Below are 57,671 nucleotides of genomic sequence, written 5' to 3'. Positions count from 1 at the left end.
GACTTTTCAATTGGACACCGTGGTGCGCCAATGCAGTTTCCTGAACACACCAAAGAATCTTATATTGCGGCGGCTAAAATGGGTGCTGGGATTTTAGAGTGTGACGTTGCCTTTACCAAAGACAAAGAGCTGGTTTGTCGCCACTCACAATGTGATTTACACACTACAACAAATATTTTAGCAACGGATTTAGGCCAAAAATGTACAACACCATTTGTACCAGGCGATCCTGAAAATGGAATTGCAGCCCAAGCTATGTGTTGTACCAGCGACATTACTTTGGCTGAGTTTAAGACATTAAAAGGTAAAATGGATGCCGCAAACTCAATGGCCACAACCGTAGAGGAGTATATGGATGGCACGGCAAATTGGCGCACCGATTTATATTCGAGCCGTGGCACTTTAATGACCCATGCCCAGAGTATTGAGTTATTTAAAAGTTTAGGCGTGAAAATGACGCCAGAGCTGAAGACTCCGTCAGTCGCTATGCCTTTTGACGGTTTTACACAAGAAGCCTACGCACAAAAAATGATCGACGAATATAAAGCTGCAAATGTAGATCCAAAAAATGTCTGGGCGCAGTCATTTAATCGGGACGATGTCGTCTATTGGATAAAAGAAAATCCAGAGTTTGGCGCACAGGCAGTGTATTTGGACGACAGGTACGAAGCGCAGGCGGTAGACAATGAAACCATGGTATCAGCAGAGCAAATCGTGCATAACCCAGAGCTATTGTCGCCAACGATGGAAGAGCTTGCAGCGGATGGTGTTAACATTATCGCACCACCTCTGTGGATGTTATTAACCGAAGAAGGAGGGGAAATCGTACCCTCACCTTATGCCAAAGCTGCAAAAGCAGCAGGGCTTGAGATCATCACTTGGACACTAGAGCGCTCTGGTCACCTAGCCAGCGGCGGTGGTTGGTACTATCAAAGCATCAACGGCAGTCTGTCAGGTGAGGCGATGATAGATAATGATGGCGATACTTTTAAAGTGCTAGATGTATTGGCCAAAGAGGTTGGCGTAATCGGCGTATTCTCTGATTGGCCAGCAACGACCACTTACTATGCAAGCTGCATGGGTATGCCTGCCAGTATTTAAGCGGTGTTTATTGTGGTAGGGGCGGATTTACCCCGCGATCTTGTCTTTAATGATCGCCGCTTAAAGCGGCTCCTACCAAGGGTTTGAGTGTGTTGTAGGAACGGGTTTACCCCGCGATCTTTTGATTTGGTTCTCACTGTTACTTTGTCAACTCTGTTTGTTCCTAATTCTATGCTAGAAGAATCTCAACCCCTGCACTAGTCTTTATTGTGAACGCTTCAATAAAGGCTAGAATCATGAAGTTAAACTCTATCCGTATCCTCATGACCACTATCTTCGGTGGCATTATTGTTTTTGTCGTCATCGTTACCTTATTGGTTGTTAACATGTACAACGCCTTGCTTGATTTTGAACGAATGGCTGACAACCGCTATAAAGCCTATCAACTGGCCGACGAATTAAGACAAAGCTCCGACGATTTAACGCGCTTAGGCAGAACCTATGCGGTAACTGGCAACGATAAATACGAAAAGATGTATATGGATGTATTAGCAATTCGTAATGGCGACAAGCCTAGGCCTGAAGGCTACCATAAAATTTATTGGGATCTGGTGCTTAACTATGGTGAGAAACCAAAACCAGACGGTCAGCGAGAAGTATTACTCGATGCCATGAAAGAGGCGGGCTTTAGCCAAAAGGAGCTCAACTACTTAAGTGAGGCACAAGCCAATTCCGATGGCCTTGTTGCATTAGAAGTCGAAGCCATGAACGCCGTAAAAGGTAAGTTTAAAGATAGTGCTGGTAAGTACACCATTCAAGGCGAGCCCGATTTGAACAAAGCGGTTAAGCTTACTCACAGTGATGATTATCATCGCTATAAAGCCAACATCATGAAGCCAGTTGAATCGTTTTTTACTGAACTTGAAAACCGTACTAAACAAAATGTTGTACAGGCCCACAGTGCTGTAGAGTCTTATGTGTTGTGGGCTATGGTGATGTTAGTAATAACCGTATGTTTCAGCTTATTCGGCGTGTATTTAGTTCGTCGTCGTATTGTGAAACCGATAGAGTTACTTGGTAGAACTTTTGAAGAGATAGGTAGTTCAAACGATCTTAGAAAAACGGTAGACGAAAGCGGCGCTACAGAGATTAAAGCGGTGGCCAATATCGTAAACCGTATGCTCAATAGCTTTAAAAATACAGTCACGAATATCGGCTCAGCAGGTGGCGCGATGTCACAATCTTCCAAAGAAGTGGCGCATTTTATTCGCAGTAATAAAGAGATAAGCGAAGAACAAAATGCCCGTCTTGAAACCATCGCCACGGCTGCGGAAGAAATGACCGCAACACTCAATGAGGTCACGTCCAGTACAGTGAGTACCGCAGATTATGCCAATCAGGTTGAACTTGAAGCACGGCGGGGGATGGAAGTGATGTCGCAAACCAGTCAGCAGTTTAGTGATTTGTCAGTGCGCTTTGACGAAACTGCGAATATTATCTCTGAGTTGACTGAGCAAAGTGACCAAGTGTCAAATGTAGTGAGCGTGATCCAAGCTATCGCAGAGCAAACTAACCTGCTTGCATTAAATGCAGCCATCGAAGCGGCGAGGGCGGGAGAGCAAGGCCGTGGTTTTGCTGTTGTTGCAGATGAGGTACGGACCCTTGCACAAAGAACCCAAAAATCCACCGAAGAAATTCGCGATATCATCAACCAGCTGCAAACCAAAGCGGGGAGTGCGAATACAGCCATTCAGCAAAGCCAGCACCAAGTGCAAGCGACGGAAGAGCAGGTGATGGTATCTTCCGAAGTGCTCGATAGTATCTTTGAAGCGGTGAGCAAAATCAAAGACTTGACTCAAGGTGTCGCCACCGCCTCACAGGAGCAGTTATCGGTAACCGAAGACATTAACACCAATATCAATGGCCTGAGCGATATTTCCAAAGAAGCAATTAAGCGGATGAATGAGTTTATGGCCATTGTTGAGCAGTTAGAGCAAACCAGTCATCGCCTCAACGACAATGCAAGGGAATTTACTGTTTAGCTTGTAGCAAGCGCTTTACGCGGTGGTCTCTTCTTTACTGATCGCCGCATAAAGCGCCTCCCACCAAGGGGTTGAATATGTGGTAGGAGAGGATTTACTCCACGATTTTATCTCTAATTATCGCTGCATAAAGCAGCTCCTACCAAGGGGGTATTTGGTAGGTGTGGGTTTACCCGCACTTCTATCTCTAATGACCGCCGCTTTACGCGGCGATCTCTCCATGAGCAAGACCAAGAAAAATCAATAAACCTACAACGTCCCTTAAATATGATCTAAATCAAAAATGCAAATGAGATTAATTATCAATATTTTTGACTTTTGTTCAGTTTCCATTTAGAGTACGCGCCAAAATTTACTTTAATGCAATAAATTTTGGGATATTAACAATGACAAACACGCCTTTTAAACGTGGTGTACTTTCTGCTTTGGTGCTTTCTGCCCTTAGTCCAGTTGCTTTTGCTGATTCGGTAAAAGCGCAGCCGGACATGGAGCGCATCGTGGTAACTGCGACTGGCTTTGAGCAAAAAATACCAGAAGCACCAGCGAGTATTTCAGTGATCACTGCTGAAGACATTCAAGCTCAGTCCTATACGACTTTGCTCGATGCCGTGAAGTACCAAGAAGGCGTGGACATTGGCACAACTCGAGATAAAACCGGGCAAGGCAGCGTGAGTATGCGCGGTTTAACAGGTGAATATACGCTGCTTCTTATCGACGGTAAGCGTCAAAACAACCACGGTGATATCTACCCAAATAACTTTGGTGGTAACGCGTTTAACCATATTCCACCTAAAAGTGCCATTGAGCGAATTGAAGTCATTAGGGGGCCAGCTTCTACACTTTACGGCGCAGATGCGATGGGCGGCGTAATCAACATTATTACTAAAAAGTCAGTAGATGAATGGACCGGCAGCATCGATTTTGGCCGAAGCCTACAAACAAACGACCAGTTTGGTGATGACATTACCACTGACTTTAGTATCTATGGACCTTTGGTTAAAGGTTTACTCAACTTTTCTGCTCGCGGTAGCATTTATGAGCGTCAAGCATCGAACCCTGAGTTTTCACCTGCAATCGATCCAAATGGTGAGCTGCATCATCGTGAACTTGGTTTTGGTAGTGGTGGTAGAACGGTTGATAACACTAATACGCAACTTGGTGCGACATTTGTATTTACGCCAAACGACAACCACACTGTTACTTTTGACTACGATATCTCAAATCAAGAGTACGATAATACACCAAACTACGACGTTGAGTCGGGCAAAATTACCTATCCGCTTGGCACCAAAGACAACATCGAATCAATCTGGCAAGACCGTCGCGGTGTGGTAAATCCACGTGCAGGTTATGCGGCGGATCAAGAATTTGACCGAAGCTGGTGGTCACTAACGCATCAAGGTACGTTTGGTGATATTGAAACCTTTGTGTCATTGGCGTTTGTTGATACCGATAACAATGGCCGTACTATGCCACTCTCTGTTGCAGAGCGTAAACTACTACAAGCCATGTACGATGGCAGTGGTAAATATGCCGATATGGAAGAAGCAGAACGTAAAGCGCTTGCTGAAAGCACATTCTTACCACGTCCAAAGCGTACACTGAACAGCAACCAATATACGTTAGACGCGCGAGTGGATATTCCTGTTGACGATTTACTTGGCGATCACGTGTTTGTTGTGGGCGGCCAGTGGGTTGACGGTGAATTGCAAGATGGCGTATTTGGTATGGAGTCTGGCGTTGATCAAGGCGTTCAGGAACACCAAATGTACTCGCTATTTGTAGAAGATAACTGGTACTTAAGCGATCCGCTAACAGTTACAGTGGGTGTCCGTCACGATAACCACGATGTATTTGGTAGCCAACTTTCTCCGCGCCTATACGGTGTATACGAGCTGTCTGACGATTGGACAGTAAAAGGCGGGATCAGCACAGGTTATAAAACGCCACAAACGACTGACTTATACAATGGTATCACCGGCTTTGGTGGTCAAGGTACGTCACCGTTTGCAGGTAACCCAGATCTTGAACCAGAAACCAGTGTAAACAACGAAGTTGCATTGTATTGGACGCACCCAACAGAGAACCACAATTTTAATATCACTTACTTCTCAACGGAGTTTGACGATAAAATCGCCCGTGGTGACACCATCAAGAGCTGCTCTGCAACCAATGGTGCAAAACCATGCGTGAATTTGGGTGTATACGACGAGCTTGGTTACGATACTTATAGCCAAAAAATCAATATCGACAAAGTTGAGATCCAAGGTATTGAGCTTGCAGGCCGTTACCAGTTCACCGATACAATTTCACTTTACGCAAACTACACCTGGACTGACAGCGAGCAAAAGAGTGGCCCTCAAGAAGGTCAACCACTAACCAATACCGCTGAGCACATGGCAAATGCCACGGTAAACTGGCAAGTAACGGACGAGTTTTCACTAACGCTAAATGCTGAAATGCGCTCTGATCGTTACCGTGGCTGGGACAACAACCTAGACAAAGCCATGTACTACAAAAACTACAACCTACTGCACTTAGGTGCTAAATACACCTTTAACGACAATGTTACTGTGTTTGCGCGTATCAATAACTTATTAGATGAAGACTTTACGTCTTATAGCACAGATTACAACGACTTAAACGGCGATGGTAAATACGAATACCTAAGCGGCCGTGGTGTGGTAAGTGAAGTCGTATTTAGCGACGACTACAACGTAAAAGACAAAGCCCGCAATATTTGGTTTGGTGTAAACGTGACGTTTTAATATCCATGTAAAGTACTACTAGATTGCAAAACTCAAAGGAGGTGCAATTTGCACCTCCTTCTTTATTGCCACTTGTGCAGGACGCGGCGATCTTTTCATCAAGATCGCGGAGTAAACCCACTCCCATCACACAACACTGCCGCTAGATAATTGCCCAAATATCACCGCTGGTAGGAGCCGCTTCACGCGGCGATCTTTTCAACAAGACGCGCGAACATTTCCTAAACCTCAATCCAACGCGGTCAACGCACGATACATATCATAAGCAAACTGGTCAGTCATACCGCTAATAAAATCTTGAATAAGACGGCAGCGATAATAAAACTCAAATATCGGCTCGGCTTGCTCAGCCTCACTAAGCTTCGCGACCGTTTCGCGGTATACCGCAACATACTTTTTGGAAATCCGATTAATCAATCGCGACTCTATCGCAAAGTCATGGTCGCCATTTAATGCTGCGTTAAATTCATCAGCGTCTAAGTCAAGCACTCGCTTATATTCATTCAATATGCTGCTGGTGATCTTGTAGCCTTGAAGCTCCAACTGCTCTACTTCTTTATTCGAAAACACCTTGTTGGCCGCCACTGTTTTCAACGACTTTACAATAGCGTGAAGGTGGCTATTATCTTCCAGTAACGAAGCATTAAAACTCCCTTCGTAGATTGCATCAATATTATCGATAAAACGCGTTTTGGCATGTTCTGCAAGCGGGTGCAACAGCCCCACGCGGAGCCAAATAAAAAATTCATTATCAAAATTCGCCATATGCTTGCTGGCTTTGTCATTGGCATAGTGCAGCTTTTTACTCATAAGCTCTAACAGCTTGTCATCGGTGATCCCAAATCCAGCGGCGATATTTTGATATTCCTCTATTAAACAGCCCGTTAACTCATCTACGCTAATAATGCCTTTTTCTACAGCGTCTTCCATATCAGCAAGGCAATAAGCAATATCGTCAGCCGCTTCCATGATATAAGTCACAGGATGGCGATTACCCACTTGGATCTGCAATTTGTCGCACAGCTCACTGATAAAACCACTTTCACTAAAATAGTATCCTGCTTTCTTTTGCAGATAAGACTTATCAATGGCTACGGTTGATTTAGGTGTGGTCGCGCAGCGGGTATATTTCATCACAGTGGCACATTGTGAATAGGTAAGGTTAAGCCGAGAAAGCGTATGAATAACGCGAATGGCTTGGGCGTTACCCTCAAAACTACAAATATCGAGCAGTAACTCCATTTCTTGATTCAGCACCGCCAGATCAGACGCCTTGCTCTCCTTTGAGCCATACCTAAGCGCCGCCCGAGCACTTTTTGCAAACTGTTGATGCTGGTTCAAATAGCGTTTAAACCAATCATTGATAGCGGCCTCGCCAAAGTGACCAAATGCAGGGTTACCAATATCGTGCATCAAACAGGCCATTTCAGACAAGGTGACCAAACACTCAGACAAATCCACTTGCTGGCCGTTTTTATCTTCATATTGCAGCAAATCTTGTCTACCTTGCTGCACCAGCGCATCAACAATTTTTTTAGCAATGTAACGGCCGTTTTGTTGCACCTCAAGCGAGTGCGTTAAGCGCGAACGCACCGCCGCATTACGCTCCAGTGGAAACACCTGAGTTTTTTGTTGCAGCCGTCTAAGCGCAGCACTGTTGATAATACGCCCACGGTCGCTCTCAAGGCTACTCGCCTCACTGCCACCGGTATTGTAAGAACGCTCGTTTGTTATTTTATTTTTAAAGTGCATGCCACTTTCCTGTTGAGACTCAAGCTACATTTTCAATGTAGGTGAATGTGGAAAAGTTGTAAACCGTCCAAACTATTCAAATGGCAATGTTGTATTTTTGTTTTCTTTGTTATTAAATTGGTTTCTAGTTTCATTATAGGGACTAGCTAATTCAACTAAAGGAATGACAATGAATACAAATGTGAAAAAAGCGCTGCTAGCCGGAATTTTACTTTCCCCTGCATTTTCTAGCTTTGCTGTCGATTCAAGTAAAGGCTACTCAGATCTTTACAACTTCAATAAACACGGCAAATGTCGTTATGAACAAGTAAACTTAAACTATCAAGATGACTCCCATAGTAATTACGCTAATAACTTTCGTGATGAGCTGTCACAGTACAATTACTTGAACTTGGCTGGAGGATTAAATAGAAAGCTACTACGTGGTAGTTGGTATAGCCTAGATAATCAACTATTTTTAGTTGGTGGCGTCAATGTATCAAAGTATTCAGGCCCGTCTTCGACGGGCTCTGCGAAAGCTGCACCAATGGCAATACAACGTGGTGATTGGACTTATTACGTTATCAATGGTGCGCATTCCGATTGCGCTGTAGCTAATATGCCACCGAATAAAAACTACGAACGCTTAGTTATTGCTGTTGGTGCCTATAACTATAAAACTGGTGAGATTAAGGAGCCTGTTATAGTCCATGTGAAAGAAACCAGTGACTTCCACGATACGGGAGTCATCAATATGGATGATAAAGGCTATGTTTACGTATTTATTTCAGGCCGCAACTCCAATCGTGGCGGATTAATCTATCGTTCAACTTTGAAAACCGATTTATTAAGAGATGGTAATGTAGGCGCATTCGAACTTGTTCACGCTGAGAATGAATTAGGTAGTGCCCTAGATAGAGAGCACAACTGTCCAGATAGCAACGCTTCTTGTCACTACCTTGGCTTTACTTATCCGCAAGCCTGGTGGGTAGAGGATAAATTTGTACTATTGAATACTCGTTACATCCAAACAACAACGGCTATGAGAGACAAGTTTCGACAGGATGCCCGTCGGCAGCTTTATTTTACGGAAGTTGCGCCAACTAATGCGAGCACCCAACAAGTTGCTGTTAAGCCTAGTAAAAAACTAGTTGCACTGGATGATAAGCTGAGTTTTGGACATTATGCTGTTAGTACAGAAAAAGATGGTGTTATCGCGGTCGCATTTAACGTGCACGTACCCGATCGCTGTACCATTAATGGCTTTTCAACAGCAGACTGTTATGCTCGAGGCAAGGATGGAGGAGGCCAACTTCGCCATTACCCGAATGATAACCGAACAAATCTGTATTTTATGTACTCCAGTGATAACGGAAGAACTTGGTATAACCGCAATGGGCAGCGCTTAATTGATACTTTTTATAATGAGTATATTAATAGCTTTAACAAGCTAAACCAGGCCTTGCTGTATCAACCAGACAATAACGTCGATCTTGTTGATGGTTATAACCCATATACAACCACTATAGTTAAGCGCATTTACGTTAAAGATCTGGATATTACCGTCAACGACCGAAAGCAAGTCACCTCGTTAAAGGTGTTAGTTAACGAGACTGACGGGATCCACGGTTTTGTTCCTAAGACCGCGTCTGAATCGAGAAAAATGATCCGCACGCTTGTGATAGATCAACAAGGTAATAAATCCTATGTAGGTTGCTACAATGCATCAGATTGTTGGGCTGATCACGCATATTCTTCGGGCGCGATTCGTACAGAAAATAACAGTGGGTATAGTGAAATTGCTTTCCCTATGTCAAGTGGCGATAGCTTAGCTGGCGGAAAGGTTCATTTGTATAATAGCAACCTCAAGTCAACCCAAGGTATTCAAGCTTGGAGTTATTTGGGCGCTCAGCATTACACAGATCCAAAAGAAGCCAACTATATTCGTAAAATCCACGATGCGAAGTCGATAACGGGAGCTGAGCCAGTTTATTTTTGGGCTCAAAGCGGAACCGACAAGCTTGTTGATTTAGTGCTCTCTGGCAAAAATGGTCGCCAAGTTCAACTGAATGGTAACTTTGGAAGTAAAAAGAAACTGAGCTGTCCAACACAGTACGTTTTCAGAAATTGTAATTAAAACCTGCTATTTTCCTGAGGCCGCGATGCTTGAGTCGCGGCCTTTTTATTTCCATAATCTGTGATTGGTATGTGGCTAGTTGTAAATATTGAAATTGCAGCATAAACAGAACAGCGCGAACCTAAATGTATTAACGCACTTCAGCTAGCTTTTACAAAATATTTAGACCCCTAACACACAAAAACACCATTCAAGCCAGCAAAGTGATAAAAATAGTTGTAATGCATTGTAATAGGCGAGCTCATCTATATTTGTTATTTTTGTGGGGTTGGTTTAATCATTGTGTTAATAGTCTGGCAAAAAATATCCAACACTTTAGTGGCAAAAACATCGGAATTTGACGTAAATCACTACAAAAATTATGGATTTTCGGGTTTAATACTCTCAGCATTCGTTTACATCTAATTTCAAATGAATATATACAGCGGTTAAGGATGAAGTAACCGCTCACGAACAGGATCTTTATGTGTTTGAGCGTTTATCTAACCGTTTAGATTAGTAAGATCAGCTTTACTATGGCATCACGTTGGCAACGGACAGCAAACGTGAATTTGCAGAGTTTCAATGGTGACATGCAACCGCTTTATCAGGAGTTTCTTCTTGAATTACCAAAGTGTGAGAAACGTCTTATTCACATTTTGGACGCTGGTTGTGGCAGTGGCAGCGACGCTGTCGCGTTCAAACAACTTGGCTATGAAGTCAGCGCAATGGATGCGTGCGAAAAGCTAGTGAAGATTGCCGCTACACAACTAGGCCAACCAGTGAGACACTAATTCTTTGAAGAGATACAAGATATTGCTGCTTTTGATGGTATTTTGGCTTGTGCCAGCCTTTTACATGTTGCAGAGAAAGACCTGTCGAATATTTTTGTGAAGTTATAATACGCGCTTAAACCTCATGGCGTGTTGTATGTTTCGTTCAAATAGGGATGCTCCTGTATATATTAGCAGCATAGCAAAGTGTGCATAAAATAGTAGCGAGAATGGCGGTGAGCAGAAAATGTAAGTAACTTTTTATTCATATTTATGCAGCAAAATTTAAATCAGAACATTTTATCATCAATGTGGGTAACAAATTGCCCACTAACCAAACTCTAAAAATAAGTAAAAGGATTATGAAATGAAAAAGCTGATTATTGCTGCGGCATTGAGCACGTGTGCGTTTTCTTCTGTGGCTGCCGAAGTGGTATTACACGATGTAAGCGTGTATGCAAATAGCACGGTAAAGCTTGATGTATGGGCAAGTGCATACAATGCGTATGGTTATTGCCATATCAACGGGTTTGATGATGCGGTTCGTTTTACCACTAAATGTGGTGAAGATGAGTCTACTTTTGCACGTTATGACGGTGGCACAAAGTGGGTTCAAAAAGACAGTGGTTCAAAAAACCAGTGTTATGAACTGCTTGAAACCGTCACTTGCGTGAACAACTAACAGCCTGTCGGTGACTGTGTCCTCCGATCGCACTTTAGTAAGTATTTGGTCGCATTTGCGGCCTTTATTATTGCAATTTTATTAGTACCTCGTAGAGCTACCTTTCTCACCGCTTGCTTGTTCCTGTATGCGATTTAGACTTTGCGTACATTCCACACTTCGATTAGAACTTCCATTCTATGGGAGCACAGATTTAACTGGCTAGACCGAAGTTTATCTTAGAGAATAGATTAACAAACCAGTTTTTTGCCAAAAGTGTGGGAATAGGAGAATTAACCTAATATAAGAAATGGCGAGAGCCTGACACTTTTACAGATAGAGAGGTTGAATTAATCGCAGCTTTTGTAGACAGTAGTTTCGAACATATAAAAGTTTTGTGTCTTTCTACCATCACCGAATTTATTTCATACATTGTGTCAGTTACCTTATTATTGTCTAGTCTCCAAGTTACCTAGCGAACCAAATTAGAAAGGTAGAGTATGAACCAAGCCCTTAAATTTTTACTGTCTATCATAATCGTCGTCGTGACTTTTGTCGTGTCAGCAACCTTGGCTGGGATGTTGGCGGAGTATGCGGGCTGGTGGAAGAAGCCGGTGATAGGCGGTGTAGCAGCAGCTTGCGTAGTGTTGTCGGGTTATGTGAGTGCGCCGGTTTATAAGCTGTATTCTGCGGCGGTATGGCTGTTGATTGGTGCAGTTGCAGCTTGGGTGATGTCGAGTGTGTTTATGTATGCTGAGGATGCCGACACCTCAGTGCCTTTGTATGTGACCTATGCAAGCGGTGTATTTGCTTTGGCGCTTTGCTGGGTTTGGCAGCGTCGAAAGGTTGTGTGAGGGATTGGTTCTCTGTAATGGAGTGCAAGAGATCGTCGCGTAAAGCGGCTTCTAACTGCGGAAGTCTAGCTTGGTTATTCTCACTATCACGATATTTCAATAAAAAATAGGATTGAGGGTCAAGGAATGAAGGGCGCTTGGAGCGAGTGGAAGGAGGCTATTTTTAAGGCCTGTTTAGTTGTGTTTTCTGTGTTGTTGTTTCTCTTTTTTGATGGCCGTGAGTTTTGGTTTACTCAGATACAGCCTCAAATAACCAATATGCTAAGCAACCAAAAAACTGAATTAAATAATGCGCCTGTGGTTTCAGAGCAAAAGTTCAAACAACCAAGTTCAATTCAGTCACCAAACGGGGATACCTATGACCATCAAACGAGTTTAAGACAGTTTGGTCGCTGTGTTTCTCAGCAAGCTGAGGGAATCAAATACCGAGTTGAGAATGGGATATACACTTGGGTTGATGAAAGAGGCATTACGAATTACTCGGATAAAAAACCGAGTTCTGCGGCTAAGCATTATCAGCCAGAGCGTAATCGTGCTCTTGATTTCTTTGACCTCAATATCTCCGGTCCAAATATCACGGAAAAGTTTAAAAACACCTTGAGCGCTAAATTGAATGCCGTATTTAGAGGGTATACCAGTATTGTTGGCTTGGAGGCGATGCAAAAGGTGACGCTCAGGATCAAGGTGCTACCTAATCGGCACGAATATGAGCGAGTGATTAAATCCTATGGTGGCAATCCAAAGGGTAATGTTGGTCTCTACTTGGGTAGATACAACCTTGCTTTGGTCGAGCAGAGAAATCATCATGCGACGATGCAAACCGCCGTTCATGAAGCGGTGCACGCTATTAATCAGGCTGTGATTGGATATACGCCGCGTTGGTTAAATGAGGGACTTGCAGGCTATTTTCAAACCGTAAAAGTGACGATGCAGGTTGGCACTGTTGCACCAAATCAAGCTAGATTACATCGCGGTTATATTACAGGGCGAGTGTTATCGCCTTATGAGCTTATCAATGCAGAATCCAAGTGGAAGTCTTACAACTCTGAGCTGATGTATAAAAGTAGTTGGGCGGCCATCCATTTTTTGATGTCTACCACGACTGGGAGACTGAGTTTGAAAAAGTTGATGCTGCAAGAGCAAACTGAGCGATGTCGTGCTTTGAGTAACCGTGAGTCACAAGCTCTGTTACGTGTGCATTATCCAAACATAGTTGATAGATTCGCCGCCTTTATACAGAGCCCAGTAGAACCGCAAAGGTTGTGATCCTGAGTTTGACGCAAAGATCGCCGCGTAAAGCGGCTCCCCCCAACGGGGGGAGTGTGGTGAATGCGGATTTATTCCTCGATGTTTTATGAAGAGATCGCCGCGTGAAGCGGCTCCTATCAGTGGTGGCTAGTGTGGTGGGAGCGGATTTATTCCGCGATGTTTTATGAAGAGATCGCCGCGTGACGCGGCTCCTATCAGTGGTGGCTAGTGTGGTGGGAGCGGATTGGCTCCGCAATGTTTTATGTAGAGTTCGCTGCGTAAAGCGACCCCACCTGCGTGAAGTGGTTTTTACCAGTGGGATCTAGTATGGTAGGAGCGGATTTATTCCGCGATGTTTTTTGTAGAGTTCGCTGCGTAAAGCTGCCCCTACCTACCCAATTATTAAAGGAATGTTCTATATGACTCCAAGTGCGTTACGCAAAGCTGTTAATGCCTTTTCTAATGATACTCAGCATCAACCGGATTATTATTTTGTTGAAGGCTATTTGATTGGCAAAGTAGCCATTAATGATATTGCTGAAATACACGAGTGGTTGCCTGAGCTCTTTGGTGATTACACGGCTATTTACCGTGCTCAATTAGAGGCCTTAATGGATTTGCATGAGCAGTGCGTTTCAAGCTTGGATGGAAAAACTTATAAGTTGCCAAAAGAGTGTGCGCTCTCTAAGCAAGACTTTGCAGCATCATTAGTAGAAGGGGCTCCGTTACCGAGCTTTTGCCTTGGTCTGCTCAAAGCTTTGGATAAAGTATCTTTTGAGAACTTATCACTAGAGCAGAAAGGTGCGGTAAGTGAATTACAACAACAGCTCACCGGATTTACTAGCATAGATGCAGCAAAGGCGGCATTTTCAAACGCTGAGCCTATGGTGCCTTTTGAGCGAGAGGCTCATGACGTAAAGCGTTATTTGGCAGGCGCGATTATGGAGTTAGGGGATACTTTAATTTGGGATCCTGAATTAGACAACGAGTTCGGAACGTTTGAATTTGAAGAAGATTTTGATGAAGAACAAGAAGAAATAAGAAACTCACTGATTGAGAACTTACTCAAATTGACTCACATCGATTCAATCCCTTTACTTGACCAGTTTATTCATAATGAAGAACAAGACTTTATTACGCCTGATTATATTGAGGAAAATCAAGGTGATTTTTGGCTTATCCACGAAACCAGACCTTATATGTTTATTCGTTACCATAAAGCGTGGATTTACTTTTGGGCAGACAGAGTACAAGAGGCAGTTGATGAACTAGACGTGCTGCTGCGACTTAATCCAAACGATAATCAGGCCTGTCGATACCTGTATGTGAACGGTTTAGTTATCTTAAAGCAGTGGGATAAACTGCAAGCTTGCCTTGATGAATATGAAGAAGAGAGTATTTTTATGCTATCTGCAGAGGCGTTGATGCGTTTTGCGCAGGATGGCGAGAGCAAAGCCTTAAATGAGCTAAAAGCGACAATCAAAGGGTACAATAAGCACTTTATCAAGATGCTTACAGGTCAAGAGAAGACTAAGCAAAAAGAGATATATGGCTACACATTGGGTTCAAAAGAAGAAGTCTTAAGTTATATAGATTGTGGTGGCAAAAAAGCCTGGTTAAGCGTTGAAGGAAGCCTCTTTTGGCTGCGTAAAAAATCATAGCGGACTTTGGATAAATTAAGCAAGTAGAGATGCAAAGCTAAGAACTGTTCACCGGTGAAGTTGACCTTCACCGGGGTTATCGACAAGGTTTTCTCGCCTCGAAATAGTTCACTTAATTAAGCGAATTAGTATTAGAAGTCATATCGGATAGAGGCTGCAAAGCTTCGTCCCGCACTTTCAAGTCCATCTAGGCTTTCTGTCATACCGTGGCCTGCAAGATTGCCGTGTTGGTAGTAAGTTTTATCAAATAGATTACGGATAGCTAAATTTACGGCAGTATTATCACCCAATTTAACTTGTGCTAACCAGTCAATCGTGCCGTATCCAGGAGTTTGGTATTTACCAGTGTTCACTTTGGTCATTTTTTTAGCAAAATTAAGGATAAGATCTGAACTCACCATATCATTTTGATACTTGAAGCCTAGGTTCCCTGACAGCGGATTAATGGAACTGATATATTCATCTGTCTCATCATTTTTACCATCTTGATATGTTGCGCTAAATGAAACAGACAATGTATCGGTAGCATAGTAAGTGGTGGAGAACTCAGCTCCTTTGATCGTAACTGAATCAATGTTCTGGTATTGGAATTTGTCATGGTTATAGGCAAAGTTTCCTTCATCATCCAATATGGTGTCACGGCTTATAAGCTCTGTGGACAAGAAGTTGTCAAACTTATTGTGGAACAGTGCAGTTGAAATAGTAAAGTCACCGATATGGCCACGTAATCCGAGTTCCAAGGTGTCACTTTCTTCTGGACTTAAATCCTCTGCTGGTAAGATTTCATATAAATATTCTGCAGAAGCCTGATTGTAGTGTTCAATATAGGCTAGATCATAAGGCGGTACTTTGAACCCTTGGCCGTACTGAGCAAAAACAGAAAGCATGTTGTTTAGATAATACAAACCACCTAAATTAAACGATAAATGTTGATCGTCTATTTTCGCAAATTTTGTACCGTCAGTCTTTAAGGTACCGCTTGGGTCCATGTTGTAATAATCGAAACGTAGGCCTGGTGTAATTATAAGTTTGTCATCTAGTAGCTTTATTTCGTCATTGATGAATAGGCCAGCGCGAAGTGTATCATTTTTCGGGAATTTATTAGTAATGTCATCTTTGGTGACTTCGCCTTCCACTTCTCGGTATTCACGCACTGTGCGTAGGCTCTCAGTGGTTTCTATATCAACACCGTAACCAAGAGTATGTTGCTTATCGAGTGCTTTACTCGCGTGAGAAATAAAACCATACGTAGTTTGCTCATAAGTACCGGTTTTCCACATGTCGCGTTTTTCGATAACACCAAACATAGGCGCGTTAATATCGAGTAAAGCGTACTCTTGATCGTCTTGAACACTGTTTGTGTAATACAAATTAAACTGTGCTGTGTCCCAAACGCTATTGCCTGTATCGTTGTGATAACTCAGGCGGAACGAATCTGTGTGCTTTTCGGTCTCTGTACTTTCCGTCGCGATGTTGTAGCCATATTTAGCTAGACCACGGAAATATGCCAATAGACCATCGGCAAGGTCGCCACTTACATCTTGGCGCCACAGATCAGCAGAAACATTGACATAATCTTTGTCGTTGAAGTTGTATTTTAATTTGTAAAGTAAGCTTTGAGAGTCTATATCAAAGGGAGCGCGGGTGTTGTGCTTATTTTGTTCCTCTTTACCATCTCTGGCTGTTAGGCTCAGTAAGTGGTCAAAATTGCCATGCTGGCCTGCTAGCGTTGCACTTAGATTAGTTTGTTCACTGAGGTCGCTATAGCCTATCCTTACACGTGCGCCAAGATGCTCATTGTCGCTAAGATAATCACTGGCATCTTTGGTGGTAAATACCACAATACCCCCCAACGCATCGGAACCATAGAGAGATGAGCTGGCTCCTTTCGCAACTTCAACTTGTTTTATCGTATCAGTATCAATAAAACCTCGGCCCACTATATCGTTGAGTCCATCCGCGCCATAGCCTTCATTCATGCGCATACCGTCTTTTATGATCAATACTCTATCGCCGCCCATAGCTCGAACCTGAATATTTTGTGCACCACCTATACGACCCGTAATCTTTATACTTGGATCATACTGAAAAAGCTGATTTACATCGGTGATTACTTGTTCTTCGATGTCTTGGCTAGACATTACGGAGATACTAGCTGCTACGTCTTTAAGTGGCTTCTCACTACGAGATCCACTAACAACGATAACTTCTAAATCATCTGCGGAAACCGCGTTATCGGCTAACGCAACCGTTGATCCAGAAGCAATAATTGAGGCGATAAGTAGTCGCAAATAGTGTGTTTTTGCAAAGCGCATGATGAGATTCCTATGAATATTTTATTGCTGAGCTGCTACTAAAATTTGCGAAGATCATACCTCCATTATTAAAAAGATCAATCTAAATAATAATAATTTCTATTTGTGTTGTTGTAAGTTATTACATTTTCAAGTACATTGTCGCGATAATTTATAGAGGGGAATTATTGTGAATATACAAGCAATAGAAATGCTAATGGCCAATGTATCTGAGCTGCTAATGACGCCAGTTATTATTGTAATATCAGTACTTTTTGTTTACGCATTTTTTGCACTTGGACGCTTTGTATCCGAATTTTTAATTCGTAGGAAAAGTCGTTTGTCATACCAACGTGGAATAGATAATAAGTCGTTACAAAGCTACAACGGCTTTCATGTTCATAACTATTTTATTGCGAATCCAAGCGCATCTGAAGATGAGTTAGAGGTGTTTGCGTTAAAGCAGCTCGAAACGCTTCGAATTGTTACGCGGGTTGCTCCAATGCTAGGTCTTATCGCGACAATGATCCCAATGGGGCCGGCGTTAAAGGCGCTCGCAGACGGTAACATTCAGGGGATCAGCGAAAACTTAATTATTGCGTTTGCTGCGGTAATATGGGGACTTGTTATTTCTACACTTACTTTTTGGCCCGCTTCGGTTAAGAAACGTTGGTGCGCTCAGGAGTTGATCAACATTCGAAAACTGAGAGGGGAATAATTTCCATGCGCTTTTTAGATGAAGACGAAGAATTAAACCCTATTGTGAGTGCCGTAAATTTGGTTGATGTTTTTTTGGTGATTATCGCGGCGTTACTGATTTCTATTGCGCAAAATCCACTCAGTCCATTTACATCAGAAAATGTCACTGTGGTAAAAAACGCCGGTGAACCCAACATGGAAGTGATCGTGAAAGAAGGCAAGGAAATTAAGCAATATAAATCTAATGGAGAAATAGGCTCTGGAGAAGGCATGAGAGCCGGGGTCGCATATAAAATGGCAGACGGTAGTTTTGTCTATATTCCAGAGAATGAAAAGAAAACTGAAAACAATGCGAAGGAGACAAACAGATGACCCGACTATTCGCGCTGCTCATTTTAGCTTTGTCTTCTTTCCAAAGTTTTGCACAGCAACAGCCTGAAGTGTTGATTATGATGTCAGGACATGCTTCTAAATCAAAAGGAGAGTTATTGCTCTCGCTGGCCGAAGATCAGCCTTTTAAACTGACTAACTTTAGCACTCGTGGCAAATCAGAAGATGAGATCCGAGCCGCTTGGCAAAGTGCTAAGTTGATTTTACTGGATGGTATTAATCCTATGCTGTCACAGTATATGTTTGCAGATTACACATCATATTTGACAGATTATCCAGAGGTTCCAGTGATCTCTTTAGGGGATCTTGAAAACATGAAAATGAATCAAGGGTTATCCCCGTCGCAGCATACAACATTGGGCGCATACTACAATAATGCAGGTAGCCAAAACTACCGTAACATGATGTTGTACATATCGACTAAGGTATTTGGGTTATCGAGTGAAGCGCCAGAGCCGGTAAAGGTAGTGCCAAATGTAGGTCTATATCATCCTGATTTTAAATCTAGCGTTACAGCTAATCAAAGCGAATTCTTTAACTGGTTGGATGTTGAAGACAATCAGCCGGTTATCGCGATTGCTATTCACCGCTCTGTAATTGACTACGAGCAACAGCAAGTCGTGGATGCCTTAATCCATGGATTACAAAAGAAAGGAGCAAAGGCGCTCGCCTTTTTCTTTGAAGGTAATGACGAGTCATTGACTTACCCTGAGCTATTAACGGATGAGAATGGGGCGAGAGTTGATTTGCTCATTAATTACCGCTCACTTCACTACGTAGAAAAGCGTCGTGCTGAGTTTGCTCAAATTGGGGTGCCAGTTATTCATGCAATGAATTACACCGAAGGTGATGAAGCTGCTTTTAACCAAGATCATGCTGGCATTTCTCCTTCGTTAACGCCATTTTTCTTAGTAATGCCTGAGGATACAGGGAGTGTAGATCCGAGCATCATCGCTGCGAATGATAAAGGTGTGAAGGTGGTAATGCAGGCGCAGCTTGATGCGCTGGTTGAGCGGGCATTTAATCACGCGAATTTAGCGCATATTAAAAATCGTGAGAAAAAAGTCGCTACATTTATCTGGAATTACCCTCCCGGAGAAAAAAATATAGGTGCTGCATTTTTAGATGTTCCAAGCTCAATTGTGAATATTGCCGATGCAATGAAAGCCAAGGGTTACGATGTGAAGCAGGCTCATCCAGAGCAAATTATTGAGCAAGCTGGCAAACTTTTACGTCCTTATTATCGTGGAGAAGATGCTGAAGCACTGGTTGATGTTGGTCTTGCTGATTATATGCCTTTATCCACTTATCAGCGTTGGTTTGACTCTTTGCCACAACACGTTACAGCGCCAATTGTGGAAAAATTTGGCAAGCCAAGCGAAAGTACCATGGTGCGTGAACACAATGGTGAACCTATGTTTGTTATTCCACGGATGGACTTAGGCAACATGATAATTTTGCCTCAAGGGGTTCGCGGCAGTAACGCAAAAGAGCATTCAGCAGCCTATCACAGCACAAAGTCCGTTATTAACCATGGTTATTTGGCAATGTATTTGTATGCTAGAGAGACGTTTGGTGCGGACGCGGTAATTCACTTAGGCACGCACGGCTCACAAGAGTGGTTAAGTGGTAAAGAGCGCGGATTATCTGTGTATGATGCGCCGAATTTGGCAATTGGGAACATTCCGGTGTTCTATCCATATATTATTGATAATGTTGGTGAAGCGATGCAAGCTAAGCGTCGAGGCCGAGCGACTATGATAAGTCATCTTACTCCAGGGTTTGCCAAAGCAGGGCTTTATACGGATGTTGCTGAACTTAGTGAGCTTATTACAAATTATCTGATGCTTGCTGAAGGCTTGACGCGTGAGAATACACGGGCAGAAATCATTACCCTCGCAACTAAGTTGAATATGCTGAAAGACTTAGGACTTGACGAAAAGGCTTTATCTCAAGCGTTCGATGCACATATTAGTAAGTTGCAAGATCATCTTAATACCTTAGCGCAGATGAGCCAACCTTTAGGGATCCATATTTTTGGCGAACTACCGGAAGAGGCGCATCTATACAGCACAATCTTACAAATGCTTGGGGACGACTTTACTCACCTTGCGGGTGAGTATGAACGTGAGCATGGTTTAGCTTTCGCAAAAGAGCAACAAATTGATGAGCGTAACGTTGTAAAGCTTGAAGCACTTGAGGGTTTTCAGTTATTGCAGAGCGTGTTGGGTGGGCAACAACAACTAGAGTTACCTGACACCCTTAAAGGACCAATTGACTTAGCAAAGACCTATTGGGATAACTTCCATCAAATCGCTGAACTAGAGGGCTTACTGAATGGATTATCAGGACAATACATACCTGTAAGTCACGGTGGTGATCCTATTCGCAATCCTGCAGCTGTGCCCACAGGTCGTAATCTGCTTGGTTTTAATCCCGCAAAAGTACCATCAAAAGAAGCCTATGAAGCAGGAGTTAACATGCTAGAGCAAACTGTTGCTGATTATCAGGCAAAACATGGGCGATATCCTCAAAAGCTCGCATTTTCTCTTTGGTCCCTAGAGACTATGCGCCATCAAGGGGCGTTAGAAGCACAAATTCTACACGCGATGGGTATAAAGCCTAAATGGAACCCACAGGGTAATATTATTGGTACGGAAGTGATCCCATATTCTGAATTGGGGCGTCCGCGAATTGATGTGGTGATATCGGCAACAGGTCTTTATCGCGACGCATTTCCTAACGTAATGCTGTGGTTGGCTGAAGCCATTGATAAAGTGGCGAAGATGAAAGAAGAAAACAACTTTGTTTATCGCCACGCTAGCAATTTAAAACAGCAGCTTATAGAGGAAGGAAAATCTGAGGATGATGCTGATTACCTTTCATCGGTGCGGATCTTTTCGAATGAAACAGGTGCTTACGGTACTGGCTTGGCGGGAATGAGCCTTGCTTCAGATACGTGGGACGATGACAGTAAGCTTGCGAATCTTTACTTAGACCGGATGGGGTTCGGTTATGGCAAAGATGAATCTCGCTGGAGTGAGAATCTTTCAGAAACAGGACTCTATGCCAAGGTGTTATCGGGTACAGATGGCGTTGTATTTTCTCGTTCGACTAATCTATATGCTTTGATGACTAATGATGATCCATTTCAATACTTTGGTGGAATTGGTTTAGCCGTTCGCAGTCTGGACGGTAAAACTCCAAAGATGTATGTAGCGAACTTACGTCGAAAAGGACATGAGAAAACCCAAACATTAGATCAGTTTGTGAGCAATGAAATGCGCAGTCGGTATTTCCATCCTCGCTGGATACAGGCAATGCAAGATGCGGGGTATGCTGGGGCAACGGCAATACTTGATCGAATGAACAACATGTGGGGTTGGGAAGTGATGACACCCGAAGCGGTCAGGGACGATCAATGGCAAGAGTTCTTTGACGTGTATGTTGATGATAAGTATGACATGAAGATGCGAGAGTTCTTTGAGCAGCATAATGCCGAAGCATTAGCACAGATCCTTGAGCGTATGCTTGAAGCGGTTAGAAAAGGGTATTGGAAAGCCTCTCCTGAGACATTGAAAAAGATGCTAGATACCTACACCGAAATTGCAAATCAACATGATGTAGTGACCGATAATAAAAAGTTCACTGAGTATGTTGAACAACAAAATGCGGGGTTTGGTTTAGTACCTTTGATGCCTGGGCAAGCTGTGCCTAACGTTGATATGACAGCAAGTAAAGCCAATATGGAGCAAGTGACTGGTCAAAAGTTAGAACAAGTCGCTCAAGGCAAAGAAGTTGAAACTGATTATACCTTGTGGTGGCTACTGGCAGGAATTTTCTTTGCGGGTATGCTGCAGCCCTTGGTTCGACCTATGTTGACTTCTAAAACATACACTTGATAGCGCTACAAATAAGGCAATATTTGTAAACACCAGTAGAACCACAGCAAGTCGAGATAGGCTTGTTGTGTTCTCACTGTACTTTACCTATTTGCAATAAACTTACTTGTTTTGATTGGCCTTGTGGGCTAATAAATGTGAGTTATTCTCAAATGTAAAAAACTGTAAAAACAAAATAAATTTTAAATTCTATTAAAAACAATATGTTGTAAATGCTATTCCTCGCTCTTACATTCTATTCCGAAAGTTTATTACTAGAGCTATAAAAATTAGTTATATTTTATAGTTGATAAAATAATAAAAATCATTATCATTCGCAATCTCGTTATTTTGAGTGTAAGTAAAAATGATTCGCTTTATTGTTCCTTTTGTTTCTTCAGTAATTATCTTCCCCGGTTATGCAGCCAACGCGGACTCTAAATCCATTGAAGTAATAGAAATTGTTGCAAACAAAGCTGAAAAATCTTTGTTAGAGCTTTCCGGTAGTGCGGCTGTACTAAGTGATGATGATATTGAACAGCTTGTAGCAACACAGTTGAGCGATTTGTTTAAAACGGAGCCAGGTGTGGCGATCACAGGTTATAGCGGTCGTCCTCAAAATATTACCATTCGCGGTATGTCAGGTAATCGCGTACTGGTGTTGCAAAATGGTAGTAGAGCTGCGGACGGTTATGGCGCAAGTGACATCAACGATCTGGTTGGGCGATTTAATTTTGATTTGGAAGACGTCAAATCTATTGAAGTGGCAAAGGGACCAGCCTCAACATTTTTTGGGGCTGGTGCACTAGCTGGTGTGGTTAAAGTGAATACCAAACAAGCAAGTGATTATCTAAGAAGTGAAGATAACTATTTAGCAATTAAGAGCTTGTACAACGGTACCAACTCGGAGGTTAAAAACACACTCACTGGTGCAACTGGATTTCTTGGGTTACCTGTTTTACTAAAAGTCAGTGACTGGCGTGCTGAAGAGCAGCAAAACTTTCCCGAGTCACGCGCTCCGCTAGACGTTAAAGGTCAAAGCGCAAAATTTAGTAGTCAGTACGAATCAGGTTTGGGCCTTTTTACATATGATTTTAGCTGGTTGACACAGCAGACAGAAAACAAAATCAAACCGGAAACCGTGCCCCAACATGACGGTGCGTGGCAGGTTGAATCTCAAAAACAACGTGAACTCCAACAAACTCATAGCCACAGCGTTAAATGGCAATCTGTGAATTCATCTCTCATCTTTGATGATGCGCTTGGACAAATGTTCTGGCGCAAAACACAGCACGAAAACGATACTGAGCAACTAATCAGCCGTCAATTTTTTGAGGTTCAGACTCGATATAGGCAACTGCTTTCGGAAGACCGTTTTTCTCAGACCAGTTTTGGTGGCGTATTAGATTTTGCTAAGTCTTTTGGCAATCATGAACTGATGTATGGCATTAGTGCAGAACAGGTTGAGCATGAGCGTCCTAAAGTCGATACCGTGATTGAGAATGGTACGCGGAAAGTGACGATTGACGCACCGTTTAATGCAGCAAAAACAGTGATACTTGGTGCTTACGTTGGTGACGATTGGCAGATTAATAGTAATTTTAGGGCGTTAATTGGTTTGCGTTACGACCATAATGCACTATCTGCTGAAGGTGACGAAGACACGAGTTCAAATGAAGTCACAGCTAGCGCACAAATCAGATATGAAAATAGTTATGGTTTTAATGCTTACGGAGCATATGCACAGGGCTACCGAGCTGCACCATACGATAAAGTATATGGCAATATTCCTCATTTATTTGCCTTTCCTCCGTTTGAAATTGTTGCCAATACTCAGTTGAGAGCAGAAAGCAGTGATAGCTTGGAACTAGGGTTTTCGCAAACAATTGATAAATTGCATTTTGCCAGCAGTATTTATTACACCCGCTACGACGATTTTATCGATTGGGTGAACATCCGTTTAAGATTAAACGATGGAGTAATGGAGCGCCAGTTTGTCAATATCGATGAAGCGTATACGTTCGGTGCAGAAGCCGAGGTAACTTATCAATTAGAGTCACTAATGTTTGGCGCAAATATTGGCTGGATGAACGGAAAGAATAAAGACAAGCAAGAATACCTAAGAAATCTTATTCCGCTTGAATATACGTTTTATGCCAATTATGAGTTCAGTGACTTTTTAATCAACCTGCAATGGTATGGACAAAGCCAGATGACTGACTTACCTACGTGCCAAGACCCATTTTTAAATGTAGAAATACCTTGTCAGTCAACAGGAAGTTGGCACAGCCTAGATTTATCAGTGAGTTACACACTATCAAAAAATTGGAAATTCAATACCGCGATAAACAATGTGCTAGATAAGCATTATACCCGATATCAAGATGTTGCTGGTCAATCCAATTCCGACTTCGACTATTCACAACCAGGTAGAAACTTTAGAGCATCTATCCAGTATAAATTTTAAAGGGTGACCATCTTGAAAAAAACATTATTACTATTGCTACTGTGGCACCTAGGTGCGACCGCGGCAGAGCTTCAGTTTGTTACTGGTCGTGCTATAAACTCACAACAAGCTGAACAGTTACTTGAAACCAAGTTAGCAAGAAAATATCAATTTTCTTACCGTCGTAAAGGTCAGTTTGGTAATTATTATAGCTTTATGCCTACTTATGACGCTTTGCCAATATTTAATATCGTGGATAGTGTTGCAACGGATCAACAAGGACTAGCATTTCGATTGTATGTTTCTCGTTTTTCGACGTTAAACGTGGATGAAGGCACGGTCTCTGTTGCTCCTTCTATTGAGCAGGTTGGTGCATTAATTGATAAACAAGTTGACCATTTTTCGATAGAAGAAATTAAGCGAGGGTGGTGGCTTGAGCAGCAAGGTTTAAGATTTGTTTGGAACGTATTAGTAAGTGAAACCTTGCAAGGTGAAGTCGTTACTCAGCATTATTTTATTGATGCTGATGCCACTAAAATTCTTGGTCAACGCGGCGCTATTCCTGCCTACCGAAGTGAAGTTGAGCCTGAATACTCAGGTCGAATCAAGCAGTCATGGTTATTTGATCCAGACCCAAAAACGAGCTTAATGAGTGAAGACATTGAGCGACAGTTTACACCGCAGACTGAATTTGCGGATGCAGCATTTAGACTTGTTGAGCTTAAAGATTTAACGCTAATTGGCAACCAGCTAGCACTGACGGGGCCTTATGCTCGAGTAACTGACTTTGCAGAACCACACGAAGTTGTGGAAATGTTGCCTGTAGCTGGTGTAGCAAAAAATCATCATAGTTCTGCCAGCTTTTTACAACAAATGGCCTATTTTCACGTCGATTCTGCTCAGCGTCATTTGCAGGAATTGGGTTTTACTGGCGATAAGTTGATCCACTATGCGCCGATCACCATAGATGCACAAGGTTCTTATAATGACCAGTCGGCATATTCATTTCACCAAAAACGGATTTTATTAGGAGTTGGGGGGCATGCTGACGCGCAGGATGCTGATGTAATATGGCATGAATATGGACACAGTATTACTAACTTCATCAATCCCTATGACGACGGTGCGGATAGCGGTGCAATTGGGGAAGGGTATGCCGATTTTCTCGCCGCAAGTCATAGTTACCGAGATCCGCAAGGCTACGAGTTTGAGCCGGATGTTATGTTTAACTGGGATGCTCGTTTTGGACAACGTAGACCAAGAACGTTAAATGATAGTAAAGCTAGGTATAATCCAAATTATCACTACCCAGCCCATATTCATGTTGCAGGTTCCCTAGGTGATCAGCTTTGGTCCACACCATTATTTCAATCCTTCAAAGAAGCTGAAGCGCATTATGGTGTGAAAGGCATGAATGACATGGAGAAGATTGTTATTGAAGCTATGTTTGGCCTAGGGGCGGGGATCACTATGCCCAATTTAGCGCTGTCTACACTCGATATGGCAAAGCGCCTGTACCCCAATGAACACTATGCCGACATTTTACAACGGCATTTTAGTCATCATAACTTGTTGCCAAAATTATTGGTAATTGAACAAGCCAAGGTCATTGATACTCTCACTTCAGATCCCTCTGTGGTCGTGAATATCAAAAATATCAGCCCTTACTCGCTTAAAGATGTCCAGTTCGCGTCAACTGAGGACTCAACAATAAAAATCGCAACTCAACAGGTTGGCGATATTAAGGCTGGAGATTCGATAACACACACTTTTTCCATCACCTTCGATGATGCGTTTGAATTGAGTTGTGGGATGAGTGCTTTTGTTCCGGTATTGGAGAAGTATTCGACAGGGATCCCAGTATTGAATCAAAGCCTACAGCAACTAGAAGTTACCTTAGGCCAGCCAAATCTATTTGTTGTAAAAGGTGAGGGAGGCATACTTAAAGACGCAACCGGAGAACCTAGTGGAGTTGTGCACAGTAAGGGGATCACCAACTTTTACCTTGATGTAGAGCAGCAATCTCTGCAGGTTAGTGATGACCTTAAATTTGAATTACAGCTTGAACACAATGACTTGAGCCAAGTAAGTATAAAGTTAATTAGCCCTGCGGGTGTTGCCGTAGTCATTTGGGATCAAAGCTACTACCCACATTCAAAATTTGAATTTAGTCTGCCTTCTGATGTTGCAAACGTAGATTTCTCGCCACTTGAAGGCCAATCCTTCAACGGCCAGTGGCAGCTTCAGATTGTAGACCACAAGCCTGATTTCTCCGAACTAATTAATACGCCTACGCTTAAAGCTTGGCAGCTTTCACAAGTTACCGATTATCACTGTCATTCTGCATCCGACGATAAAGAACATACAGATGACCAAGATAATCATCTAGAAAAAATAAATGACAACACGAGTGGCAGCCTGTATTGGCTAAATATTGGTTTAATTTTAATTGGGCTTAGGCGACTCAAAATACACACTAGGAGTAAACATGACATTTAAATTGAAACCGCTTGCGCTTGCGCTTTCGGTTGTAGGTCTCAGTGCCTGCGGTGGGGGGAGTGGTGACACTAAAGCAAATACTGAAAATGAGACAACGGTAGACCCAATTAGTTATTCGGTTTCGATCAGCGTTGATAACGCAGTAACCGGTACTTTATGCGCAGATAGCAACGAAAACTTAGTGTGTGACAGTGTCGAGGTGCAAACTTCAATTACAGATGGAACCGCAACATTAACAAGTGAAGATGTTGCAATTCTTAACCAGAGCTACATTGTGACAGAAGGCAATGTGATGATACTCAGTGCGCCAGCTGCAGTTGCGAATGACGCTAGTATCGTAATGACACCTGCAACGACTCTGGTTTACGCGAATATGATACAAGGCATAAGTAGAGAGCGAGCAATTGAGGCTGTTGTTTCTACACTTAACGATGGCTTATCACTGTCTTTGTCAGCGGATACTTTATTGACAGCGCAAAGCGCAGACTTAGCAAACTTCAATACTGAATTTGTAAAATTGTGGCAGGCTGCGCAACAACAAAGTGAAAATAAGGGGGCTATTCTTGCAGGCTTTGCGATTCAACTTGCAGATATTATTACCGCGATAAAAAACAATAGTCATTTTAATCAGCTAGATAGTTTTGTTGCGAATGCATTAAACTGGTCCGTAGGGTTCCCTATGACTGACACTGGGGTCACTGCATTCGCTAACCTAGATGGCTTTTACAATACCGCTTCTGTTGCGGACTTTCCAGGTCAAGACGCAGATTATGGCCTTGACCTTACACAAAATAATGATGCGGATGGTGCTGCGGGTTTTAGTTATGTAAAACTCAGTGGTACAGGTGAAATGCTTGCAGCTGATGCTGAACAATGGAGCTGTGTAAAAGACTTACAAACAGGGCTAATTTGGGAAGTAAAAGATGCAAACGCAGGTATTCGCCACAAAGACACGTTGTTTGCATTTAAACCTAGCGACCGCGAATCGATTTTTCCTGCTGAAGTGGCTGAAGCCAGTTGTGATAATGCAGAAGGTGTATGCACAGTATCGCAATATGAAAGTTACATAAACAATCTAAACAACGGTGTCGGGTTGTGTGGGCACTCTGGCTGGAAGTTACCTAAATTCAACGAGCTGTATAGCTTAGTGCACTTTGCGAGTACAGATAAGAATGACGGCGATGTTTTACTTGGAATAGACGTTAATTACTTCCCAGAAACACATGCCGGAGACATATGGACAGCAACGCCATCGATAGAATGGCACACTTCTATGTACTATGCCCCTCACATGTGGGCGCTTGGGTTTAACGGTGGTTATATTGGTGCAACGACTTCTTATGAATACTGTGATAGTGCACAAGAATGCGAATATCCAAGTGTATTACCTGTGAGGCTTGTAACTTTAGGAGCAGAAAAATGAGATATTTATTAGTCACTTTGTCTTTATCAATGTGCTTTACTGTACAGGCTATTGAGCAAGCGTGTTCACAAACTATCGAGCGCTCTTCACCTAGCGTAGGTTTTATCGATAATAAAGATGGTACAGTAACTGATAGAGCAACACAGCTTACTTGGATGCGCTGTAGTATTGGGCAAACTTTTAATGCACAAACTTCAAGTTGTGATGGAATGCCAACCGCTATGTACTGGCAAGATGCCCTTAAAACAGCAGAAAAGATCCGGACTTCTCCAGGTCATGCAATTTATCAATACGCGGGTATTAAGAATTGGCGTTTGCCTAATATCAAGGAGCTTAACTCAATCCGTGAAGTTGCCTGTGTTAACCCTGCAGTAAACCAAACGGTTTTTCCTAATATTTTTGCTATCGCTGAAGCTGAAGGCGGGTATGCATATGTTTGGTCAGCTACGCCTTTAGCGTCTGAAGCTGGGGTGATGTATATGGACTTAAATGGTGGAAGTTTAGCGTCTACCTTTGGCTTAGAAGACTATGAGAGACAAATTTTACTCGTAGCCGACAAAGTGACTGAGTAGGCTAGACGCAAAGATTGAGCTGCAAAGAACGATAAGATGAATTCTTTATTTTCAATATTTTATCGTCATACTGAGATAGATTAACGAGGCGCAACAGCCAAGTAAACTGATGCAATAAGCTTGAAATAGCAACAGACCTTAATATGATAAACCAATGCGTCAAGAGTACTTATATCTAGGTTGAATAAGACTGTTGATGCATTGGTATCAAGCTTAGTGTGGGTCAAATCGTTTTAAAAAGGCTCAATCATCCACTTAGCGGATAACTGGTCCGGCTCGCCATGGCGATTTAACTCAGGTTGGTTTTGCGCTTGGTTAAACCAAATATATTGCTGCCAAAATTGATTTTTGATATTCCACACACCACCTTGATAGATCAACGAGTAGAGTGCTTGTTTAGGGGAGTCTACGAGTTTGAGGTAGCCTGCGCTTTTGCTGCTGTAACTTAAAAAGAGTGAAGGGGCATGAGTGGCTCTAAAATAGTGCTGACCCTCAGTATTGGTTACCTGAATTAAATCGAGAGGCTTAGTTGGGCTAAAGGTAATTCGGGTGTTATTGCTCAGGGTCTGTGCTGCTAAATACTGGTTATTTACTGACGACTTTATCGTGATTTGTGTGCCCGTATCTGCACTTAACTGCGGATATGTCCAGCCGCTTGGTGGCGTTTGCCAGGTTAGAGATTTCCAGCGCCAGTTGTAGGGAATATCTAAGTGTGGGTCGTTAAGATCTTCAAAACCAGGTTCGGCTTCAATATTAAAAAGACATTGGTTTCGCTCTGCATCTAGCTGTGCAACACGCTCGGCTTGGCTAGTTGTGCCTACATTTAGCTCTGCCATACAGGCTTCAAGTGACTTCCCTTTTCCTGGCTCATTAGGGGCCAGTACATAAGTATGGTCACGTTTACTCTCGTCCTCATACCAAGCCAGCATTGCGGCCTCGTCAAACGACAACCAGTTTTGTACTAGTTGCTGTGCTTCTTGCTCGGCTACGCTACGTCTTTGTGCCTTTGGTGTTGCCATTGTGCGAATAAACGCAGCCCAGAGATCTTTACTGGCCTCCAGCGCGACAATCGCAACCGGTTTCATGCTACTAATACGATAAGACTGCCAGCCAGACTCTAAGCGTGTATTCGCCTGCCAAATTACATCGCCACTGGTGAAGTTAAGCACATCTTTGGTGTCGTGCGAATGCTGCTCGGCACCCTCTGAGCAAAGATAAGCTTTTACTTGCCAAACCTTTTCGTAGTTATCTTGTGGGAGCCTTACCGTATGTTCTGGACTAAATGAGTCTTGAAATAGGTGAACGGCACGGCCAAACAAGAAGTAATTATGATCTACTTCCGCAAGTGCGGCGTGGCCACCACCATCCCATACTTTGAGGCGCTTTTCCTCAGCCATGGCTGCATCAATAAAATGTTGAACAAAGCGTTGTTGCGCGCGATAAGCAGCATCTACACCACCTTGGCCTGCAATATCATCATAGCGGCGCATAAAGTGATCTAGCTGAATGTCAGCCGGTTCTTGCGAGACTGCGCTAAAACAGTTTGGACCGGTAGGATCGGTACTGGCGTTGGTGACGTTAAATCCAGCAATATCAACCCAACGCTCACCGACAATGGCGGAATTCACACTGTCGTATCTTGGTTCATAGAGTGGGTTATTGTTTAACTGGGACTGAAGTCGAGTAATTTCATCTTGTGCGGTATGTAGCGCGATGTTCTTTGCCAGACCATAGCGCCAAGCGTGTCTGGGGTCGTTGGGATCTGGTTCGATAATATGTTCGGCATCCAGCACTTCAAGTGCTGCGGTGCGGGTTAACCATTCATGTCCCATGGGCATGATCCCTTGTCCACCAAATTGGGTGAACGCTTGAACTGTGCTGCTTAATGCAAGTCCTAGTGCAAATGTGAGAGGCTTTATTTTCATATCTACTCCTTGAAAACTAAAAGCAAAAAATAATGTTTTTACTCAACTGAGGGACAAGGATTATAGTTTGTGAAACAAATGTTTCAATTGATTTTTGTTTGTAACGAATAAGTTTTCTAATCACCTGATTTGTTTTTTGAGCGTTAGGTTCTTACATGGTTTAAAAATAATGGAAATATTTTTCATTTAATATCATGTGGTTGTATATTGTTTTGTTCATGTTGTATGTTCTGTAATGAAGTGAAATATGCACATTTTCTTGCTGGTGCTACAGTTACTCTACTTAGCTGGGACTCAATTTAAGCGAAAGTTAGCGCACACTTAAGTGTTTTTTGTTAACAAGTGTGTTGTTTTGTGCCGTGGTTACTATATCTAAAGGATATAAATATGAACTATTCACTTCACCCCTCTGTCGGTGTCGCAAGACTCGGTAATAGCGATGGTCAGTTTTATTTAGCACCAGACAAAATAGGCGGTTTACCATTTGAATCCGATGAATGGGGCAATAAGATAGACAGCCCTGTCAGTCAGTTTAAAGATGCAGAAGGCCGGATCCGCAGACAGGGCCAACCCTTTAAAATCATTGACGAAAATAACAATGAGCTAACGTTATCGAGCGATAACGTTAAATCAATTAGTTGGACCGTACACGTCGCGAATAAAAAGGCGGCATGGTATGAGTTTAATGAATTACAAGGCAACTTACTCTATGGTCAAGATAATAGTTATAGCAATCGCAACACGCCTTGGCGTAATGCGGATGCAACGGATCGCCGAAGCTTAATTATTGATCCAGGTCCAAGAACGATATCTGGCGCAAATGCAAAAGCTGAATTTGACGCCGCCAGTGCGCCTGTAGGATATCCGGTTAGTTTCCCTCCCAAACCGTGCCAAGGCACTGAAATAAAGTCGCTCGGAGATATTTTAACCGATAACGAAGGCCGCCTAGTGGTACTTGGCGGTAAAGGGAATGCGGGTGGTAACCTGCCTCTTGAATCTTACGGTGGTGCGGACACATGGCATGATGATATTGCGGACGGGACTGTGTATTGCACGGTTACGTTTGACGATGGTAAAACTTTGCAACTCTCTGCTTGGGTAATTGTTGGCTCTCCGGATTTTGCACCGGAAATCGTTAATATCTCCAACCTCAGTGATACTATGTTTGACGTTGCGGTGCGTGAACAAAACTTATGTCCTGAGCTATACAGCAATGGTGAATATCAGTCTTCTTATCAGGCAAATTATTACCAAGATATTGAGCCGATTATCCAGCGTATTAGCCGTTATCAGTGGGTATCAAATGTCCAATCTATGTCGGCATTTGTTTCCAATATTTTTGATTTTAAAGACAATTCTGAAGATAACAAAGCCAATCGTCAGGCTTACTTTAAGTACTTTAGGCAGCCAGTTGACCCAGCCACAGTGCAGCAAACTCCGCCAAACGAGCAAACCAATCAGCAACTCTTCGAGTATGGTATTGAGGGTAATTTACCACTGATGCCAATGAATTCTGGTAGTAACTCGGTGAGCAACGCTGAAGACAATATTGTCGATAAGTTTCTGACGTTAACGCAGACTCAATACTTCTTACTGAGTCAGTGGGCCGCTGGTAACTTTTCAAGTGCTAAACCTTCAGCGCCACAGAGCGCAGTCGATGAGTTTGGCGTATTTTATGCGGATCAAGGTAGCGTGGGTAATTGCGTTGGCTTACCTATGTGTCCAGGGATTGAGGTAACGTGGAGTTTACAAAATCCAGCAGTGTACGCGGCGCCTTATATCATCAAAGATCAAAGCATGGGTAATGGCTTTCCGAGCGGTTTGGATGCTGAGCGTGATGAGTGCGAAGGCGGTGGATGTCAGCCTGGAGATTTAACCAAGCGCATGGCATGCCCGTGGCAAGCAGACTTTTTCAATTGTACCATTCAAAATGTGAACTTTACCGAGCCAACGGTGAATAAAGTGAACGTTGGCACGGAAGACGATCCGCAAATGGTGCCAGCTGCCCCAACTTACTATAGTTACTGGTGGCCACCACAAAGCCCTTGGGATGTATTGACGAATCAATTTGATGATCAATCACTTACCCATCTGCCAGCAGGCCAGCAAGTCAACTATGCACGTGGTATCAATAGTTTTGTGCAAATGGTTGAGCATTGGTCTGCACTTGGTTTTATCCGCAATCAAAATAGTGATGAACCGAATTTCCCTTACTTTACGGAAATCGAACGTAATCACCAACTGTTTGCGTATAAGGATGTGCCTGTCTCTGATATTACTGGGAATTGCCAAGACGACGGAACCGATATTCCGGTGTTTTATATTCCTGATGACCTTAAAGATCACCTGTCTTGCGGGTGTTCTAAGGCCAAAGCAATATTAAAAGGGCTTGAAGAAAAAATGGCGAAGCCAATTACGCAAAAACGAGCTGCGAAAAAAGTGCCTCGCAGCGGTACTCGAACAAGACGGTAATGGATATGAATGGTACTCACGAATGTGATGTGCTAGTAATTGGTGCTGGCCCTGCCGGGGCTAGCACCGCATTAAACTTGCTCAATCACACAGACCTATCAGTCATTTTAATCGAGCAGTCTGATTTACAAAAATTAAGAATTGGCGAAAGTGTATCTGCAAGTGTGTTTTCGGTATTGGACTATTTGCAGATAGACAGAGCGGATTTCGGTCCGCACTGTTTTACTCCAACTCAAGGTAATAGTGCATTTTGGGGAAGTGAGCAATCCGCTAATCGTCACGCGATTTTTGCACCAGACAGAGCAACCTATCAAATTAATCGCGAGATATTTGATCTAACCTTGCTCGAAAGCACTATCCAGCGCGGTGGTACGGTATTCCCGCGCACTAAAAGCAAAGCAATTACTCAGTTACAAGACGGTTGTTACTCAGTGGTGGTGAGTCATCCTGACTATGGTCAGTTTACCATTGTTTGCAAGTATCTAGTTGATGCGTCAGGGCGTAATTCGTCTATTGGCAAATCTCTAGGAGCGGCTGTTCAGCAATATGACAGACTAACAGGGGTTGGTGCCTTCTTTAAAGTAAAGCGGGGAGCGCTTGAGCAACTTCAACTAATTGAAAGTGATGAATTTGGCTGGTGGTATAGTGCGGCGCTTTCTAACGATATGTTAGTTGTAACGTATTTCAGTGATTTTGAATTACTCTCAAAGCAGCGCTTAAACCGTTTGGCACAGTGGCAAGCGCACTTAGGTAGCAGTAAATATATGTCACGGCGGGTAGTGGATGCAAAGATGGTCGACGAAAACCTATGGATCCGACCTGCCGGGAGTCATTTTAGTAGTTTTGCTCATCTCAAAAATTATTTACCTGTGGGGGATGCGGCTTGTGCGTTTGACCCTATTTCTTCTATGGGATTAGGGTTTGCCATGACATCGGGGTGCCAAGCGGCAGCCATTATCGGCAATACCAAAACATCTCATGCATTCATGCATAGCAGCAAAGTATATCAACAAGACTTGGCGGATCAGTTTGATCAGTATTTAGCGCTAAAGCAACAGTTTTATAATAAGGAAAAACGTTGGTGTGACGCGCCTTTTTGGTTCAAGCGGCAGCAACTTATCAATCAGGTTGCTTAACTGAAACTAACCGAAGAATAACAACTGCTAGCGCACAAGTTGTTATTCTGATTTCGGGTTAGCTTATATTAAAGCAAACTTAAAATGTGTTTGGCGTTTTGTCGGGCAAGACAGCCCTTGACGGGATCGGTTGAAAATGTTTTAGCCGATATCTCCATAGGCTCCCCTTCATGAAGTACATCACCGCTATAGACTTTAACTCGACAGGTCGTTTTGTTTCGCTCTTCTGAATAAACAAGCTCCACTTTTTCGGCCTTCATGATTAAGTTTTTATAGGGGTATCCTGCATCGGTAAATACTTTTTCAGTTTGTACCTGCTCGGATGTTGATGCGAGTGCTGCTAGAGGAAATGCAAGAATAATTGCATATTTCATGATAAAGACTCCTTCCGTCTCTGATTTCACTGCTAAGTATTGTGTGCATTCATAAAACTGACAAACTAGAAATTCTGACCTATAGTTAAGTTTTAATTAAGTAAGATGGCGAATGAAATCACCTCCACTCAAAGGACTTTGGTATTTTAAAACGGCGGCGGAATTAGGCAGTTTTAAGCAGGCGGCGGAAGCCTTATTTGTGACACAAGCTGCCGTGAGTCAACAAATAAGAACCCTTGAGCAACAGCTTGGTTGTATGTTATTTGAACGACAAACAAGAAAGGTATTACTAACTCAGCAAGGACAAGACTTGTTGCCTTACTTACACAAGGCCTTTGGGCAAATGGAAATGGGTCTATCGACGTTAAAGTCAGATCCTAACCCAAACACCATTAACCTGTCGGTTTTGCCTTCATTTGCTACTTGTTGGCTTTTGCCTAGATTGGCGAGCTTCAACAAAGCATTGCCAGACTTCCAGCTGCGTATTGATCCAACCGAGCAGCTCGCCGATTTTAACCACGACGATATCGATATTGGGATCCGTTTTGGATTTGGTAACTATCCAGGACTGAAAAGCGAACTCATCGCGGAGGATGAGTTAGTTCTTGCCTACCGCCCTGGATTAATTGACCCAAACAAACCGCTGCGAGAGCAGCTATCAAAGCTCAATTTTATCTATGACGAAGGTCGAGATAATGAACATGCATGGCTTGAGCTAAACAAGCAACTGGGTTTAAGTGGTCATACATTCAGTAATCTTAAAATTGATAATGCGGCATTGGTGCAGCAGGCAACGGTGGCTGGGCAGGGGTTTTCTTTGTTACGTCGACGTTTAGTGAATCAATCTTTAGAGCTTGGCCAGTTAGAAATCTACCCCGACTTTGCATGGTTGTGTGAATATCGCTATTTCTTGGTCGCACCTGAGCGTCACTTTGAGTGGCCTAAATTAAAGGCGTTTCGGGATTGGATAGTTGCCGAGCTTAGCGCGTGCTGAATTCGCCTTGTTTTCCCTAAAACTCTCTGGCTAGAAAAGGAAAAACTAAGTTGTTCTTTAGAAACAATGAGTTGGAACATTCCTTATCCAAACCTCAGGTTACCTAGCTCGGATCCGAGCTAAATAACCTGAAGCTAGATACTCGGATCCGGCAGCCTATTTGTTAAAGGTGCTTTTTAAGAAAGTCGAGATAGGCTTGAGAGGCCTCAATACGGTTTTCCTTTTTAGAGAATCCATGCCCTTCATCGTCAAATAACACGTATTTGACAGGCACATTGTTTGAGCGAACGGCTTCGACCAATTCATCACTCTCTACTTGAAGTACACGAGGATCGTTTGCACCTTGCACCACCATTAGTGGTTTAGTGATATTTTTGGCATGGAAAAGTGGTGAGATACGATGCAAACGCTCTTTATCGGTAGCTGGATCGCCTAACTCATCATAAAGAGACTTCCTATACGCTTCCCACCATGGTGGAATAGACTCAAGGGTTCTTACCCAGTTAGTCACACCAAAGATGTTGATCCCTAATTTGAACTCTTCAGGCTCAAATGCCAGGGCCGCTGCAGTCATATAGCCACCGTAGCTCCCGCCCATTATGCCGATACGATCAGCATCGACCCAGTCTAGCTGTTGTAGATATTTTTTACTCCAAACGATGTCTTGTAAATCATCCTCACCATGACGTTTGTCGTCTAAGTGGAAGAAGGTTTTACCATAACCAGAGCTGCCTCGGTTGTTTACGGCGAAAATCGCATACCCTTGATTGACCAAATGCTGAGTAAGTGCACTATAACCAGTCATGCTTTGGCCTCCGGGACCTCCGTGAACAAATACGAGCGCGGGCACTTTATTTGTCGAACTAGCGAGCTTTGGCTTGTAGAGTACGCCTGGCACCTCTAAACCATCAAAACTATTAAAGCGAGCGATGGTGCTCTCGACCAAATGGTCGGTATTGATTTTTTCGCTTAAGGTCGAGGTCAACTGCTTAACTTCATCACTGCCAACACGCCATACGTACAAGTTATTTGGCGAGGTGTCCGAATTTAAATAAAAAGCCATCAGCTTTTCATCATCGGAGAAGTTAACGCTGTTGATACTACCTGCAGGGAGCTTAGGGAGTTTGATGTCCTTGCCTGTTTTAAGATCGGTGATCGTGACTTTTACGCTAGAGTCTTCGTTTACCCCTACAACACGATAGCGGTTGGAATCGGAGAAATATAAGAACCTCACGTCCCAGTTTTTTTCTATGTACGGCGTGTGTTTACCCGTCGCGATTTCATAGCGCCAATTTTGATAAAATTCACCATGGGCATCGGTGCCATAGTATAAATATTTGTCATCTTTAGAAAATGCTGAAGCGGAAAAGTTTGCCTCGTGCGCCACGTTTGAAATCTCAACGAGTGGGGCGTCGGGGTTATGTAAGTCGAGTAAGAAGAGATCGCTATCTTTATTACCTTGTGCATTGATAAGTGCAAGGTAACGATCGGTTTCACTCACCTGTTGGACATTTAAATTCTTGTCATTTTTATAAATAAGTTCACTTTCGTAGGTGGCAGCATCAAAGCGATATAGATCCATAAAGCGCTCGTCACGCTGATTGCTTAACACGTAAAAGGCGTTGTTATCTTTAGTAAAACCAACAAAACCTGCTCTCACTTTTTCTCCTGGCGTGAGATCTTTGACGTGACCATTTTCGTCACGGACAAAAACATGAAAGCGCTCATTGCCACCGTTGTCTCGTGTGAATAAGATGCGGGGGTCATTTGGAAAATATCCGATAGGGTAGGTTGAATCGGTGGCATCTGTTATTTGTGCTCTTTCACCGGTTTTGACGTCAACTTCATAGAGGTTATATATTCCCGATTCGTCAGAAGTGACCAAGATTTTCTGTGCATCAGGGCGAAACGCGCTGCCTTGAATATTTGTGGTATCAAAAAAAGTTTCTGCTGAATAGGTTTTAAAGTCCGAGATAACTTGGTTAGTTTGCGGCTGATCAACTTGTTGAGTTGTTTGGTTACATGCACTGAGCGTGGCGAGCAAGGTGCACGCAATGAGTGATTTTTTAAACATAATTTCCCTGCATTCATTTTTATTATTGATTTCTAGCATATAACGATAGGAAACAATGGCAAGCATCTGGCTAAGGTTTTGTGTAAACCAATGTAGTGGTTAGGATGTGATTGTCTTTGCTGCTGAAAATCAGCGTAAAGGATAATCACATCCCAGGTTTTTTTAAGTGGTTATTTTAGGTCAAACCGGTCTGCATTCATTACTTTGGTCCATACCTCAACAAAATCACGGACAAACTTCTCTTTGCTATCATCTTGTGCGTACACTTCGGCGTAAGCGCGCAAAATAGAATTAGAACCAAAGACGAGATCAACGCGAGTCGCGGTCCATTTTACCCTGTCCGTGTCGCGTGTTTTTATCTCATATAGGTTCTCACCACATGGCTCCCAACGATATGCCATATCGGTCAAGTTGACGAAAAAGTCATTACTCAAAGTGCCAACGTTATCGGTAAATACGCCATGCGATGTTTGCCCGTGATTGGTGCCTAGCACGCGCATTCCGCCGATCAGTACGGTCATCTCCTTGGCTGTGAGTCCCATCAGTTGGGCTCTATCAAGTAGCATTTCTTCTGGTTTTACGCTGTAGTGCTGTTTTTGCCAATTGCGAAAACCGTCATGTACAGGCTCTAATACATCAAATGACTCAATGTCGGTTTGCTCGTCTGTGGCATCGCCTCGTCCAGCGGTAAAAGGCACTTGAACTGATACTCCGGCATTTTTAGCCGCTTGTTCAACGGCAGCGCAGCCACCCAATACTATTAGATCAGCCATACTTACGGTTGGCGTAAAATTACTTTGTACGGCGTCCAAGGCCGCAAGAACTTTTGCTAGACGCTCCGGCTCATTTCCAAGCCAATCTTTTTGCGGGGCTAGGCGGATCCTCGCACCATTTGCACCCCCTCTAAAATCGGAATATCTAAACGTTCTAGCACTATCCCACGCGGTGGCTACTAATTCTGAAAGTGTCACATTGGTTGCTAGAATTTGTTGCTTGAGTGCGCTAATTTCACTGTCGTTTAGGGTGTAGTTAACGCTGGGGACGGGGTCTTGCCAAAGTAGATCTTCGTTAGGGACTTCAGGGCCTAGATAACGACTTTTTGGGCCAAGGTCGCGATGGGTAAGCTTAAACCACGCTCTTGCAAAAACATCGTTAAAATAGTCGGGGTCGGCATAAAACTTCTCTGAAATTTTACGATAAGCAGGGTCCATTTTCAGTGCCATATCGGCATCTGTCATCATCGGCATGCAGCGTTTAGATGCGTCTTCAGCATCAACTGGTTTATCTTCTTCTTTTATATTGATAGGCTGCCATTGCCATGCACCCGCCGGGCTTTTGGTCTGCTCCCATTCGTATGTGAACAGCAAGTAGAAGTAGCCATTGTCCCATTGAGTTGGGTTCGTCGTCCAAGCGCCTTCAATACCACTGGTTACCGCATCAGAGCCAATGCCACGCGAGCTGTGATTCATCCAACCAAAACCTTGTTCATGCAAGTCCGCGCCTTCGGGCTCCGGGCCTAATTCATCGGCATTGCCATTTCCGTGCGCTTTACCCACAGTGTGTCCGCCAGCGGTTAGCGCAACCGTTTCTTCATCGTTCATTGCCATTCGAGCGAAGGTAACACGCATATCTTCAGCTGTTTTTAACGGATCGGGATTACCATCTACGCCCTCTGGATTAACGTAGATAAGACCCATCATCACAGCGGCAAGCGGATTTTCTAAATCGCGTTCACCGCTATAGCGACTGTTTTGGTTATTTGAGGGAGCCAGCCACTCTTTTTCGCTGCCCCAGTAGGTGTCTTTTTCTGGATGCCAGATATCTTCTCGGCCACCGGCAAAGCCAAAGGTTTTGAATCCCATTGACTCATAAGCAACATTGCCCGCCAGCACGATTAAATCGGCCCACGAAATACGATTGCCATACTTTCTTTTAATCGGCCAAAGTAAACGCCGGGCTTTATCTAAGTTTCCGTTGTCCGGCCAACTGTTTAGCGGAGCAAAACGCTGATTACCCGTGTTTGCACCACCGCGACCATCCGCAACACGGTAACTGCCTGCAGCATGCCATGCCATTCTGATCATTAACCCACCATAGTGTCCCCAGTCGGCGGGCCACCATGGCTGCGAATCTGTCATAAGCTGCTCGAGATCTTTTTTCAGGGCGGGGTAATCGAGGCTGTTAAATGCGCTTTTGTAATCAAAATTGGCATCCATCGGATCGGTCTTCGTATCGTGCTGATGCAATATGTCTAGGTTCAGGCTATTTGGCCACCACTGGTGCTCGCTATGCTCTGACGACGTATTTGCACCATGTGCAAAAGGACAAATCGATGGTGTGTTTTGCTTCTTATCCATGGGAGATCCTTGTTTGTTCGATGACGGAAGATTGCTAAGGTCTATTGTCTTCTAAGTTTGTTTTTGCAGAAGTTTGATTGATATGTACATCGGGCAAGTTGTACGCCACGAGCAAAACATGCTCAGAGGAACAAAAATCAAATCGCAAAGACCAGATAAAGGTAGTCCCGATAAGTGCTTTTTACCAGATTTCGGTGGCCTTAAATGCCAATATTGAATACCAAGAGAGTGGTGACATTTGTGACTTTCTGGGGTGTGATCACGGCAAATCTGACTGATTACATGATTTTTAATTAGATGCTTGAATATTCAATAAAAGTAAATAAATATTGCGCAAATCGTCTAGAATCATTTGTTGGAACGATTTAATTGTGTTATCAGTATAAAAAGGCGCAATAAATAACCTATTTCATTCCCTGTGGTGATAATAAGAAACTTTCTATCGTCAGCGTCTAATTATAATTTGGAACGTTACAAAGGAAACCGTTATGACAAGAACAAAACAAAAAACGACTTTGGCGTTGGCAATCGCCAGCTTGTGTGGTTCGGGCGCTATGGTGTGGACGGCCCCTGTGCTTGCTGAAGAAGCAGCGTCGGAAGCTGTTGAGAAGATTATGGTAACGGGGTCGCGTATCGCGCGGGCAAACCTAAGCAAACCTGGTGCGGTAACCACAATATCTAGGGCGGATATTGAGCAAACCGGGTTTAAAAATATTGGTGATATGCTGCAAAATCTAACGGTTTCCGCCAGTGCACCTAATGCTTCTCAAAATGAAAATACGTCGGGCGTGACAAACTTTGACTTACGCGGTTTAGGTGCACAGCGCACATTGGTCTTGCTAAATGGCCGCCGCTTACCAAACGGGGGAAATGGCGCGGATGCTGCGGTTGATCTAAGTGCTATACCTACTGCGATTATTGAACGTGTTGAAATTTTATTGGACGGTGCCTCTTCTATTTACGGCTCTGATGCGGTGTCTGGTGTCGTAAACATTATTACTCGCCAAACGGGCGATATTTTTGAGGTCAGTGGCTCCATTGGCCAATCTGCTGAAGGCGATGCTGATACAACTTCTTTGGAACTTGTAACAGGCATTGTTGGTGATAAAGGGCGCTTTATGGTGAGTGCCAGCTACGATGAAAAACAAGAAGTGTATGCTGGCGACAGAGACTTTAGCCGCTATGATTTAACACTTAATCCCGATGGCAGTTACGGCCAAGGCGGTAGCTCCGCAATGCCATGGAGTAACCTAAAAGTCACGGATGAAAACGGCAAGGAAATATTTGTTACCCGAGGCCCAGAATACGGCGAGTGGCGTGAAACTATCTCCGATGCGTCACTTGCGCAAAATGATTTATACAACTACCAAGAGCCGAGCTTGCTGCAAACGCCTTTTGAACGCTATAGCATGAGTGCGTTTGGCGAGTATGATCTTGGCAATTTGAAGTTTTCGGATGACGTGGTATTCAATTTCGAGGCGCTTTATTCACATCGAAAATCCACAACCAATGGTGCGCCTCAGCCATTAGTTCCAGTTTGGGGTGGGTATTTAGATTTTACTTACTCTCCTGATAACTACTACAACCAGCAATTTGGTCCAAAAGACAAAGATGGTAATCCTTATGCCATCAATGACTGGCGTCGCAGAATGGTAGAAACCAATGGCCGTATGAACCATGTAGAAAACAGCCAATACCGTATTGTGATGGCGCTCTCTGGTGATTTTAATGCAGATTGGAGCTGGGAGTTGGCCTACAATTTTGGTCGCAACTCAAACAAACGACTAAAAACCGGTATATTCAATTGGCCAGCGGCTAAAAATGCGGTTGGTCCTACCCATTTTGATGATCAAGGCGTGCTGCGCTGTGGTGCTACACCGGATACGCTAATTGAGGGCTGTGTGCCGCTTAATATCTTTGGTCAACCCGGTACCGACTCTGAGATTTCCGAGGACATGCTAAATTATCTCTCTGGTGATTGGCCAGGGATCCAACAAGGCCATAACCAGATTAAAATCGCCAGCGCGAATGTAAGTGGCGTAGTGGCGAGTTTGCCTGCGGGCGACCTCGGTGTGTCTTTTGGCATCGAAAATCAAAAGGTTGAGGCACGCAATCAAACAGATGCCGTTTCTATTAATATTTTAGTCACGGATGGGTTAGGTAGACCAACAGGCGGCGAATATTCGCTCAATGAAGCCTACCTAGAAGCTGTCGTGCCACTATTATCAGACCACGATTGGGCGCAGAGCCTAGAGTTAAATCTCGCGACTCGATATTCAGACTTTGATACGTTTGGCTCGACCACCAATTCAAAAGTGGGCGTATTTTGGGCGTTGAATGAGCAGTTGAGTTTTAGAGGGACTTGGTCACAAGCATTTAGAGCGCCTAATGTGGTGGAACTTTATAAAGGAAGGTTACCTGGCTTTGAAAATGGCGACGATCCTTGTGCCGTAGCAAATCCAAACCAAAACTGTGTTAGCACAGGCGTTCCCGCTGATGGTAGTTACCGAGAAACGATCGGACAGATCAGAACTAATACTGGCGGTAACACCGAACTTGAACCAGAAACCGCGACGAGCAAAACACTTGGGGTAATTTATCAGCCGAGCTGGCTTACTAACGGTTCAATCACCTTAGATTTTTATGACATCCAATTAAAAGATGCCATTGGTAACATTAGCGCGGTGACTAAATTGAGTGAATGTATGAATAATGGTTTGTACTGCGACTCTGTTCATCGCGTTCAATCTGGTGAGTTTCAGGGGGTGATCACCGGCGTTGATGTGTTTAATGAAAACCTCAATGCATTAAATCGTCAAGGGGTAGACGCTGAAGTTCGTTTTGAAATCGGGCAGTTTTCATTTGGTGATTTGAGTACCGCACTAAACTGGTCATTTGTGAGTAAACATGAAGTCATTGAACCTGGCCTTGCAACCAAAGACAGAGCCGGACAGCGCGTTAATGGCCAGATGGCAGTGCCTGAGCACAGAGTTAACTTTGCACTTAATTGGCAGCATGACGACTTTAGCGCAAGTTGGCAAAGTTACTACATCGATTCAATGTTAGAAGAAGTATCGGTTAAACAAGGCGACCAAATCGTTAACTTTACCAATACCGTTGATAGCACGCTGACACATAATGCTCAAGTAACCTACCATGTAGATTCTGTTGATACTCAAATTACGCTGGGCGTTAACAATCTATTGGACGAAGCGCCGCCTTTTGCGACGGGTAATGGAAATAACGCAGATCCCATTCATTCGTCTTTATATTTGGGTCGTGAGTACTACCTAAGATTTAAGACAGAGTTTTAATTTCACATTGTTTCCCTGTGAGAGTAAGACAAAGCGGGCTGGGTTAGCCCGCTTTTTTCATTACCTTACACGCTGTTTGGCTAACTCATGGTTTGTTGTGGCTGCTGATCTTGCGAAACAGGCACAGAAGTTTGTGCTGCCGCGTTGATCTGTGATACTGCTTTCCAACAAATCAAGGCCATTAAACACATAAGTGCAGTTACAATAGCAAAGTCAACTCTCGTTTGAGTGGGTAATGTATTGTACTGGCTAACAAAAGACGCCGCATTCATGACCGCGCTTAAGCAATAGCAAATGCCACTTAAACCTAATAATACTTTGCTAAACGACAATACGTGCTTTGCGAATTGGCTGCTAATGAGTGCAAAGATAAAGGCAGAAAACATCGAAAACTTAACCGTCTCTAGTTTGTCTATGTGATTTGTCGATAGAAAAGTTGTCATCGCGAAACCAATGGCGATGGCCAATAGCACACCGATAAAGCCACCTGATGTTAATCGTTTTACAAATAATAGACTTTTAGCACTTTGCTTTTTCTGCTTGGCACGCTTGTCAATCCACATCAAATTACCGGTAACGATTAAATAGGCGGTTGCAAGGCCAAGACTCAAAAATGCCAGTCGCATGCCATATCCAGCAAAATCTCCAAAGTGAAGACTCGCGATGGTAGAGAGCCCTGCGCGAACAGCGTTGTCGTAGTTGTTTTCAGTGAGATAAATTTGTGATTGGTCGTTTAGTGTGTATTGTACTTCTTTGTAATTTGAAAAAGCATCGTTACTTTTCGCGGTAAAACTCACTACTGCGTTTTTGTCGCCAAAGTGGGTGATTTCCACCGTTGTGAGCGACACATCCCCTAACGTATCTAGTGCCTTTACTCTTAGTTGATCGACGCCGCGCATTGGTCGTGATTGCTCCAGTGCTTCGATATTTGGTTCATTAAATCCAGCGGCTTGGAGTAGGGCGGTTTGATTGCCACCGTAAAGTAATACGGCGTATGAAATCTGATAAATGATAACAAGATTAAATACTAATCCCGTGAAGGCATACATTATGTGAAAAGGTAGGCCCATCGTGCCAATTAGATTATGAGCATCTAACCATTTGTCTTTTTTACCTTCGGCGCGATATTGGAAAAAGTTTTTGGCTATTTTGCGCCAGTGAATGATGATCCCGCTTAGTACAGCAACGAAGAAAAATAGGGTGATGATCCCAACAAAATAGAGTCCGGCGCGGCCAAGCCCTAAATCGTAGTGCAACTCATAGAGAAAACTGGCAAATTCAAATCTGTCGGCATCAGCGAGGACTTCTCCCGTCTGTGGTGATAGCAGAAGGTGCTGGTCTTGATGATCTTCGCCCGTGAGCGGCTCGTCTAAATGGGTTGCAAAGTAAACTTCAATAAAAGGGTTATGTGGCGTAGGCTCGCGCATAAAAAAGCCATGGTGTGTATCGACATCGTATTGCTGCGCAATTGATGTAATCGCCTTGTCGTAGGAAATGGCGCTAAGTGGCTCGTTAGACTGGGCGGCTAAGGAGGCACGCTCCCAGCCCGTGATGTTGTCTCTGAATAGGCTCAGAGATCCCGCAATAAACACAATGAATAGTACCGTTGAAATAATGATCCCAATCCATGCATGTGCTTCGGTCAAAGATTTTAGTGTTTGATTTTTCATTGTTTATCTTATTAACAGTAATGCTGTGTTTAGTAGCAAAGAGGGGATAAAGATAGCAAACAAAGGTTTGCACGCGGCTTTAGCATTTGAAAATGCATAGCTCCAAACTAAGATCCCCGCCCATATCGGAAATGCAAGCACTAGGCCTATCATCAGTTTTGTGGACTCTGAAAATGGCAGGAGTAAATTTAGGTTTAGCACCAAAGAAATAGACAGTAATAGCCCTAAGAAAAATCCAACTAACGTTTTAGGCCACATAACTTATTCCCCCAAAAAATAGAGATAGCAAAAAAACCAGTGTTGAGCATAGATAGAGGCGCTTTACTGAGTATCCACTTATTAGGGTCACCGACACCAAAGAAAACATAATTAAAACGAGACTGGCTAACATTGCAGAAATAATTGGGTATTGCAGAGTCAATATAATAACCCCAGACAAAACAAGGACTAAAGCCATACTGTATGCTGTGGGTTTATGTATCGAAGAGGCCAAAAATCGTTGCTTAGGACTTGCTAAGTAGAGTAACACGGCGGTAAACCAAAACGGTATAATTGAGAAAAAGCTCATGATGGTGATAATCATTATTGTTTGCAATTGATTGTAATGATTATAGGTATGTTGTTCAAGGGGGAAAGTAATAATTGCAGTGAGAGAGATAGCCTAACAGGAGTGAGGTGGCGGAGTGCTTGAAAAAACCGCTTCTTCATCGCGGGATAAAGCTCGAGTGGAAAACTGTAAGAGCGGGTTTTTGAAAAGGCTCAGTATAAACTCCGCTCCGAAAATGGCTAGCTAAGTGTAAAGGTGCCTTGCATAATGGCGAAATGACCCGGGAAGGAGCAGAAGAACTTGTAGCTGTCGCCTTGCTTTAACTGCTCAGTAGAGAAGGTCACTGTGGTTTGCTCGCCACCGCCAATCACCTTTGATACGGCTAAAACGCGGCTGTCGTTTGGCTTTACATAGCTATTATTTGCACCTGCCGACATACCATCGGTTGCAACGGCTTGAACATCTGCAGCTTTGCTCAACACCCAGTTGTGGCCCATGGTGGTGGCTGGCAGTTTGCCCGTATGCTTTAACGTGACTGAAATCTCTTTACAGCTAGATGGCGCACTGAGTGATTTTTTAGAAAACTGCATCATGTCGTTGGCTTCGATGCTGAGCTCACATTCATTTGCTGATGCGGCATGGGAAAAAAGAAAGGTACCGACGCTAAGCAATGTGATGGAAAGAGAGGTTTTCATATTTTACTCCTTAATTAAAAATCATTCTCATTATTATCTTTACCAAGGTGAATGTAAATGGATGCAGATCAATAAAACGGGTCTTTGCGTGAAGTGACTGAAATTAAAGAGTGAAAAGCAAAATGAAAGTTTAACAGGCCCAGATGTTCAGGCCATCAATGCAATGGAAAGCCGTCAAGCTGCTAGAACAAGGCAGTGGTTCTTTTAAAACCATTGCCTTATGGCTGATGTCGTTGGTGTAGTCCTAATCAGGCAAGACATCAGCTAATTCGACTTGTTGCTATCGCAACAAGTCGCTAATTTGTTTATGAAGCAGTAATAGTGCAGTTATCCACCCTACGCACCTTTTGCAGTGCCGAAAAGAGCCTAGCTTTGTCGTTTGCAAAGAGCTGTTCGGTGTTTATTATTTGATTAAACAAGCCTGCCTGTTCATCCGTGAGGTTACCGTGCTTGGCAAGATGCTGGGTCAGAGTTTCAAGAATGGCTGCACCAAGCTGATTTAATGTGCTTCTTAGCTGATCCAAATTGGCGTCTTCGTTTGGTACGCCTTCAGCTAGCCATTGTGCCCGGTATCTGTATTGAATCGCCTTTGCAGCATCCATTTGTGCTTGGAAAAACGCCTCAACGCTTGCACTATCCAGACATTGCTGGCGGGCTTGCTCTAGCGCTTTTGAGAGCACAGTGGCCTCACGGGATAAGTCTTCAATTGGCCTGTGTTGTTGTGCTTTAAACAGTGCTACAGGCTGCATCTGAGCAAGGCGTTGGTTGATATGTGAGAATAACTCCTCTACAGAGTCTGTTCGCGTTTTGACCAATGCATTCGCCTTTTCAACGATCTGTGCCAGCGCGGCGCGAGCTTCATCTTCGCTTATCGGCTGAGATCGTTTTTCCATTTTCATCAGACCAAACAGCGTATGGTTGTCCGCGTTATCCTGAACGCTTACTTCGCGCAGTGTCAGCTCAGGGTAAACCACTTTAAGTGCGCAGCTACCTACGGCAACGGTGTTTTGGTCAAATTGTCCATTTGCAAGTAAGCGAGCCGCTTCGTTGGTGCCTTTGGGTACGGGCTTGGTTTGTACCTGATGAGCATTGAGCCAATGACCAATTTGGTTCAGGGCTGCCGGGTGGGATGCTGCATGCGTAATTTTAGCTGTCTTGTTCAATCCAAAAACACACATTTCGATGGGCATATGCACAGCGGCACTCAGCTCCGTTACCTTGTAGTTACGCATCGCATTGACAATGGCTGGGACCAGTTGTCCTTCAATAGTGGAGTTGGCCAGCGCGCTGAAAGCCCAGCTCTGCGTTTGCGCGGCATTGGCATAAGTATGCTCCGGGGTGCCCGAGTAAAAACGCTCATACTCCTGCGACTGGCGGCTGGCGAGTAGGTCAAGTGCGGCATGATTAAAACTCCCCGGCCCAGCTTGTACATAGACAGATGCGGCATGGGTTGTCAGTGTAAATAGCAGTGTGGGTAACGCCAGTAAGCGAAACATAGATGACAATTTCAAGGACTTTTCCAAAGGTTTTACAGGCAAAAAACGGATCCTAACAGAACCATTAGGTGCTGTCCTGCAAGCGGAGTGATTTATTGATAACTCACAGCGCACTTTATGTACCTGCTTACTCGCCTTCTAGCATCAATGAGTACTTTTTTATTACCGCCAGCCAAACGCTTATAAAACGGAAAATAATCATGCCAAGCACGTTAACAAGCGGATAAAACTGTATCAGTGACAGGGTGGAAACGGCGGTCTATGCTTGAAATGACTGCAATTAAAGGGTGATTTCAAAGATGAAAAAATACTGGCTGCTGCCATTGTTGTTTACTCCACTATTTGTCAATGCGGCGACATCTTCTACCGTAACATTGGCTTCCGATTACTTATTTAATGGCGTAAGTCAAACTAAGGAAGACGAAGCGCTTCAAGTCAGTTTAGATTGGTTTGGAAAAAGTGGTTGGTATGCTGGAGGCTGGGTGTCTCAAGTAGATTTTGGCGATGGTACGGATGTAGAAGGAGATCTGTATGGTGGCTACAAATTTACGCTAATTGAAAAGTTAAAACTTGATGTTGGCCTTACTCAATATACCTATCATGGTGATGATGTGAGTGCTGATTACAACTACGCAGAAGCCTATGCAAAGTTTAATTATGGCCAGACAAACTTAGACTTTTGGTATGCATGGGATTACTTTGGAACTGGGGCTGCTCACGGGATAGTGATGCTCACGCATAGTATCCCAATCACAGAGCGGTGGTCACTGACGCTCGGGGTTGATCATTCAATGAGCTTTGATAGTGATAAATACGAATGGGAGTCGGGTGATGATGACTATACCCACTGGCATCTAACTGGAACTTACTCGATAAGCACTTGGTCTTTTTCATTGGGCTATGAAAGCAATGATATTGATTCCTATGCAGATTCTACATTTGTGGCGTCAATTTCAAAAACATTTAATTTCTAAATTTACCTTTTATTAACTTTTGTGTTGATTTTAGTTGCGAATTGTACTTTTATATAGCTATATGCTTGATGCTCCATAACTTTTTATAGGAGTAAGCAATTGATGAGGTAATAGTGATAAAAGCTATGGAGTCGCAATGATGAAGGATACGATAAAACTAACAGCACTCTCTTTGGCGGTATTTTCTCGGTTTAGCTTTTCTAGCCCGCTAGAATTTGCCGGTGGTGCAGACATGTCTAAGTTAGTCGAGGCAGAGCACATATTGCCAAATCTCAATGACTACACAACAAACCTTGTGACCGTAAAAGGGGTGGTCACTCATGTTTGCAGAAAATTAGGTTGCTGGATGACGCTACGAGTAGCAAATGGCCTAGACGTAAATATCGAAGTTGAGCAAGGCGATATGGTATTTCCACTTGCTGCGATTGGCCGTGAAGCTCATGTGACGGGGCGCTTCGAAGCGCTAAACCAGCGCGCTTTGGCTTGCGTAAGTAAAGCACACGATGAAACGGCACTTATGTGTTTGGGATTTAATCCAACGGCTGTAACCATTTCGCATTTAGTACAGCAAGTAAAACACAGCTAGGCTCCCAAACGTGGTGACATAGAGGTTTTTAAAGCGAAACGCCAGTATTACCGCAACCGTTGCGGCGACCAAATAGGGATTGCTTGGCGTGATGGCAAGTTGCTTGTCTTGAATAAATACAATGGGTACCCAAATGGCGGTCAGTACGCAAGGGGCGCTAAAACTTAAAAAGCGCTGTAATTTAGGGCCGATAGTAAAAGGCAGTTGTTTTGCCAAAAATAAATACCGAGTTGCAAACGTGACGCAAGCCATGGCTAAAATAGTGGTGATCATACACGCTCCTTTTTACTTTGTAGCACATATCCCACCGACATCCCGAGTAGTGCTGAGGCGATTAAACCAAATTCAAAATGGATCAGTTTGAATACTAAGATAGTTACTGCCGACGTTAAACAGGCACATAACACGGGTAATGCGTTAATACTCGGGACCACTAAAGCAATAAATATTGCCGCAATCGCGAAGTCTAAGCCAAGGTTGGTCAAGTCAGGTAAAAACTGACCTGCGACGATACCAATGAGCGTCCACAGATTCCATGCAACATAAAAGCTACCACCTGCGATGAGCGCATACACGAGCCGAAGTTTGCCTTGATAGGCGCGGTGGTGATGGGAAAACGCAAACAATTCGTCAGTGAGAAAAAACGCAATGGGGCCACGCCATTTAAGGGGCTTATCCATCATTTTGTTGCGGATCGCAAGGCCATAGAGTAAATGTCTCGCGCTAATAATAAAGGTAGTCGCAAGCAAGGTGATAAGCGCGGTGTCTTTGGCAATAAGCTCTATTGCCACTAACTGCGCTGAGCCTGCAAAAACTAATAACGACATTAACTGTGCTTCGAGCAGCGTAAAGCCATTTTGCACGGCAAGGGAGCCACACAATATTCCCCAAGGAAGCACGGCGAGATTTAATGGCAACATATCCCAAAAGCCTTTGCATACTGCGACTTTCATATTAACAAGCCTTGCTATATTGACTGGGAGTGATCCCCATATTCTTTTTAAAGTGACGGTTGAAATGGCTTTGGTCATAAAAGCCTACGCTTAATGCTGCATGGGAAACACTTTTGCCACTGCGCAATAATGCTTTGGCATGATTAAGCCGGTGTTGTATTTGAAAGGCATGGGGAGTGAGGCCAGTGTGGGCCTTAAACACGCGAATAAAGTAAAAGGGACTCATGCCGACAAGGTTCGCTAAGGAGTCGAGTGATACATCTTCAAATAAATTATCCAAAAGAAAATGGCGTGCTGTGGTAATTCGCTGCTTCACCGAAGGGATTTTTGTATCGAATGTAACTTTACCTTGCTTATTGCTTAAATAAGATAGCAGAGTAATAAGTTGAGACTGCTTTTCAAGTACGCTGGTATCACATTCTAAGACGTTAAAAGTGGTGTTCATGAGTGCCGCAAGCGCTCGGTCGTGTACCACTGCATCATGGAAAAAAGGAGCCATTGCCTTGCCATCACCAAGAAACTGATTAAATAGTTCAGGCGTTGGGTAGAGTGAACGGTATGAAGACTTATCTTTGGACGCCTTTCTGCAGTCGTGCACCTGCTCTGCATTAATCAAAATGACACTATGCTGACTAGCTAAGTGTTCACCGCCACTGCGGTAGAATCGCTGCGCACCACTATCTACTAGGGCAAGCGTATAGCCGCTGTGGCTATGTCTACCAAAGTCTTCCTGCTTATCAATGTTGTGTAGTACTTCTAGGCCACCGAGTTCACGGTGAAAACTAAACTTTGAGTGCTGCATAATTCTCTCCCCCATTGATTAAGAGCGTATCTGTCTTCACTCAAAAAGTCTTGTACAAAATTGCACAATGCCATAAACAATAACCGGGTTAATAACGCCTAATGCCAAGTCTCTTTTTTGATCACGTTAACAAGGCGGTGATTGATTAAGCATCGGCCATCGATTACTTTAAGCTCGTCTTCATACACTCCGTTAAATACGGTGATTGGGGCATCTGATTGAGATTTTGGCTGCTGATAAAGAACAAAGTAGCTTTTAGCACTAAACTTATTTGCCTCGATAGGTTGAATATCGGCACTGGTTATCATGTGCATACTTTTTGTTGTTTTTATGGCTTGTTGCTGCCTTATTGTTATTTCTTCAGCACCAGTAATATTGATATTGAGTGCTGGGATACTAAATGTTGCATCCTGTGTAAAAACACTTTGGTATGCTTGTGCCGAATCCGAATCTCGATATTTTATGTAATTGTGTAATGTCGTCTCACAGAGGCGCTGGTTACTGCTTGGGTTGGTGGTCATGCAACCACTCATAACACCTGCCGCTGCAATTAAAAGGAAATATGATTTCATAACGTGCCCCTAATTTTTTGCTCTCAACCTGAGGTTTGGATAAGGAATGAGCTGATTCATTGTTTTTAACTCACGTAAAATTATTCCCTTGTCTAGCCAGAGAGTTTTGGGGATAACAAGACGAATTTACGCACCAATAGCTGGCTATTGGAAGTGAATTCAACGCAGTTAGCGCTAAAACTGGCTGCTAGAAAGGCATTAATTATCCGAAGCTCAGGTTCGATAATCTCAGTGAGTTTAACTGTATTGTCAACCAAGCGAAAGCGTATGATTTATCTTGATGTAGCGATTGCGTAAACATGTAAAGCCCCTTTACAGCTTTTTCTGCTGCGGTTTTATTAGATGCTACTGATCTGTTAAGTCTGTATTTATGGCATGCAGATCTTCACCTTATGACAATTTAATATTGACGAATAAATTAACTTAGTTTACTTTTGTGAAAGCGCTTACATTTTGCGTGTGTTTTTTTAACTCCATTTGTAAGCGCTTACATTTGTTGCTAGGAACGCGCTGAGTAGTCTTCCAGCGTATAGCTAAATAACCTGCTCTGAGAAACGATGAGTTAATCGACGGCTTATCTAAGCCTCAGGTTAAATAATAAAGTTCTTAGTATTCAACCATTTGACAACGACGTTTTGCATCGGGGTAACTGATGAAAATTGCAGCAAGAAAATTAACAAAGCTATGCACCGCAATATCTGTGGCTATCATAGCGGGATGTGGCGGAAGCGCCGAGACAGAAACTAATTATAAATCCGTTGATACCACAGCGCCAGTTTCAGATTGGACGCTAGTGTGGAGCGATGAATTTGATAGCGATGCGATAGACACATCTAAGTGGACGCACGAGGTAAATTGCGACGGCGGTGGCAACAATGAAAAACAGTGTTACACCGACAGTGAACAGAACGCGTTTATTGCCGATGGCATGCTGAATATTGTCGCTACCCCTGCGCAAGCAGGCGCACAACTGCCGTATACCTCGGCAAGATTGAACACCAAATATAAAGCAGACTTTAAGTATGGCAGATTCGAAATGCGAGCCAAGCTACCAAGCGGGCAAGGCAGTTGGCCCGCGTTTTGGATGTTGCCTACGGATGAGGTTTACGGTGGCTGGCCCAAGTCTGGTGAAATAGACATCATGGAAGCGGTAAACCTCAAGGTCGCTAATGAAGACGGCTCGGTTGAATCTAACGTGCATGGCACGCTGCATTACGGCCGTGATTGGCCTAATAATGTTCACACCGGTAAAGCATACGCCATACCTGATGGCGTAAATCCAGCCGATGACTTCCATACCTATGCTGTGGAGTGGCAAGAGGGTGAGATCCGTTGGTACGTTGATGGTTATCTCTATGCCACGCAACGTCAATCGGAGGTTCGTTACAACTCAAAGCAAGAAGCGGTTGGTTTAAAACACCGTGGATGGTTTGCTGAATACTACGAGCAAGGCTCTGGCGAGCTGGTTACTCATTGGGATAGTGCGCCTTTTGATCAACAGTTTCATCTTATCTTAAACCTTGCCGTTGGCGGTGATTGGCCAGAAAACGTTAATAATAAAGGTATCGACTCGGACGCCTTTGTGAACGGACAATCGTTTGTAGTTGACTATGTCAGGGTGTATGAATGCGGCTCTAATCCTGAAACGGGCAAAGGATGTGAAACGGTGCGCCCAGGCTACGACGACCTTGAGGATGCGTTAGTCGAAGGCGAAGCACCTATTCCGTCGCCACCTTCTTCGGGTACCGCTAAAAACCTAACCATCTTTGATGATAATTTTAACGTTAACTGGCCAGCTTGGGATTGTTGTGGTGGCTCTACGCCTGCACTGGTTGCAGACGAAAGCCGTGGCAATGTTGTTGAGTTTATGGTCGGTGAGACGCCAACCGTAAATGGCTTTACCAGCCGTGCCGAATTTATCACAGATCCAAGCGGTAAAGCCTCGCCATTTGATGCAACGAGTATGCTAGAAGCGGGCTATATTCGGTTCGATATGCAAGTGACACAAATGCCTTCAGACCCAAGCGCAGCATGGAAATTTAAAGTTGAAAGCCAAGGTGCTTCTAGCGCTGCTGAACTCGATCTTTTTGCAAGCGTTGAAGGACAATCACCAGCCGCAGGCTCGTGGCAAACTTATACCTTCCCATTACAGCAGTTGGCTGACGCAGGACTTGATGTGTCAGCCATTGATGTAGTGATGATCTTCCCAGCATGGGGTGCCGGAAATGGTGCTATCTATCGTGTTGATAAGGTTGAGATTGCACAGGATACAAACTTACCTTCGTTGACCTTATTTGAAAATGCCATTAACGCTGAGTGGCCGCTTTGGGATTGTTGTGGTGGCTCGACACCAGCTGAAGTCTCTGACGATGCGACGCATGGTATTGTTGCTGAATTTACGATTGGTGACACACCAACGGTAATGGGGTTTTCGTCTCGAACGGAAGTGGGCGGAGCTGGAAAGCCGTTTGATGCAACTGCAATTTTAGCAGGTGGCGTAGTACAGTTTGAGATGAAAGTCATGAGCCTACCGTCAACGCCTGATGCCCCTTGGCTACTTAAAATTGAGTCTGACAATGCCGCGAGTGCGGTTGAGCTACCACTATCTGAATCACAAGAGGGTGTAGCGCCACAGGCCGGTGAATGGCAAACCTATACTTTCTCAATTGAAGCTTTGGCTCAGGCAGGACTTGATCCAAGTGCAATTGATGTGGTGATGATTTTCCCAGCTTGGGGCTCAGGTAGCGGTGCGGTTTATCGTGTTGATAACGCAAAAATCTTTCATCCTGACGGTGACAAGGCGAGTGGTGGTCTAAGCTTATTCAAAGATCAAGCTGCTGAGCAGTGGTCAATTTGGGATTGCTGTGGTGGCTCTACACCCACAATCGAAGTGGACGAAGATGCAGCCCATGGTCAAGTTGCGCAATTTGTTATTGGTGCAACCCCAACTGTGATGGGGTTCTTAGCGGATGACGATGTCTATTATGATGCTTCCCATTTACTAGAAACTGGCGTAGTTAAGTTTGATATGAAAGTGACTTCAGCACCTGCAAATATCGACGCTCAATGGCTGTTTAAAATTGAGTCAAATGATGCCAGTGCAGCGGTAGAGCTTGCTCTGAATCAAAGCGCTGAAGGTCAAGCTCCAGAAGTTGGCAAATGGCAAACGTATACGTTTCCACTTCAAGCTTTGTACGATGCAGGACTCGATATTAGTGCCATTGATGTCTTGATGGTATTCCCCAGTTGGGGAATGGGCGAAGGCGCCGTTTACCGCATAGACAATGTTGAAATCATCAGTCAATAAGCCAGTGTGGATCGCCAATAGTGCTTTGAACTCGGTGATCCAGCAGCAAGAATAGAATCGCAGGGCAGTCATGAATAACAAACAATTCAATAAAAGTAAGCTTGCCGCTCAGTTGTCGCTAGCAATAGCGATGAATGCGGGAATGGTCAGCATAGCTCAAGCAGAAGAGCAACAAACAGCAGAAAAAGTCGAAGTGATTGAAGTGAAAGGGATCCGCGGAAGTTTGATCCGTTCAATGGATTTAAAGCGCTCCGCATCGGGGGTTATGGATGCCATTTCGGCAGAGGAAATGGGGAAATTTCCAGATACCAACTTAGCCGAATCTTTACAACGGATCACTGGTGTTTCGGTCAGCCGTGCCAACGGTGAAGGCAGCCAAATTACCGTACGTGGTTTTGGGCCTGATTTTAACTTGGTGACATTAAATGGTCGTCAAATGCCGGGCACAGGTAATACTCGCTCGTATAACTTGGAAAACCTAGCCGCAGAAGGTGTGAGTGCGCTTGAGGTATATAAAACCGGACGTGCTGATGTACCAAGTGGCGGTTTAGGGGCTTTGGTCAACATTGTCACAGCTAAGCCACTACAACGCCCAGGGCAGCACTTTAGCGCAACAGCAAAGGCGATTGTTGATACCTCTAACGAAGCGGGAGATGATGTTACACCTGAGGTTTCCGCGGTTTATAGTAATACCTTTGCCGATGAAACCTTTGGTTTTGGATTTTCCTTCTCCCATCAGCAACGTGATTTTCAAAAGCAGCAAGCCAATATTCAAGGCTGGCAGGCCAATGTTGATCTACCTGATTTAGACCCGTCTAAAATCATTGATGACCGTGCTGAAGATGCCGAGGGTAATAAAGTCGGAAATTACTTTTTTCCAAAAGACATGAACTACGGCATTGAAGATCTAGAGCGAGAAAGAACGAACGGTCAAGTTACCTTTCAATATGCACCGACTAACGGTTTTGTTGCCACCTTAGATTATACGGCAAGCCTTGCCGTAACTGGCTCTAATACGGTGGGGTGGGGTATTTGGAATGAGTTTGGCGGTAATATAAATGCCTATGAGTTAGATGCCAATGGCACCGCGGTTTATGCCGATATTGGCGGTAATGATGCATCTTTCACTGCAAATAGAAATACGACGGAAGTCGAGGCGCGTTCACTTGGATTAAATCTGGACTGGCAAATTAACGATAATTGGCATGTAGAGCTTGATTATCACGACTCGAAAAACGAAACCGATAATGGCGCAGATAAAGGTTTGGGTAGTGACGGTCAAATCATCTTAGGCTCAGATCAGTTGCTCACTAAGATTTATGATTATCGGCAGGGCGAAGTGCCACATGCAAATGTGCTTTGGAAAAATGGCACGAATGAACTCATGGCAAGTGAAATTGATTCTAACTTTAGCCAATTTATCCATTCTCCCGGAGAGGCGACAGTCGAGCAGTTACAACTTGATACCACTTGGTTTAACGACAGTTTTGATATTGGCCTAGTGAGTGTGCAGTTTGGTGCAGCTCGCACTGAACAGTCAACTGGGGGGTATGAAGCGTGGAGTGGTCTACGAGGAGGACCGGGTTTTAATCCTTCGTTTAAAGAAATTTTCCCAGATAGCATGTTTACGCGCCATGAAACTGGCGATTTGCTAGACCAATTCGCTGGTGGTGGCAGTGACTTACAGCCGGGGTATTACTATACCTATGACTTTGATGAAGCTATTGCAAGGCAGCTTGCGTATCTTACAGAAGATGTGATCGGTGCTGACTACTACTCGGCGGATGCCTATTTTGATGGCATAGACAGCCAAAGTAGAGTTGATGAAACCACTGACAGCATCTACTTGCAATCCAAATGGGAGTTTGAATTTTCTGACTACTTTGTGCAGATCAACGCAGGCCTGCGCTATGAACAAACGGATGTGACAAGTGTGGTGCGTCAGCGTGTGGAAACGCAAGTGAATTGGGACAGTCCATCTGAATGGATTATGCAATACGCTGCGGGCGGTGATGACAATTTCTTAACGCAGGAAGGGGATTACGACATTCTATTACCGATGATCGATGTGCGTTTTGATATCACCGAAGATTTAATTGCACGAGCGTCTTGGGGCAAAACAATGTCGCGTGCGCCGCTTAGCAATCTTGCGGGTGGCAGAAGTTTGTCAGGCAGCCCAAAACCGGGAGCAAGAACTGGCTCTCGAGGCAATACAAATCTATTACCGTTTGAGTCGACCAACCTAGATTTTTCACTTGAATATTATTACAACGAAGGAAGTTACGCGTCACTTGGCTACTTCAAAAAAGAGGTCGATAACTTTA

General features: G+C 43.7%; 38 protein-coding genes (2 of these 38 cut by a window edge). 24 read left to right on the top strand and 14 right to left on the bottom strand.

What is annotated here, in order from left to right; translation table 11 throughout:
- From MHN30_RS14160 to MHN30_RS14150, 3 genes are all read left to right on the top strand, one after another.
- Positions 1 to 1,101, top strand: the 3' portion of a protein-coding gene (locus MHN30_RS14160) for a glycerophosphodiester phosphodiesterase family protein (RefSeq protein WP_039491772.1). 276 nt of this gene lie to the left of the window's left edge; 1,101 of the gene's 1,377 nt are visible here — the last part of the coding sequence; its start codon lies beyond the left edge, outside the window; it ends in the stop codon at positions 1,099 to 1,101.
- Positions 1,102 to 1,337: 236 nt separating this feature from the next.
- Positions 1,338 to 3,083: a methyl-accepting chemotaxis protein gene (locus MHN30_RS14155; protein ID WP_130166007.1), complete on the top strand. Its 1,746-nt coding sequence runs from the start codon at positions 1,338 to 1,340 to the stop codon at positions 3,081 to 3,083.
- Between the two features lie 386 nt (positions 3,084 to 3,469).
- Positions 3,470 to 5,851 (top strand): TonB-dependent receptor, encoded by a 2,382-nt coding sequence (locus MHN30_RS14150; protein ID WP_239360088.1) that lies wholly within the window; start codon positions 3,470 to 3,472, stop codon positions 5,849 to 5,851.
- A gap of 228 nt (positions 5,852 to 6,079) precedes the next feature.
- On the opposite strand, the gene dgt is transcribed toward MHN30_RS14150, so the two are convergent.
- Positions 6,080 to 7,603 carry a dGTPase gene (dgt, locus tag MHN30_RS14145; RefSeq protein ID WP_130166009.1) on the bottom strand — a complete coding sequence of 508 codons (1,524 nt, stop codon included), beginning with the start codon at positions 7,601 to 7,603 and terminating at the stop codon, positions 6,080 to 6,082.
- A gap of 169 nt (positions 7,604 to 7,772) precedes the next feature.
- Here dgt and MHN30_RS14140 point away from each other — a divergent pair, with 169 nt between their 5' ends.
- The 6 genes from MHN30_RS14140 to MHN30_RS14115 all read left to right on the top strand — a co-directional run bounded on the left by MHN30_RS14140 (position 7,773) and on the right by MHN30_RS14115 (position 14,895).
- The gene (locus tag MHN30_RS14140) at positions 7,773 to 9,719 is read left to right on the top strand and encodes a BNR-4 repeat-containing protein (RefSeq protein ID WP_165384140.1); all 1,947 of its coding nucleotides are present in this window, start codon (positions 7,773 to 7,775) and stop codon (positions 9,717 to 9,719) included.
- Between the two features lie 545 nt (positions 9,720 to 10,264).
- Positions 10,265 to 10,492, top strand: a complete 228-nt coding sequence (locus tag MHN30_RS14135; protein WP_165384141.1) for a methyltransferase domain-containing protein — start codon at positions 10,265 to 10,267, stop codon at positions 10,490 to 10,492.
- Between the two features lie 346 nt (positions 10,493 to 10,838).
- Entirely contained in the window at positions 10,839 to 11,153 is a 315-nt protein-coding gene (locus tag MHN30_RS14130; RefSeq protein WP_069021981.1) for a hypothetical protein, read from the top strand.
- Between the two features lie 479 nt (positions 11,154 to 11,632).
- Positions 11,633 to 11,986, top strand: a complete 354-nt coding sequence (locus MHN30_RS14125) for a hypothetical protein (RefSeq protein WP_130166012.1) — start codon at positions 11,633 to 11,635, stop codon at positions 11,984 to 11,986.
- A 126-nt stretch (positions 11,987 to 12,112) separates the two neighbouring features.
- Positions 12,113 to 13,252 (top strand): DUF1570 domain-containing protein, encoded by a 1,140-nt coding sequence (locus MHN30_RS14120; RefSeq protein WP_130166013.1) that lies wholly within the window; start codon positions 12,113 to 12,115, stop codon positions 13,250 to 13,252.
- Positions 13,253 to 13,653: 401 nt separating this feature from the next.
- The gene (locus MHN30_RS14115; protein ID WP_130165270.1) at positions 13,654 to 14,895 is read left to right on the top strand and encodes a UPF0149 family protein; all 1,242 of its coding nucleotides are present in this window, start codon (positions 13,654 to 13,656) and stop codon (positions 14,893 to 14,895) included.
- Between the two features lie 131 nt (positions 14,896 to 15,026).
- Here the strand turns inward: MHN30_RS14115 and MHN30_RS14110 are convergent, their stop codons facing one another.
- Complete coding sequence (locus tag MHN30_RS14110) at positions 15,027 to 17,210, bottom strand: TonB-dependent hemoglobin/transferrin/lactoferrin family receptor (protein WP_130165271.1); 2,184 nt, start codon at positions 17,208 to 17,210, stop codon at positions 15,027 to 15,029.
- A 169-nt stretch (positions 17,211 to 17,379) separates the two neighbouring features.
- On the opposite strand from MHN30_RS14110, the gene MHN30_RS14105 reads away from it, so the two are divergent.
- The 7 genes from MHN30_RS14105 (at position 17,380) to MHN30_RS14075 (ending at position 29,099) form a co-directional block, all read left to right on the top strand.
- Positions 17,380 to 17,907, top strand: a complete 528-nt coding sequence (locus MHN30_RS14105; protein ID WP_130165272.1) for a MotA/TolQ/ExbB proton channel family protein — start codon at positions 17,380 to 17,382, stop codon at positions 17,905 to 17,907.
- Between the two features lie 5 nt (positions 17,908 to 17,912).
- Positions 17,913 to 18,260 carry a DUF2149 domain-containing protein gene (locus MHN30_RS14100; protein WP_010607457.1) on the top strand — a complete coding sequence of 116 codons (348 nt, stop codon included), beginning with the start codon at positions 17,913 to 17,915 and terminating at the stop codon, positions 18,258 to 18,260.
- Positions 18,257 to 22,180: a cobaltochelatase subunit CobN gene (gene cobN / locus MHN30_RS14095; protein ID WP_239360087.1), complete on the top strand. Its 3,924-nt coding sequence runs from the start codon at positions 18,257 to 18,259 to the stop codon at positions 22,178 to 22,180. The genes MHN30_RS14100 and cobN overlap by 4 nt, the downstream gene beginning before the upstream one ends.
- A gap of 346 nt (positions 22,181 to 22,526) precedes the next feature.
- Positions 22,527 to 24,626 carry a TonB-dependent receptor gene (locus MHN30_RS14090; RefSeq protein WP_239360086.1) on the top strand — a complete coding sequence of 700 codons (2,100 nt, stop codon included), beginning with the start codon at positions 22,527 to 22,529 and terminating at the stop codon, positions 24,624 to 24,626.
- Between the two features lie 12 nt (positions 24,627 to 24,638).
- Positions 24,639 to 27,104, top strand: a complete 2,466-nt coding sequence (locus MHN30_RS14085) for a proprotein convertase P-domain-containing protein (RefSeq protein ID WP_239360085.1) — start codon at positions 24,639 to 24,641, stop codon at positions 27,102 to 27,104.
- Positions 27,094 to 28,527, top strand: a complete 1,434-nt coding sequence (locus MHN30_RS14080) for a DUF1566 domain-containing protein (protein ID WP_130165276.1) — start codon at positions 27,094 to 27,096, stop codon at positions 28,525 to 28,527. Before MHN30_RS14085 ends, MHN30_RS14080 begins: the two co-directional genes overlap by 11 nt.
- Positions 28,524 to 29,099: a DUF1566 domain-containing protein gene (locus MHN30_RS14075; protein WP_010607462.1), complete on the top strand. Its 576-nt coding sequence runs from the start codon at positions 28,524 to 28,526 to the stop codon at positions 29,097 to 29,099. Before MHN30_RS14080 ends, MHN30_RS14075 begins: the two co-directional genes overlap by 4 nt.
- Positions 29,100 to 29,332: 233 nt before the next feature.
- On the opposite strand, the gene MHN30_RS14070 is transcribed toward MHN30_RS14075, so the two are convergent.
- Positions 29,333 to 31,024, bottom strand: a complete 1,692-nt coding sequence (locus tag MHN30_RS14070) for a hemolysin D (protein ID WP_239360084.1) — start codon at positions 31,022 to 31,024, stop codon at positions 29,333 to 29,335.
- A 387-nt stretch (positions 31,025 to 31,411) separates the two neighbouring features.
- On the opposite strand from MHN30_RS14070, the gene lodA reads away from it, so the two are divergent.
- Together lodA and lodB are read left to right on the top strand one after the other, a co-directional pair.
- Positions 31,412 to 33,496: a CTQ-dependent lysine 6-oxidase LodA gene (gene lodA, locus MHN30_RS14065; protein ID WP_130165278.1), complete on the top strand. Its 2,085-nt coding sequence runs from the start codon at positions 31,412 to 31,414 to the stop codon at positions 33,494 to 33,496.
- Between the two features lie 5 nt (positions 33,497 to 33,501).
- The gene (lodB, locus tag MHN30_RS14060) at positions 33,502 to 34,632 is read left to right on the top strand and encodes a lysine-epsilon-oxidase maturase LodB (RefSeq protein ID WP_239360083.1); all 1,131 of its coding nucleotides are present in this window, start codon (positions 33,502 to 33,504) and stop codon (positions 34,630 to 34,632) included.
- 68 nt (positions 34,633 to 34,700) lie between these two features.
- On the opposite strand, the gene MHN30_RS14055 is transcribed toward lodB, so the two are convergent.
- Entirely contained in the window at positions 34,701 to 35,006 is a 306-nt protein-coding gene (locus MHN30_RS14055) for a hypothetical protein (RefSeq protein WP_130165280.1), read from the bottom strand.
- Positions 35,007 to 35,118: 112 nt separating this feature from the next.
- On the opposite strand from MHN30_RS14055, the gene MHN30_RS14050 reads away from it, so the two are divergent.
- The gene (locus MHN30_RS14050) at positions 35,119 to 36,000 is read left to right on the top strand and encodes a LysR substrate-binding domain-containing protein (protein ID WP_130165281.1); all 882 of its coding nucleotides are present in this window, start codon (positions 35,119 to 35,121) and stop codon (positions 35,998 to 36,000) included.
- A 163-nt stretch (positions 36,001 to 36,163) separates the two neighbouring features.
- Here MHN30_RS14050 and MHN30_RS14045 read toward each other — a convergent pair whose 3' ends face one another.
- A complete protein-coding gene (locus tag MHN30_RS14045; RefSeq protein WP_239360081.1) occupies positions 36,164 to 38,074 on the bottom strand; it encodes a S9 family peptidase in 1,911 nt (636 codons plus the stop codon).
- Between the two features lie 170 nt (positions 38,075 to 38,244).
- Complete coding sequence (gene katG / locus MHN30_RS14040; protein WP_239360079.1) at positions 38,245 to 40,431, bottom strand: catalase/peroxidase HPI; 2,187 nt, start codon at positions 40,429 to 40,431, stop codon at positions 38,245 to 38,247.
- Positions 40,432 to 40,919: 488 nt separating this feature from the next.
- Here katG and MHN30_RS14035 point away from each other — a divergent pair, with 488 nt between their 5' ends.
- On the top strand, positions 40,920 to 43,745 hold the full coding sequence (locus MHN30_RS14035; protein ID WP_239360077.1) for a TonB-dependent receptor: 2,826 nt from the start codon (positions 40,920 to 40,922) through the stop codon (positions 43,743 to 43,745).
- A gap of 80 nt (positions 43,746 to 43,825) precedes the next feature.
- Here MHN30_RS14035 and MHN30_RS14030 read toward each other — a convergent pair whose 3' ends face one another.
- The 4 genes from MHN30_RS14030 to aroQ form a co-directional block, all read right to left on the bottom strand.
- Positions 43,826 to 45,415 carry a PepSY-associated TM helix domain-containing protein gene (locus tag MHN30_RS14030; RefSeq protein WP_239360075.1) on the bottom strand — a complete coding sequence of 530 codons (1,590 nt, stop codon included), beginning with the start codon at positions 45,413 to 45,415 and terminating at the stop codon, positions 43,826 to 43,828.
- A gap of 3 nt (positions 45,416 to 45,418) precedes the next feature.
- The gene (locus tag MHN30_RS14025) at positions 45,419 to 45,673 is read right to left on the bottom strand and encodes a hypothetical protein (protein ID WP_130165286.1); all 255 of its coding nucleotides are present in this window, start codon (positions 45,671 to 45,673) and stop codon (positions 45,419 to 45,421) included.
- Between the two features lie 528 nt (positions 45,674 to 46,201).
- Positions 46,202 to 46,657: an azurin gene (gene azu, locus MHN30_RS14020; protein ID WP_130165287.1), complete on the bottom strand. Its 456-nt coding sequence runs from the start codon at positions 46,655 to 46,657 to the stop codon at positions 46,202 to 46,204.
- A gap of 305 nt (positions 46,658 to 46,962) precedes the next feature.
- On the bottom strand, positions 46,963 to 48,168 hold the full coding sequence (aroQ, locus tag MHN30_RS14015; RefSeq protein ID WP_239360073.1) for a gamma subclass chorismate mutase AroQ: 1,206 nt from the start codon (positions 48,166 to 48,168) through the stop codon (positions 46,963 to 46,965).
- Between the two features lie 284 nt (positions 48,169 to 48,452).
- On the opposite strand from aroQ, the gene MHN30_RS14010 reads away from it, so the two are divergent.
- Positions 48,453 to 49,127, top strand: coding sequence for a TorF family putative porin (locus tag MHN30_RS14010; RefSeq protein WP_130165288.1), 675 nt, complete (start codon positions 48,453 to 48,455; stop codon positions 49,125 to 49,127).
- Between the two features lie 136 nt (positions 49,128 to 49,263).
- Positions 49,264 to 49,713, top strand: coding sequence for a DUF4920 domain-containing protein (locus MHN30_RS14005; protein WP_130165289.1), 450 nt, complete (start codon positions 49,264 to 49,266; stop codon positions 49,711 to 49,713).
- Here MHN30_RS14005 and MHN30_RS14000 read toward each other — a convergent pair.
- The 4 genes from MHN30_RS14000 to MHN30_RS13985 form a co-directional block, all read right to left on the bottom strand.
- Complete coding sequence (locus MHN30_RS14000; protein ID WP_039491726.1) at positions 49,687 to 49,986, bottom strand: AzlD domain-containing protein; 300 nt, start codon at positions 49,984 to 49,986, stop codon at positions 49,687 to 49,689. The two genes, MHN30_RS14005 and MHN30_RS14000, sit on opposite strands and share 27 nt — an antisense overlap.
- Positions 49,983 to 50,666 (bottom strand): AzlC family ABC transporter permease, encoded by a 684-nt coding sequence (locus MHN30_RS13995; protein WP_239360071.1) that lies wholly within the window; start codon positions 50,664 to 50,666, stop codon positions 49,983 to 49,985. Before MHN30_RS13995 ends, MHN30_RS14000 begins: the two co-directional genes overlap by 4 nt.
- Before the next feature lies 1 nt (position 50,667).
- A complete protein-coding gene (locus MHN30_RS13990; protein WP_130165290.1) occupies positions 50,668 to 51,468 on the bottom strand; it encodes an AraC family transcriptional regulator in 801 nt (266 codons plus the stop codon).
- A 98-nt stretch (positions 51,469 to 51,566) separates the two neighbouring features.
- The gene (locus tag MHN30_RS13985) at positions 51,567 to 52,040 is read right to left on the bottom strand and encodes a nuclear transport factor 2 family protein (protein WP_239360070.1); all 474 of its coding nucleotides are present in this window, start codon (positions 52,038 to 52,040) and stop codon (positions 51,567 to 51,569) included.
- 652 nt (positions 52,041 to 52,692) lie between these two features.
- Between MHN30_RS13985 and MHN30_RS13980 the strand changes: the two genes are divergently transcribed.
- Positions 52,693 to 55,347, top strand: coding sequence for a glycoside hydrolase family 16 protein (locus MHN30_RS13980; protein WP_130165292.1), 2,655 nt, complete (start codon positions 52,693 to 52,695; stop codon positions 55,345 to 55,347).
- Positions 55,348 to 55,417: 70 nt separating this feature from the next.
- Positions 55,418 to 57,671 carry the 5' portion of a TonB-dependent receptor gene (locus MHN30_RS13975; RefSeq protein WP_239360069.1) on the top strand. It continues 698 nt past the right edge of the window, so 2,254 of the gene's 2,952 nt are visible here — the first part of the coding sequence; it begins with the start codon at positions 55,418 to 55,420; the stop codon falls past the right edge of the window.

It is taken from the genome of Pseudoalteromonas sp. OF7H-1, from assembly GCF_022347825.1.
Classification (GTDB): Bacteria; Pseudomonadota; Gammaproteobacteria; order Enterobacterales; family Alteromonadaceae; genus Pseudoalteromonas; species Pseudoalteromonas maricaloris.
Note: the sequence above shows the minus strand (reverse complement) of the source record. Positions and strands in the feature narration are given on the sequence as shown.

Excerpts from the sequence above, each read along its gene's own strand:
- MHN30_RS14090 (WP_239360086.1), top strand. The coding sequence starts at position 22,527 with ATGATTCGCTTTATTGTTCCTTTTGTTTCTTCAGTAATTATCTTCCCC.
- MHN30_RS14030 (WP_239360075.1), bottom strand. The coding sequence starts at position 45,415 with ATGAAAAATCAAACACTAAAATCTTTGACCGAAGCACATGCATGGATT.
- MHN30_RS13985 (WP_239360070.1), bottom strand. The coding sequence starts at position 52,040 with ATGAAATCATATTTCCTTTTAATTGCAGCGGCAGGTGTTATGAGTGGT.
- MHN30_RS14080 (WP_130165276.1), top strand. The coding sequence starts at position 27,094 with ATGACATTTAAATTGAAACCGCTTGCGCTTGCGCTTTCGGTTGTAGGT.
- MHN30_RS14150 (WP_239360088.1), top strand. The coding sequence starts at position 3,470 with ATGACAAACACGCCTTTTAAACGTGGTGTACTTTCTGCTTTGGTGCTT.
- MHN30_RS14070 (WP_239360084.1), bottom strand. The coding sequence starts at position 31,024 with ATGAAAATAAAGCCTCTCACATTTGCACTAGGACTTGCATTAAGCAGC.
- MHN30_RS14000 (WP_039491726.1), bottom strand. The coding sequence starts at position 49,986 with ATGATCACCACTATTTTAGCCATGGCTTGCGTCACGTTTGCAACTCGG.
- MHN30_RS14140 (WP_165384140.1), top strand. The coding sequence starts at position 7,773 with ATGAATACAAATGTGAAAAAAGCGCTGCTAGCCGGAATTTTACTTTCC.
- MHN30_RS13995 (WP_239360071.1), bottom strand. The coding sequence starts at position 50,666 with ATGAAAGTCGCAGTATGCAAAGGCTTTTGGGATATGTTGCCATTAAAT.
- katG (WP_239360079.1), bottom strand. The coding sequence starts at position 40,431 with ATGGATAAGAAGCAAAACACACCATCGATTTGTCCTTTTGCACATGGT.
- MHN30_RS14045 (WP_239360081.1), bottom strand. The coding sequence starts at position 38,074 with ATGTTTAAAAAATCACTCATTGCGTGCACCTTGCTCGCCACGCTCAGT.
- MHN30_RS14125 (WP_130166012.1), top strand. The coding sequence starts at position 11,633 with ATGAACCAAGCCCTTAAATTTTTACTGTCTATCATAATCGTCGTCGTG.
- MHN30_RS14025 (WP_130165286.1), bottom strand. The coding sequence starts at position 45,673 with ATGTGGCCTAAAACGTTAGTTGGATTTTTCTTAGGGCTATTACTGTCT.
- MHN30_RS14005 (WP_130165289.1), top strand. The coding sequence starts at position 49,264 with ATGATGAAGGATACGATAAAACTAACAGCACTCTCTTTGGCGGTATTT.
- MHN30_RS14075 (WP_010607462.1), top strand. The coding sequence starts at position 28,524 with ATGAGATATTTATTAGTCACTTTGTCTTTATCAATGTGCTTTACTGTA.
- MHN30_RS14050 (WP_130165281.1), top strand. The coding sequence starts at position 35,119 with ATGAAATCACCTCCACTCAAAGGACTTTGGTATTTTAAAACGGCGGCG.
- MHN30_RS14055 (WP_130165280.1), bottom strand. The coding sequence starts at position 35,006 with ATGAAATATGCAATTATTCTTGCATTTCCTCTAGCAGCACTCGCATCA.
- MHN30_RS14130 (WP_069021981.1), top strand. The coding sequence starts at position 10,839 with ATGAAAAAGCTGATTATTGCTGCGGCATTGAGCACGTGTGCGTTTTCT.
- cobN (WP_239360087.1), top strand. The coding sequence starts at position 18,257 with ATGACCCGACTATTCGCGCTGCTCATTTTAGCTTTGTCTTCTTTCCAA.
- MHN30_RS14010 (WP_130165288.1), top strand. The coding sequence starts at position 48,453 with ATGAAAAAATACTGGCTGCTGCCATTGTTGTTTACTCCACTATTTGTC.
- MHN30_RS14035 (WP_239360077.1), top strand. The coding sequence starts at position 40,920 with ATGACAAGAACAAAACAAAAAACGACTTTGGCGTTGGCAATCGCCAGC.
- MHN30_RS13980 (WP_130165292.1), top strand. The coding sequence starts at position 52,693 with ATGAAAATTGCAGCAAGAAAATTAACAAAGCTATGCACCGCAATATCT.
- MHN30_RS14100 (WP_010607457.1), top strand. The coding sequence starts at position 17,913 with ATGCGCTTTTTAGATGAAGACGAAGAATTAAACCCTATTGTGAGTGCC.
- lodA (WP_130165278.1), top strand. The coding sequence starts at position 31,412 with ATGAACTATTCACTTCACCCCTCTGTCGGTGTCGCAAGACTCGGTAAT.
- MHN30_RS14115 (WP_130165270.1), top strand. The coding sequence starts at position 13,654 with ATGACTCCAAGTGCGTTACGCAAAGCTGTTAATGCCTTTTCTAATGAT.
- MHN30_RS14110 (WP_130165271.1), bottom strand. The coding sequence starts at position 17,210 with ATGCGCTTTGCAAAAACACACTATTTGCGACTACTTATCGCCTCAATT.
- MHN30_RS13990 (WP_130165290.1), bottom strand. The coding sequence starts at position 51,468 with ATGCAGCACTCAAAGTTTAGTTTTCACCGTGAACTCGGTGGCCTAGAA.
- lodB (WP_239360083.1), top strand. The coding sequence starts at position 33,502 with ATGAATGGTACTCACGAATGTGATGTGCTAGTAATTGGTGCTGGCCCT.
- MHN30_RS14120 (WP_130166013.1), top strand. The coding sequence starts at position 12,113 with ATGAAGGGCGCTTGGAGCGAGTGGAAGGAGGCTATTTTTAAGGCCTGT.
- dgt (WP_130166009.1), bottom strand. The coding sequence starts at position 7,603 with ATGCACTTTAAAAATAAAATAACAAACGAGCGTTCTTACAATACCGGT.
- MHN30_RS14155 (WP_130166007.1), top strand. The coding sequence starts at position 1,338 with ATGAAGTTAAACTCTATCCGTATCCTCATGACCACTATCTTCGGTGGC.
- azu (WP_130165287.1), bottom strand. The coding sequence starts at position 46,657 with ATGAAAACCTCTCTTTCCATCACATTGCTTAGCGTCGGTACCTTTCTT.